Origin of the sequence: Pseudomonas sp. FP1740, assembly GCF_030687165.1 — a bacterium.
Classification (GTDB): domain Bacteria; phylum Pseudomonadota; class Gammaproteobacteria; order Pseudomonadales; family Pseudomonadaceae; genus Aquipseudomonas.
This window is the reverse complement of record NZ_CP117461.1, coordinates 4,039,621-4,097,291: the sequence shown is the minus strand read 5'-3', so window position 1 is coordinate 4,097,291 and position 57,671 is coordinate 4,039,621. Positions and strand designations below refer to the sequence as shown.

Below are 57,671 nucleotides of genomic sequence, written 5' to 3'. Positions count from 1 at the left end.
AACCGCCTCGGCCTGACCTGCGCGATCGATGCCGGCGGTGGTTTCCAGAATTACCCGGACGATTACCAGGTGATCGAGCAGTTGGCGAAAGATGACCAACTGACCGTGCGCATCGCCTACAACCTGTTCACCCAGAAACCGAAAGAAGAGCTGACCGATTTCCAGAACTGGACCGGCAGCGTCAAGTTGCACCAGGGCGACGACTTCCTGCGGCACAACGGCGCCGGCGAGATGCTGGTGTTCTCGGCGGCGGACTTCGAGGACTTCCTCGAACCGCGTCCGGACCTGCCGCAGACCATGGAGCAGGAGCTGGAGCCGGTGGTTCGCCACCTGGTGGAACAGCGCTGGCCGTTCCGTTTGCACGCCACTTACAACGAATCGATCAGCCGCATGCTCGACGTGTTCGAGAAGGTCAACCGCGACATTCCGTTCAACGGCCTGCCATGGTTCTTCGACCACGCTGAAACCATCACCCCACAGAACATCGAGCGGGTAAGGGCGCTGGGCGGTGGCATTGCGATCCAGGACCGCATGGCGTTCCAGGGTGAATATTTTGTCGACCGCTACGGCAAGCAGGCCGCCGAATCTACGCCACCGATCAAGCGCATGCTGGCCGAGGGTGTACCGGTCGGCGCCGGCACCGATGCCACGCGAGTGTCTAGCTACAATCCATGGACCTCGCTGTACTGGATGGTCAGCGGCCGTACCGTCGGTGGCCTGGCGCTGTACGAGGAAGGTTTGCCGCGCACCACTGCACTGGAACTGTTCACCCACGGCAGCGCCTGGTTCTCGTCGGAACAAGGCAAGAAAGGCCAGATCAAGGTCGGGCAACTGGCGGACCTGGTAGCACTGAGCGCGGACTTCTTCAGCGTCGAGGAAGAAGCGATCAAGTGGATCGAGTCGGTATTGACCGTGGTCGGCGGCAAGGTGGTGTACGCCGCCGGCGACTTCGAAAAACTCGGGCCTGTCAGCCTGCCGGTGCTGCCGGACTGGTCGCCGGTGGCGAAGGTTCCGGGACACTGGCGGCCGAACGCGCCGATGCAGGCGCAGGTGCACCAGTGCAGCGGCCCGTGCGCCGTGCATACCCACAGCCATGAGAAGGCCCGTATGTCGAACGTGCCGGTGAGTGACTTCGCCGGTTTCTGGGGCGCCTTCGGCTGTTCCTGCTTCGCGTTCTGAGTCTTGCAACAAAAGCGTCGGCCATGTGTGGTCGACGCTTCACTCACCACCCTCCGAGGAGTTTCACATGAGCAACGTTCCTTACAAACGTCTGAACAAAGATGACGCCGTTGTGCTGCTGGTCGATCACCAGACCGGCCTGATCTCTCTGGTGCAGGATTTCTCGCCCAACGAATTCAAGAACAACGTGCTGGCCCTGGGCGACATCGCCAAATTCTTCAACCTGCCGACCATCCTCACCACCAGTTTCGACGCAGGCCCGAACGGCCCGATCGTGCCTGAACTGCGCGAGCAATTCCCGGACGCGCCGTTCATTCAGCGTCCAGGCCAGATCAACGCCTGGGACAACGAAGACTTCGTCAAAGCCATCAAGGCCACCGGTCGCAAGCAACTGATCATCGCGGGTGTGGTGACTGACGTCTGCGTGGCGTTCCCGACCCTGTCGGCCATTGCCGAAGGCTTTGAAGTATTCGTGGTAACCGACTCTTCCGGCACCTTCAACACCACCGTGCAACAAGCGGCGTGGGCACGCATGTCGGCGGCGGGTGCACACCTGCTGAACTGGTTCGCCGTGGCCTGCGAGCTGCAAGGCGACTGGCGCAACGACATGGAAGGCCTGGCCAACCTGTTGTCCCAGCGTCTGCCGAACTACCGCAACCTGATCAACAGCTACACCAAGTTCACCGCCAAGTAAGGCGTTGAAGAAAAATGCCCGCGATGTGCGGGCATTTTTTTGTACTGCTCGAATGTCCTCTGCATCAGCGCTTCTGCAACCATCCCAGAAACCCGCCTTTCCTGATCGGCACCGGTTTGGCCATCAACGCCAGCCGACTGTTTTGCTGGCGCACCGCCTGCAACTTGTTCAACGCCCGGCCCACTTCGCTGCGCTGTTCCATGCACTGGCGGGTCAGGTTCTTGTCCAGACGGTAGATGATCGAAGATGTCAGCGCGGTGAACGTTGCCTGCGACGGCGTATCGGCCAGGATGCTCTGTTCGCCCATGACTTCGCTCGGCCCCATGCGACCGGCCTCGGTGAAACCATTGCCGTCCGGCACGCTGGCGCTGACGACGCCAGTGGCGATCACGAACAGGCTGTCCGGCACTTCAGCCAGATCCAGCACCACCTCGCCGGCGGCGTATTGTTGCGCGACCATCGATTCGGCGAGGCGGTCGCGTTCCTCATGGCTCAGCGAGCGGAAAATCTTCACTTCATCGAGCAGTGCGCGGGCGCGGGTCGAGGGTTCGATCACGCCGTCGGGGTGCCGCGAGATGCCGGCCGCTTCCAGATGGCGATGGGCGAGGTCGAACAGTTGATTGCGCACGTCGCTCTTTTTGCCCAGCTCGGCGATGAACCCGCTGGCCACGTATTCGGACATCTCTTCGCCAGCATCGACGAGCACCGCTTTTGGCGCGGGCGACAGCAACAGACTGCTGCTGCCTTGCAGCGTGCGGTCGAGGGCGTCGAGCACCCGGCGTGGGCGGATGTGGTTCGGCACCTTGATGCTGATCGACACCCCGTGCAGGTTGTTCGGGCGGCTGAGGTTGACGATCTTGGCCTTGGCCGCCACCGAGTTCGGCACCACGGCCATCGTGCCGGCGCTGCTCAACAGGTGCGTGGCGCGCCAGTTAATGTCCAGCACTTTGCCTTCGACGCCATCGATCATCACAAAGTCGTCCACCTGATAGGGTTTGGTGGTGTTGAGCACAATGCCGGAGAACACGTCGGCCAAGGTACTTTGCAACGCCAGACCGACCACGATGGCGAACACGCCGGAAGTCGCCAGCAGACCCTTGACCGGCAGATCCAGCACATAACCGGCGGCCGCGACGATAGAGGCCAGAAACACCAGCGCACCGATCACGTCCTGCAGCAAACGGCCGCTGTGACCTATGCGACGCATCAGCACCAGACCGAACACCTCGGTGAGCACCCGTGCGGCGTACAACCACCAGAGAATCCCCAGCGCCGTTGCGCCGAGTTGGGCCACCTGGTCATCGGCAAACAACGGTGCCTGCAACGGGCTGACGCCGGCATTGATGATCAGCGCGCTGAACGCCAGAAACAGCACCAGCCGCACACCGACCTTTGGCGCGCGATGCTTGAACGGGACGAGGTGCCAGAGCAGGGCGTCGAGCACCAGCAGCAGGGCGCTCCAAGGCAACAGGTGGGCAGAGAAAAGGCTCATGGATTGCACTCCAGCGGGCACAAAAAAACTCGCCACACCCTGAGGTGTGGCGAGAGGTTGGGCTTAGTTCAGATGCGTCTTGAGCTCAGCCGCGGCCTGACGTACCGCCGCTTTGACTTCCGGAATCTGATTCAGCGGATTGAGCAGGCCAAAGTCATGAATCATCCCGTTGTAGCGCACCGAGGTCACCGGCACACCGGCCGCATCGAGGTGGCGGGCGTAACCTTCGCCTTCGTCACGCAGCACGTCGAATTCGGCGGTCTGCACCAGTGCCGCAGGCAGGCCCTTGAGTTGTTCGGCGCTGGCATTCAGCGGCGAGGCATGGATCTGCGCACGCTCGGCCGGGTTGGTGGTGTAGTTGTCCCAGAACCACTGCATCATCCCTTTGGTGAGGAAGTGCCCCTCGGCGAATTGCTGGTACGAACCGTCGTCGAACTGCGCGTTGGTCACCGGCCACATCAACAGCTGGAAGCGCAGGGCAGGGGTTTTCTGTTCCTTGGCCATCAGCGCCACGACCGCCGCCATGTTGCCGCCGACGCTGTTGCCGGCCACCGCCAGTCGCTTGCCATCGACACCGATCTCTTTGCCATGCTCGGCCACCCATTTGGTCGCGGTGTAGGCCTGGTTGATGGCGGTCGGGTAGTGCGCTTCGGGCGACGGCGTGTAGTCGACGTATACCGCGACTGCGCCGGAGCCCACCACCGGGTCACGGATCAGGCGTTGGTGAGTCGGGAAGTCGCCCAATACCCAGCCGCCACCGTGGAAGAACATGAACACCGGCAACTCGCCCTTGACCTTGGCCGGACGCACCACTTTCAGGTTGATGGTCTGGCCGTCGACCTTGATCGCCTTGTCGCTGACTTCAACACCCGACAGATCTACCTTCACCGAAGCCTGGGCACCGGTCAGCACCGCGCGGGCGTCTTTCGGGCTCAGTTGTTCCAGCGGTTTGCCACCGCCGGCGGCGAGGGCATCGAGGAAGGCCTGGGTGTTGTGTTCGACACCGGGGCTGCCGGCGGCGAATGCGTTGCCGATGGACAGGGCGAGAACGGAAGCGGCGAGGGTTTTCTTGATGTTCATGTGCAAATCCTTTTTAAATCGTTTGAGTTTTTATGCCTTGGGATCGGGCTGCTGTGGCGCTGGGGTTCAGGCCTCAGCAACACCGTGAGCACAGATTAATGAGATGCCGGAAAGTGAAAAAGCGGCTATAAAGCGATTAACTGTCAACCAGAGAGTGACAATGAATCCGTTCGAAGACATGCGTATTTTTTGCCAGGTCATGGACTCCGGCAGCTTCACGGCGGCGGCCGATCAGTTGGGCCTGTCCAAGCAGTTCGTCAGCCGTCGGCTGATGCAACTCGAAGAGCGCCTCGGCGTGCGCCTGCTCAATCGCTCCACCCGACGGCTGGACGTCACCCCGCTGGGGCAGAGTTATTACGAATCGGCCCTGCGCCTGCTCAGTGAAGTCGAGCAAGTGGAGCAGGGCATCGCCGGCCAGACCATCGAGCCTCGCGGGACCATTCGCCTGAGTGCACCGTTGTCGTTTGCCGTGGCGCATTTGGGCTGTTTGCTGCCAGTATTTTTGCAGCGTTATCGGGACGTCACCGTCGAGGTCGACCTGAGTGATCGGCCGGTGGACTTGCTCGGTGAGGGATACGATTTGGCCTTGCGCATCGGCGTGCTGGAAGACTCGACACTGATCGCCCGGCGCATCGCCGTCATCGAGCGGGTGTACTGCGCCAGCCCCGCGTATCTGGCCGAACGTGGCACGCCGCTTGAACCCGAGGAATTACACAGCCACGATTGCCTGCCATACGGCCATGGCCGCCAGGTGCAATGGCGGTTCGAAGGGCGGGGCAAACCGCTGACCGTCAATGTCACCGGGCGGATGCGGGTCAACAACGGTGAACTGCTCAAGGACGCGGCCATCGCCGGCATGGGCATCACGTACTTGCCGACCTTCATCGTCCATTCGGCCCTGAAAGACGGCCGGCTGGTGCCAGTACTGGATGATTTCCGCCCCGAGCCACTGACCTTGTCGGCGGTCTACCCGCAGCACCGTCAGGCCTCGCGACCGGTGCAGGCGTTGATCGAGTTCTTGCGTGAGCGGTTGAATTAACAATAAAGGGCTAGCGGTATCGTTGATTACAAGATCGCAACAAACCCCCGATGTGGTTTTTCCTGACGCTGATCTAGACTCGTGCCGGTCAATCAAAGGCCCGGAATCTGGAGCGTGCAATGGAAATGCCGACAAAAGAAAAAGCCATCGCCAGCAATCGCGATGCATGGAATGACTCCGCCCAACACCACAAGGACACCCCCGAATGGCGGGCCCGTTTGAGTGCGGTGAGTCATGGCGATTTTTCCTGCCTGGATGACACCCTTACCGGGTTGCTCCAACAGGTCGGTGTCGACGGCAAGGATGTGGTGCAACTGGGCTGCAACAATGGCCGGGAAAGCCTTTCGCTGTTTGCGCTGGGGGCCCGCAGCGTAGTGGGCGTCGACCAGTCCGGGGCCTTTCTCGATCAGGCCCGGGAGCTGGCATCCCGTTCGCCTCATCAGCCCGAATTCATCGAGGCTGACATCCATCACCTGCCGACTGAGCTGCACCAACGCTTCGACGTGGCGCTGATCACCATCGGCGTATTGAACTGGATGCCGGACATCGGTGAGTTCATGCGCCATGTCGCGCAAACCCTAAAGTCCGGCGGCAGCCTGGTGATTTACGAAACCCACCCGTTCCTGGAAATGTTCGACCCCGAGTCAGCCGATCCCTATCGCCCGGACAGCTCGTATTTTCGCAGTGAGCCTTTCGTCCAGGACCAACCGATCGTCTACGAAGGCAAAGTCGAACAGCAGGCCTCGGCGTCCTACTGGTTCGTCCACCCCCTGAGTGCCATCTTCACCGGTGCCGTCGAAGCGGGGTTGCAGATCAGCCACTTCAAGGAGTACCCGCATTCCAATCGCGAAGAACTCTACGACAAGTATCAGCAGCAAAAGGCGCAGTTGCCGTTGTGTTACACGTTGGTGGCGGTGAAGCGAGCGACGTAGTGCCAGGGGGTATTTTCAGAGCGTTGAGTGATTTGCCGCGTGCCCTGGTTGCGCGCAGAGATCAATGCCCAAGGCATGAATGACCTTTAGAACCGTGTCAAAACGTGGTTTCGCACCGGGTGCGAAGGCCTTGTACAGGCTTTCGCGCCCCATTCCGGAATCTTTGGCAATTTGTGTCATGCCGCGGGCCTTTACCACGTAGCCGATAGCACGAAGAAATTCTTCGTTGTCGCCGTCTGCCAATACCTGAGAGAGGTGTTCGCTGATGGCTTCGTCACTGTCGAGCAGTGCCGCCATGTCGAAGTTTGTTAGTTTTTGATTCATGCTTCTGGCTCCTCATTCCTGTGCGAACGTATCTGTTAGCGCAGGCATGAGGAGTCAGTTGGTTCTTTTGTAATGGGTGTATTTTTCCCTGAACTGTGTAGGCAACTGACCCCGTCGCGGGAAAGCCCTAATGTCAGTCAGTTAAGCCGTAATGCAATCTGTAGCAGCTGGCGAAGCCTGCGTTCGGCTGCTCAGCAGTCGTGAGTCGGACTAACGCGGTCAGCCTGATGCACCACAATCTCTGGTTTTACGACTGCTGCGCAGCCGAACGCAGGCTTCGCCAGCTGCTACAAGGAGTGCGTCGCGGCTGAAATTGTTTAACTGACTGGCATTAGGGCAAGCCCGCTCCCACAGGGAGATGCGGCCAAATGTGGGAGCGGAAGCCAATCACGCCTGCGCCGCCGTCACCGGCCGCTGTTCCGGTTTGCGCAGTGCCGTCAGCCGCGAGCCGGTGTAGTAGGTTTCGCGGAAGAAGCGCCAGCGGCCGAACAGGTCGTATACGTGGGTGATGCGCCCTTGCTCCTGGTAGTCCATGCGGATGTGCATTTTCATCGCCTGAATGTTGCGGGTATCGCAGACGTCGACGATCTTGTTGCACCCTTTGGCCCGCATTGCGTCCCAGAGCTTGAACTGGGCGTCCATTGACAGGCTGGTGCCGAAGTAGGCAGGGATCATTTCACCGCCGAACTCGAAAAACTCACCGGGGTTGATCCGGAACCAGCAGCCGTAATAGTGCCGGTCGAAGTAGTCCCTGGCACTGCCCCAGATGAATCCGATGGCATCACCTTCCTCGTTCACGTACATGTGTCCGGTGTGACCCTCGGCGGCGATTTCGGCCATGGCCTTGACGCGGTTGCCGTAGTACTTGGTGAACGCGGTGGCGTTTTCCGGGGTGATGATCACCAGGCGCAGGCCCGAATAGGGCCGCAGATTGTGCGGCGCCACCGGGGTCACCAGGTCGCGCCCCAGCCACAGCAGCTCCCTATGGAAATACACGTAGCGCTTCCAGAGCGACTGGAGCGTGTGGAGCAGGCCTTTTTGTTTGATGCGTTCGCGAATCTTGTCGATGGCGCTCATGAAGTCCTCCGAGGCTGAAGCCTGGGTGTGGTGGGTAACGTTTTCGATGGCGAAAAATCAGGATTTCAACGGGTGCAGTTCGGTCGGGTATTGCGGCTCCTCTTTGGATGCCCTCGGCACCACGGCATAGGACACTCTCGGAACACCCGCAAGACGCTGCTCCAGCACATGGCTCAGCGACTCTCCCGGGCTCAGATAGGCATCGCCAAAATCGGCGCCGATATGGATCGGATGGACGACGATTTCCAGCAAGCCGTCGATTGGCATCGCCACAGTGCGCAGGTCGACCGGGGTGCATACGTTCTGGGCGGTCGCTCCGGACAGGCTGTTCAGGCGATGGTTGAGCAACGTCTTGAACACTCGCTTGGGCACGCTCAGGTTACTTCCCAGATCGCGCGCCAGTCGCACGGGCACCCCTTGGCGGGCGGCAAACCGCGCGACGATTTCACCGATGGGCCAGATGTTGTGCACGTGCTGATGGGAATCGAGGTGGCTGGGGTGCAGGCCGTTGTCCAGGCAGCGTTGCCATTGGGCTTCGAGTTCCTCCAGCACCGCATCGCGATCCAGGCGGTTGAGCCAGAGACAGTGACGGGGCAGGCAGAGGTCGAATTCACCCTGGCTGTCGCAGAACGTCGAACGCGCCAGAATCGATGGGCTCAACGGCCGGCCATACGTGAGGTTAAAGTGCAGCCCGATCCGCCCCTTGAGCAATGGTTGCCGGGCCAGGACGCAGGCCGCTTCGAAGGCCGGCATGTTGGCCATGGCGGTTGCGGAGCTGATGACTCCTGCGTGGAAGGCACCCAGTATCACCGCGTTTTCGCTCGGACTGAGGCCGAAATCGTCAGCGTTGACTATGACTTGGCGAGGCATGGCTGCCCTCTCTTTCTTGTTCGGTGGGTGCAGCGTCTTTGGCGATAATGGGTGCCTGTATAGGTGTAAGCGTAGGAGCAACCAGCGTTGCTGCACGCCTGGCCTGCCACTTTTTTAACCCGGGTTTGATGCGGTGCCAGAGTCGCAGGGCCAGCCCCAGGGCGAGGCCGCTGGGGCGCCAGGAGTAGAAGCTCCAGCGCCAGTGCTCCAGTTGCCCGGTCATGCGTTCCAGGAGTTGATGGCTGGAGTTTTCCAGGCTGATCCGCGAGGCGTCGATCCAGCGCCAGTTGTCATCCAGACCCCAGCGGATCCACTCTTCGAGCAGCACCCGACCGCTGCCCAGGTCTGCATATTGCGGCAGGAACGCCAGGTTGTAGTCGTACAGCCGACCCCGTTCCAGCAAGCCGATGCGGTAGCTGATGCAGCGCCCGTCCAGTTCCAGCACCACCACCCGCACCAGTCCCAGTTCGGCGAGGGCGGTGAAAGCTTGCTCGATCCATTGCCGGTAGCGGTCATTGGTGAAAATCCCAACGCCTTGAAGGCCTTTCCAGCTCAGCGCTTCGACTTTGCCGAGGGTCCGCAACAGTGGCCTGATGGTGGCGGCGTCGGGGGTTATCCGTCGGATCTCGGCACCGCAAGCCGTGATGCGTTTACGTGCACGGCGCAGTTTGTAGCGGGGGTCGCCGGACACTTCCTGATGGTCGGCCTCGCTGATCAGGTGCACCGGCACCCGACAACTGAGGCGGCGCTCGCCGGTCGAGCTGTGGGCCATCCAGGTGGTCAGCGCACTTTCTTCGCCGATGGGTTCGCACAATTCATTGAGTTGCAGCATCGCATGGGGCACGCGACGGCGGATGATCACCAGCGCCTTGCGCATGCTCTCGGCATCGAGGCAACTGAGCAGGGCCAGGCGATCGGCGAGGGGGTAACCGAGGTGATGCAGGACTCGAAATGGTAGCCCGCCAAAGCGCTCCACGGACACCACCAACGGCAGGCACAAGGCCAATTCATCGCCGTGCCAGCCGAGCAGAACGTGCAAGCGCTCCCCGGCAACCAGTGCCTGTTCCGATGCGCGCAGCCAGGCGAGGGTGTTGAACGGTGTATGGTCCGTCACGCGCCAGCGCAACCCCTCATAGGCGGCTGTTGGAAAGTCCGGAGCGCACAACGACGTGCGCCATTCGAATCGAGCCATCATAGATTCAGACCGCCGCATAACTCATGGACGTTCATGAGGCGCTCCAGCTCAGGGCGAACAGGGTTTGCCCTGGCAGGTCGAAGCTGACGCGACCGTCCTGACAGTTGAATTTGCCTTCGCGACTGCGGCTGTCGGCACCAAAATACACCAGCGCTCCCTTGGTCAGCGGGCAGGTCGCCCCGGCCAGATCGACACGCTGCAAGCGCGCGCCCTTATTGACGCCCAACAGGCTGCGTTGGTGTTCGGTGGCCATCGCCAGCACGTCGACTTCGAAGGCGTCGTTGTCCAGGCGCATGACGTTTTTCAGCCAGTGCTGCCGGATGAATTGTTGGGCCAGGCCCACCGGTTTGAGCTCGAAACGATCGCCGCCCAGCACCCGCACCATGCCTTTGGGGTAGTTCGGTTCGTCGGCGGCCTGGAACCAGTTGAGCATGTCCAGCAACCCGTCCTGCGCCGAGTTGATGACCACCGAGGTCCACCACAGCGAAGCGAAATGGGTTTCCTGATCGTAGGGGCTCAGGCTTGATCCGCTGGACAGGTTGGTCTGGTCCAGCAGTAAGGCCTTGCGTGGCCGGCCCTTGGCATCGAGGCCCACCAGCTCGGCGGCGCGGCGCACGCTGTCGCGGTAGACCCGGGTCGCCAGCAGGTCGCGAACCATCCATTCATGCCAGGCGAGGGCGTCGATCTGCTCGCCGGATTCAGCCAGCAGGCGCCGTGCCCAGTCGATACCGCGCTTGTCGGCAGCATCGTCGGTGAACGGGCCGTTGACGAAGCGCGAACTGGCGGGCATGGCAATGCGAATGCCGGCCTTGGCGTTGGCCGGATCGCTGCGCACTTGCCGGGCCATGCTGTTGAAGATCGCCTGGTAGTTGGCGTAGCTCGAGTAGTTGAGATTGGGCTCGTCGGCGAACGCGATGTAGTGAGTGCCGCCGCCACCGAGGGCGCGGGTAGCGGTGAGCCAGGCGTCGAGGCCGGCGTTGCTCACGGTGTCGGCGCGCAGATCGGCCTGACGCTGGCTGCCGGCCAACAGCGTGATGTCCTGCGTAATGCCGAAGCGGTTCTGATAGAGCTGGCGGAATGCATCTTCGTGGTGCGGATTTTGCGCCGTGACGTCGACGAAACTGTAGTAGGAACCCGCCTGAGGCTTGAGGGCGTCGAGCGCCGCGAAACTGGATTGCGGCGGCAGCACGTAGGGCAAATAAATGCCCAGGTTCGGGGTCGGGCCGAGCGTCTCTTTATGCAGGGTCAGCCGGGTCTGGCCAGCGTCCTCGCGCAGCGGCTTGAGTTGCTGCGGGTTCTGGGCGAACAGGTTTGCCGTGCCATCGAGCCAGAACGCGACCTTGCCGCTGCCTTGCAGGCGCAGGCGCCAGATTTGTTCGTCCTGGGTGACGGGCAGTTCGAGCTGATCGAATTGCCAATAGGCACGATAGGGTTTCAGCGCCAGTGTCACTTGTTTGTTATCGCCCACACGTTGGGCCAGCAGAGCGCCGACGCCACCGTGAAACTTGCCGGCCAGCACGGCGTGTTCCCCCGGTGCGACTTTGAAATACAGCTCATCGCCGCCACGGGTTTCGGCGCTGAAATGCACCTTGGCCGGGGCGAACAATGCCACGGTGCGTTCGTCGTGTTCGACGGTGTAGCGGCGGAAGCTGTAGCCCGGAATTTCCAGTCGATAACTGGCGGCACCCGGCACCAGCGGCCAGCTCTGCTTGCCGCGTGGTTCACTGGCGGCGATCAGGCGATCGCCCTTCAGGTTGCCGTTGCCGTCGAGCAGGTACAGGTGTTCTTCGTTGGCATCGGCCTGCCACGCCGGGACCCACTGGATGGTCAACGTGTCGGGGCGATCCGCTTGCAGGTACAGGCTGCCGTCGCGAATGTCGGTCCAGCGCATGGGCGCCGCCTGAGCGCTCAAACCAAGGCCCAGGCTCAACAGCAGCACCAGGCGTTTCATGCTGATTTCCGTTGCAGTATCTGAAGCATCGGTGCCACATCGCTGGGCAGGATGATCAGGGTTTGCCAGAAGGGGACGCCGCTCAACCGGCAGTACATCACCAGCAACGCGACGGTTACCGCCAGGTAGGCGATGGACGATGCCGCCGCGGCGCCGACGATGCCATACATCGGGATCAGCAACAGGTTCAGGGCCAGGTTCAGCAGCGCGCCGAGGCCCACCAGCAGCGAAACCGTGCCGGGGCGATTTTTGCCCAGCAAGTCCAGGCGCAGGATGCTCGCATAGCAAAGACCGAGCAGCCCCGGCAGCAGCGCCAGCAAGGCTGGGTAGGCTGGTTGATAGGCAATGCCGAACAGGGTGACGATCAGCCATTGCCCGATCACGGCCATGGTCAGGCAGGCACCGAGCATCACCGTGGCGGTCAGGCGCAAGGCCAACGGCGTCAGGCGTTCCATGCCTTCGTCCTGTTGCAGCAGGCGTTTCATCAGGGGTGTGGTCACCGCTTCCGGGACGATCAGCAGCAACTCGGCGGCAGCGCTGGCCATGGCGTAATGACCCAATGCCGTACTGCCGAGCAAGGCACCGATGAACAGGTAATCGGAGCGCAGAATGACTTGCTGGAACAACAAGTCGGGATGGCTACGGGCGCTGTAGCGCAACAGTTCTTTCTGGCTGGCGCGGTCCCATTGCAACGTCAAGGGTTGCGCGCGGTTGAGCCAGACCCAGCCGGCCAGCACCACCAGGCTGATGCCGGCCAGCCAACTGATCAGCGCCGCTTCCAGCGCGGCGTCTTTCCACATCCAGAACAAGGCGATAAACAGCAGCAGTGGCGCCAGCGATTCCACCAGCCGCAAGGCATTGAACGCCACCACACCGCCCGACGCGTTGTGCAAGGTCAGCAGGCCGCTCTTGAGCACGGTCAGCGGCACCGCCAGCAGCAACAGCCAGGCGAGCAATCCCAGTTGTGTGGTGATATCGAGTTCGCTGCCGAACTCGCGGGTCAGCGCCACCACCAGCAACGTCAGCAAACCCGCCAGCAGGCAACCGAATACCAGCACCTGACTCAGCAGCAAACCCATGGGCCGTTGCTTGGCCGCCTGATAACCCACCGCCGAATTCAGCCCGCCGCTGGTGGCGGCGCTGATCAAATCGGGCAGGGTGCTGAGCAGCGCGAACAGGCCGCGCTCGCTGGGCCCCAGAATCCGCGCCAGCAACACGTTGCGCAGCAGGCGCAGGCCGATCATCGCCAGTTTGGTGCCCATGCTCAGGGCCAGGTGTTTGAGGTAGTGGCTGCGACTCATGGCCGGGCTCCGCGGTAGATGCGCCACGACAGCAGTTCCGGATCGCGCGCCGTGCGCTGGCTGATGCCGATTCGCGGCAAGGCCAATGGATCGCCGACACCACGGTAAATCCCGCTGGCGGTGCCCAGGGCAAACGGGAAGTCGTGGTCGGCCACGTGTTCGCGCACCCGCGCATCATGGTTGCCATTGGGGTAGCAGTAGACTGGCAGCGGCCGGTTGCAGCCGTTCAACAGTGCATTGCGGCTGCGACTCAGTTCTTCATCCAGGTGTTGATCGTCAAGGTCGGTGAAGATCGTGTGGCTGGCGCCGTGAGGGCCGAAGCGGATCAACCCGCTGGCTTCCAGCGCGCGCACTTGATGCCAGTCCAGGGCTTGGGGCAACGACTCTTCAGGGCATTGGTCGGTGAGCCGGCTCAGTTCGCTTGGTGGCAGGCTTTTCAGGCTTTGCAGAAAATGCAAAAGCGCCAGGCTACGGCGCTGCACATCCAGGTCATCGAGCATTACCGGTAACGGTCGCCCGATCCGTTGCAGGCATTCAATCAAGTGTGTCCGGGCTTTTTCACCGTGGCTGTGCCACAGGGTTTCCCCCAGGCTTTCCCACCAGAAGCGTTGCCGGCTGCCGATGAAGTCGGTGGAGAGAAAAATGCTCGCCGGCATCTGATACCTTTTCAGCAACGGAAAAGCATTCAGTGCGTTGTCGCGCCAGCCATCGTCGAAGGTCAGTGCGACTTTGGGGCGCTCCGACATGGCGGTGCCGGGTTGCAGAATTTCCATCAGTGGTACGCAATCGAAGTGTTTTTTCAACCAGAGCAGCAGATGGGCAAAGGCCTTCGGCCCGACGCACAGCTCATTGCGATGGGGCAGGTCGGCGGCGCGGTCATTGGGCAGCACCCGGTGCAGCATCAGGATCACCCCGGCACCGTGCAGTTGGTGACGGCCTACCGGCGAGTTGAGATAGAGCCAGCCACTGGTGCGTTTTAATAGTTGTTTGATCGCCATGGAGCGGTCCTTTCAACGATTTTGCTCGGGGTTCCACTGCGCGTACCGCTGTCCACGCAGGAACTGCCACAGACCGATACTCATTCCGGCAAGGGTCACCAGAAAGAAGCCGGCGAGGCGAAAGGGTTTGGGTAAACGGTGTTGCACATCCAGCAGGCCGGCGATGGCCACCGCATAACCGAGCAGTTGCGCGATCAGGCTCAGGCGATAGAAGCCATGCACGTTCCACAACCAGAAGTTGCTCAGCAACAACGGCAGCAACAGGATCGGTGCCAGGCGTCGAATCAGTTTGTGGCTGATCAGCGCAATCGCATACAAGCCATGGCGCCAGGGATTCAACAGTTCCCGACGCTGGGCCAGGCTCTGCAAACCGCCGACGGTGACGCGCAGACGACGGCGCCATTGTTTGTCGATCTCATCGACGCCCTGGTCGATCACCCGGGCTGTGGGCACATAGACAATGCGTTTGAGCGCCACCGGTGCGCAGGTACTGATAAAGAAATCATCGTTGACCTCCGACGGCACGCTCTGGAACAACTCGCGACGCAGGGCGAGCAGGGCGCCGTCGGCGGAGACCATGCAGCCGGTGCGATTTTCCACCATGCGCAGCCAGCCTTCGTAGTGCCGATAAAGGCTATCGCCCAGGCTCAGGCCCTGGCCCGCCACCGGGATCAACATGTGCCCGGCGCAGGCCCCGACCTGTGGATCGGCCAGGGGCGCGAGCAATTGGCCGAGGGTGTCGGTCGACCATTGATTGTCGGCATCGGTGAACACCAGAATCTCGCCCGTGCTCAGGGCAACGGCGGCATTCAAGGTGGCTGCCTTGCCCTGACGGGGCAGGTCGAGCACGCTGATGCGCGGGTCGATAACCTTGCGGGCGCAGGCCACGGTGTCGTCGGTGGAGCCGTCGCTGGCCAGAATGATCTGTAGCGAGCGCGCCTGATAATCCTGGGCGAGCAGGATGCGCAACTTTTCTTCGATGTACTGGGCCTCGTTGTGCGCGGCGATGACGATGCTTACGTTCATCGGCTGTGCCGGCCCATGACGCCGCGCGGGAAATAACGGCGCGAGCAGCGTCAGCAGCAGCGGGTAGCCGAACCAGGCGTACACCGGCAATAACAGGCACCACCAGAAAATGAATTCAGCCACGGGCGGGTCTCCTGGCATTCCAGCGACAAAGGCTCAGGATGAGCGCGGCACCCGCCAGGTGCAGACGCACCCAATGCAGGCCCCAGAGTTGCAGCATCAGGCGCGGGTCGCGGTGTATCAGGCTCTGGCGCAGACTTTGGGCGAGCGCTGGCAGGCTGGTGACGAACAGCATGAATAGCGCCAGTCGGGGGGAACCGTTAAGCAGGGCGGATAGCGCCATGAAATCCAACACCCAGGCGATGATCGATAGCATCGGGAAACGCAGTAGACGCAGACTCATGCCGTGGCTGCGCAGTAATTGCAGGTGACTGCCCTGACGCCAGAACTCCTTGCCCATCCATTCACGCCAACTGCTCTCGTACCCCCAATGCAGGGCAACGCTCTGGTTGACGGCCAGCAGGCGTGCGCCAGAGTGGGAAAGGCGCATGGTGAAATCTTTGTCTTCACCGGTGCGCAGGTTTTCGTTGAAGCCGCCGACCTTGTCGAACCATGGACGACGCATCAACAGGTTGGAGCTGGGCAGCCATCGCACTGCTTTCATCGTTTCATCGTTCGGGCGCAACGTGCGGCGTTGCCAGGCGTTGGCATACCACGGGGCTTCGGCCGGGGTGTGCAGGTCCAGTCCCAGGACGTCGACCTGGACCGCGTGTTGGATGCTCAACAACAGCGTGAGCCAGTCCTCGGGCATCTCGATATCGGCATCGATGAAGCCCAGCCATTCGCCTGTCGCCATCGCCGCCCCGCGATTGCGCAGGGCGCCGATCAGCAGCCCGGGCAGCACCAGCACCTGCGCCCCGAGCTGGCGAGCGATGTGCGGGCCCTGATCGTTGGAGCCGTTATCGACCACGATCAGCTCGCATTCCATCCCGGCAGCCTGCGCGGCTTTTTTCGCGGCAAGCAAGGTGCGGCCGATGTGTCTGGCCTCGTTGTACATCGGGATGGCAATGCTGATGCGGTTCATGCCCTGGCCTCCGTCGGCGGACGTTCTTCAGCCTTGAGGCGCAACACCCAGGTCAGGGCGAGCATGATCCACAGGTACTTGTGATTCGGTGCGCTGAGGAACATCAAAAACAGTGTCAACGACAGATAACTGATGCCCAGGTGGGTGATCAGGTCGGTCTGTTCCCAATCCCGTCGCAGCATCCAGGCTTGACGGGCGCGGACCAGGTTGTACATCCCAAGGCCGAGCATGCCGACGAACAACAGCCCGGCGGGAATCCCCAGTTCACTGAAGATTTCCATGTACGTGTTGTGAGCACGGCGGTACAAGTCGCCGGGTTTGCGGTTGGCGGAAAACACCTTGGCGTACCCGGAGGTGGCGTAGTGCAGCGGGAAGGTGCCGGGGCCGGAACCGAGTAACGGGTGCTCACGAATGATCTGGCTGCCGACCACAAGGTATGACGTGCGGCGGCCGAGGGATTCGTCCTGGCTTTTGGCGCCTTCTTTCAAGACGCTCAAGGACTGGATGCGTTTGAGGTAACCGGCCGGCATCGAATAGATCCCCACCGGGATCACGAGCGCAAGGCCGAGCATGGCAAAACCCAAGTGGCGCGGCCGGATGCGTGGCAATTGCGCGCGATAGTGCCAGGCGCCGATCATCAAGCTCAGAAGCAGGACCACCAGCCCGGAACGGGAATCGGTTTTGGTCATGCCGCCCAGCAGCAAAATGCAGCAGCCGCCCCAGAACAATCGATGCAACAGGTTCGGGCCGCGGATTACCAGTAGCAGGGCCAACGGCACGGCGAAGGCGATCAGCAGGGCAAACGAGTTCGCGTCTTCCAGCAGGCCGGCGGCGCGACCCTGGTCCTGATACTTGGTGGAGAACATGGCCAGCGCGCTGGTCGCGCTGACGCTGAGGGTCACCAGTCGGGCGAACAGATCGAGGTTCAACTCGCGGCCGATCAGCAAGGTGATTACAAACAGCACCAGGCCGACGCTCATGTCCCGCAGATGACTCTGGGACATGTCCATGTTGTCGGTATTGATCATGCTCAACAGGTACAACACCACGAAGCCGATCAGGAAGCGCCAGATGTTGCTGCGCAGGCGCTCGGACGGAATCTGGTGAATGGCCAGTTGCAACATCAGGACCAGTGCCAGTGACGCACCGATGAATTTGGTGCCTGACAGCGCGTTGCCCTTGAAGAAACCTTCGAATGGCACCAGCGCCGCGATGCCCAATAACCCCCAGGCGGGTTTTCGGTAGAGCACACCGACAGCGACCATGCCGAGCACCGCGCCGGGCGCCAGATAGGGGTAAGGGCTGGCCAGCAAACCGAGGCAGACCAGGGCGAGCAGACTGACGATCGAGAGCGGAAAGATCACGCGCGTGCCTCCCGTGCAGTACGGATATAAAGCTGCGACCAGCGTTCGGCCAAGGCCTTCAGGTCGTAACGGTCCTGTTGCGTACGTCTTGCGTTGTCGATCAGTTCGCGAGCCAGTACCGGCTCACTCAGCAGCGTGTCGAGCTGCCGGGCAAGGGCGACGCTGTCGGTGGGGGGCGCCAGCAGACCGTTGTGCCGATCCTCCAGCACATCGGGAATTCCGCCGACGCTGAACGCCACCACCGGCACTCCGGCCTGCATTGCTTCGAGCAAAATCATCGGCGTGCCCTCGGTGCGCGAGCTGATCACCAGCGCATCGAGTTGCGGCCACCAGCGGTTCATGTCGGTCTGGTAACCCGGCAGGGTGATGCGGTTGTGCAAGCCGGCGGCGGCAATTCGCGCCAGCAGGGTTTCCCGTTCCGGGCCATCGCCGAGCATCACCGCGTCCAGTTGCGGATGTCGCTGACACAGCGCAATCAGCGCATCGAGAAACAGGTCCGGGCCTTTTTCATGGGTCAGCCGACCGACGTAGCCCGCCAGCCAGCGTGGGTGTCTGGCGTTGTGGGGCAGCAAGCCGTTGGCGGTTGGCAGACCATTGGGAATCACTTGCAGCTTCTCCTTCCGAACACTGGCCTTGCGGTGCAGCGCTGCGATGCTTTCGGCCACGCACACCACCCGATTCACCGACGCGGTGCGGCACAGTTGCAGGCTCAGCCAGCCGTAGAAGCGTTGCTTGCGACTGCGCGGGGTGAAACCGTGCTGGGTAATCACCAACGGCAAGTCGAACAATGTCGCGCCGACCCAGCCAAACACCAGGCCTTTGAAATTGTGCGTATTGATCAGCGGATGTTCAGCCCGCCGATAACGTAAATGACCCAGCAATTGCCCCAGTCCCGCGAAAGCACGGCAATCGACCCCGGCCTCGCGGAACCGGTCGATCAGCGCCGGCGGCGCATCCAGAAACAGCACCTGGTGGTGTCCTGGCGTCGCCAGGCAATGGTCCAGCAACATCCGCTCAGCGCCATAAAAGCCGCCGCTGCTGATCAAATGCATGATCGGCAGCGCGCTGGCGTTGAGCGGCCCGTTCAATGGCGCACCCAATACATGAAGCTAGGCACGGTCCAGTTCTTGTGCGGGTTGTTCGGCAGGACGTCCTGATCGTTGATCACCAACAGCACCGGCAAGCCCAGTTCATGGGTGATTTGCGCTGGATGTTTGAAGCTGTGATCGAAGAACTCACGCACGTAGACGAAGGCAATCGCCAGCAGCAGACCGGTCAGCATCCCGAACGGAATGATCAGCAGCGGTTTGGGAAACGCCACCTCGGTCGGTTCGAACGGCGGGCTGAGTACCCGGGCGTTGGACAAATCGCTGTCCAGCGCGCGGGCGGTGCTGCTTTCGGCAAAGCGCTGGGCGTAGGTGGAGAACGCCGCGTGCAAGGCATTGATCTCGGTATCCATCTGCTGCAACTTGCTCTGAGCCACTTGCAACTGGTGGATGCGGTTCTTGAACTCGGCGATGCGCGCGGTTTTCTGGTTGATCACCGAGGTGACAATGGCCAGGTCGCTGGTGCGCTCCTGAATCCGGTTGCTGACGATTTTCAGGAACTGCTGGCGGGTGCGGGTAATTTGCTCGCGGGCCAGCAGCATCGGTTCGCTGCCCGGCTGGAACACTGCCAGGTCGTTCATGTAGCGACTGACCTGAGTCGTCAGTGCCTCACCGATCTGCCGGATCTCCCGGTCTTCGAAGGCAATGTTGTCCACCGTGGTGGTGAAGGTGAAGGGGAAGGTGTAGTCGTTGAGCCGAGAGGTATTGTTGGCCGCCGCCAGCGCGGTTTTCAGGTAGTCGAGCCAGCGCTGGCTTTGCAGCAAGCGATCCTGATACTGGTTCAGGTTCTCTTCCTCGGTATTGATGGCGTTGAGGCGGAAGGTGATTTCTTCCTTCGGATCGGACGCACCGATCTTTTCGAGCAACGCCAGTCGAGTGCCTTCCAGGCCATCGAGCCGCACCTGATACTGCTTCTTCTTGGTTTCGTAGAAGCTCTGTGGCAGATCGATCGATTGCAGTTCCTGACGGCTGGCCAGGTAGTTTTGCAACATCGTTGCGACAAACCGGGTGCCTTGGGCCGGATCGCTTGAGCTGTAGATAATGGAGATCACGTTGGAGCCGGGCAGGGTGTCGATCTTCAGGTTATCAATGGCCTCCTGGGTGAAGGTATCCAGGGTGGTGTCCCGCACCGGATCGGTTGCAAGCCCGAGCGCGCTGCGCACCGGGTTGATCACGTATTCACGCAAGGGGTTGGTCACGAAACGCTGGATCGGTACGGTCACCAGTTTGTTGAAGGCCCCGGGGTTGGGCGTGTACTCGCCTTTGGCCTGCAGGTCGCTGATGGTCTGACGGATCAGGGCCGGTGAGCGCAGGATATTGCTCTCGGTTTCCATATCCGCCAGTGACGGAGGAATGAAAGAGGCGTCGCCTTGGGTCAGGGACGTGGTGGCGTCTCCCTGAGAGAGTTTTTTGGACTGCACGAGCACCTGCGCGGTGATATCGAAGCTCTGTTTGAGCACCAGTGGCAGGAGCAGGGCGATCACTGCAAAGATCAGGAAGATTCGCTTCACCAGCCGCTTGTTGGCGAAGAAGATCCTGAAGAACTCATGCAGGTAGTTTTCCTTTGGGTTCATAGTCGGTCACCTGAGAGTTAGTTGTTGCTGCCTTTGTTGTCGACGCGGTAGCCGAAGGTGAAGCCCACCCCCTGAAACAACACCACATCGGCCAGTTGCCGCGCGAGCTCACCGGCACTGGCCAGTTTGGTCTTGGGCACGTAGAGCATGTCGTCCGGTTGCAGGTAAGCAATCTGCGACGCGTCACCGGACAAGGCTTTCTCCACGTCGTAGTGCACAGCCTGCACCTGGTTGCCGTTGCGGCGCATGATCACCACCGAGTCGAGGCGCGCCTTGACGTTGGTGCCACGGGCCAGGGTCAACGCTTCGAGCACTGAAACCGGGCGGCGAATCGGATAGGAGCCCGGCTGCGCGACTTCACCCAGCACATAGATTTCATTGCCCGACGTGGATTTGAGCATGACGTCGACTGTCATCCGTCCCGGCAATTGCGCGTAACGTTGATTGAGGAACGTTTCGAGCTGGTTGACGGTCATGCCTTGCAGCGGCACGGAGCCGATTTCCGGAAAGCTCGCATAGCCGTCGTTACCCACGGTGATCTCCCGGCTCATGCCGGTAGCGGGGTGGTTCAGGGCGCTCTTGAGGTTTTGCTCGTTGCTCAGCGGGCTGGTGACCAGCACGGTCAACTGGTTGCGATTGGGCTGGAACAGGGCTTTGCGGTTATAGGCGCGCTGGATTTCCTCCCGGGCCTGGACCGAGGTCATTCCGCCGATTTTCACCGAGGTGTTGGCCCCCGGCAGTTCGATGGTGCCATCGGGCAGCACCAGTTGCGTGCCGTTGAGCTGGCTGGCCGCGGTGAAGTTCAGCGCGACCTGGTCACCGGGCTGAATGCGGTAAGCCTCCGAGCCACTGGTGCTGACGTGGAAGATCACGTCCAGCACGTCCTTGGGCCGCAAGGTCTGTTCGACCTTGGGCATATCGGTGGCCTGGGCGTTGGCCGGCTCGGCCGTGAGGATCTGCACCGGCATGTTCTGGGTTTCACTGGTGCTGGAGCAACCTGCAAGCGGTAGCAACAGCAGGACAAGCACTTTGGCATTCATGACTTCATCCTTCAGGTGGGTGCTTACAGGTTTTTGTAGAGCCATTTGGGCATGTAGTACTTGCGCCGATTGAAGACGCTGCCCACCAGTTTCGCGCCGGCCTGGGTCAGGCGCTGGGCCGCGGCCTGAGCCACTTCCCAGCGGGTGTCTTCCGCGCGCACCACCATGATCACGCCGTCCACCAAAGTGCTGATGACCAGGGTGTCGACGGCCTCATACACCGCATCGCCGTCGATCACCACGAAGCGATACCGATCGCCCAGCTGCTCGAGCAACGGGCTCAGTTGTTCGCGGGTCAGGTGCTCGGTGCTGCGGATATGCCGCCCGTTCGGCAGGATGTGGAAGGGCAGGCTGGAGACGGTCACCAGGCAGTCCTGCAGCAGCGGCGGGGAGTCGTTGAACAGCAGATCGCGAAAGCCGCGCTCTTTGCTCAGCCCCAGCTGATGCGTGAGGTTGCCCGCCGACTGGCTGGCGTCCACCAGCAGCACTTGGCCGCTGCTCATTGACGCCAATTGGGTGGCCAGCGCCAGGGCGCTGGTGGTGGTGCCCGTGCCTGCGTTGGCAGCGGTCAGAAAAAGGATCCGCAGATCCAGGTCGAGCACGGTCGAGGTCAGGTTGGACTCGCTCGGGCTGGCGATGGTCAGGCTGTTATTCGATGAACCGTCCATTTAACTCGCTCCGTGGCCGTTGAACACGATGAAGGGGGTTTTCAACAGAATCTTCAGATCAAGCAACAGGCTCTGCTCGGCGATGTACGTGAGGTCCAACTCAACGCGCTGGTCGAAGTCGATATTGCTGCGCCCGGAGATCTGCCACAGGCCGGTCATGCCGGGGTAGATGCTCAGGCGCGCAAGGTGGCTGTCCTTGTAACGACGGGCATTGAACGAGGTGGGTCGTGGACCTACCAGGCGCATGTCGCCGCTCACCACATTGATCAGGTTGGGTAATTCATCGAGGCTGCTGCGCCGCAGGAAACTGCCGATGGGGGTAATCCGCGGGTCGTTGTCGATCTTGAAGTCGATGGCGTCGGCGCCGTGCTTGTTCAGATGCCGCAGGGACTCCTTGAGCTCCTCGGCGTTGGCCACCATGGTGCGGAACTTGTACATGCCGAACATGCGGCCGCGGTAGCCGGTGCGTTGTTGCACGAACATCACCGGCCCCGGGCTGCTGAACTTGATCGCCAGTGCCAGCCCCAGCAGTACCGGGGAAATCAACAGCAAAATCACCAGTGCACCGAGGCAGGCGAGCACCCGATTGGTGCGCGACAGGGTCCAGGGCCGACCTCCGTTGCGGCCGGTCACCCAGCCGTGACCCTGCACGTGGATCGCCTTGTCGAGGCGCATCCGGTGCTCGGGATCCAGGCGGTTGTCACGCTGCATGTGATCGAGCAACATGCCTTTTTCATGTCCAGTCATAGAGTCCTCCGCTAAAGCCCGGCCATGAATGGCGAGTGGGCGCTACGCAGTGGGTAGTAGTCACGGAACCAGGCGATGAATCGTCCGAGTCCTTCATCCAGCTCTATCCGTGGCTGGAAACCGGTGGCCAGTGCCAGATCGCTGGCATCGGCGCAGGTGTTGAGCACGTCGCCCGGTTGCAGGGGCAGCAACTCGACGAGGGCCTTTTGCCCGAGGTGTTTTTCCAGCAGCGCCAGGTAGTCCTTGAGCGCTACCGGCTGCTGTCCGCCAATGTTGTAAATGCGCCATGGCGCCATGCTGCTGGCCGGGTCCGGCTGCTCGCGGTTCCAGTCCGGTGCCGGCTGGGGCGCGCGCTCGACAAGGCGGGCGATGCTCTCGATGATGTCGTCTATGTAGGTGAAGTCCCGCTGGTGCTGGCCGTAGTTGAACAGCTTCAGCGGCTGCCCTTCGGCAATCGCCCGGGCGAACTGGATCGGCGACATGTCGGGCCGGCCCCAGGGCCCGTACACCGTGAAAAAACGCAAACCGGTGCAAGGAATGCCGAACAGATGGCTGTAGCTGTGGGCCATCGACTCGTTGGCTTTTTTGGTTGCGGCGTACAGCGACAACGGATGGTCGACGTTGTCCTTGACCGTATAAGGCGTGTGCTGGTTGGCGCCGTACACCGAACTGGACGAGGCATAGATCAAGTGCCTGACCGGGTGGTGACGGCAGCTTTCGAGAATGTTGAGGAACCCGCTCAGATTGCTGTCGAGGTAGGCCCGAGGATTTTCCAGGGAGTAACGCACCCCGGCCTGGGCGGCGAGGTGAATCACCACTTGCGGTTGTTCACACTCAAACAATGCGTCGAGGGCCTCGGCATCGGCCAGGTCGACTTTCGCGAGGGGGAAATCGCCGACCTGCTCGCGTACCCAACCCACACGGTCATGTTTGAGTTGCGGGTCGTAGTAGTCATTGAAGTTGTCCAGCCCGCACACATGATGCCCGTCGCGCAACAGCCGCAACACACAATGGGCACCAATGAAGCCGGCGGCTCCAGTGACGAGTATTTTCATGATCGCGGCGCCTCGGGAACGACCAATGCCGCAGCTTGGATCAGGCCGACGTAGCCCGTACCAAATACGCTTACGTCCATATTGGCGTGCCTCGTAAGACGGTGGATGTAACTGAAATGAGACTGTCAAAAGGGGTATAGCCCAGCCTTGGGAAAGCGTGTCAGCAAAATGACGGGTAGCGCGGGCTGGAAACCCTGATTTCATAGGCTATTTGGTATCAAGTGCTTGCCGTTGCTGGATTTGTCGTTGTTTTGAGGGGTTTCAAGAAAACGATAAACGGTCGAAAGGCTTGTATTACAAGGGTTACAGGCGTTTTGAAGCGTCAGATTTGAGTTAATGTTTTTTTGACGCTTTTGGCAAAAAACCGGCATTTCTTGCGCTTTCATGGCTCGGTGCTAGTGTCAGAAAATGGCTGATAATCATTGGTTTCCATTGGCCAATGGCAGCCATGGAGGTACAGCATCCACCATGATCCGATACTTCAAGGAACTGTTGCTGGTTCTGTATTTACTCAAAAGTTACGACTATTACCTCGATCGTCTCGACGCATTGGGCATCGGTTTGCCGATGTTGCTGTATGGCGGGATGTTCGTGGTGCTGACGATCGCGCTGTTCATGACCGCCTATATTCGTCAGACACTGGTCCGTCATTTGTTTGCGTTGGCGCTGTTTGGCTCGTCGATTTTCTTTGACGTCTATACGCACGTGACCGCCAGTTACCTGACCTACAGCAGCTTTGTATCGCTGGTGTATTCCGGTGGGTTCATTCAGGAAGCGGCTTACCAGTACCGCGATGCGATCATCAGTGCGACGGTCAGTGGCTTGTTGCTGCTGTTGGGTATCGGGCTCAAGCCGCGTCGACGGCTACCATTGCCGGGACCGCTGTTGGTGGCGGCACCGGTGCTCGGCGTGCTGCTGCTCAGTGTCGTGCTGTTCGTGCGGGCCGGTGAGGGCGCCCGTGGCTTGCCGATCATGTACACGCCGTTGGCCTATCTGAATCTGTTTACCTATGAAGCGCTGCACAACGTTGTCGGCCCGCGCGAGCCGGTGAGCCTGGCGCGCATCGATCGGCCGGTGGGTTACGACATCGTACTGATCATCGACGAGAGCATTTCCGGTAATTACCTGGACATCAACACGCCATTCGGTGTGCACAGCAACCTCAAGGAAGCATACCCGGGCGTGGACATCTTCAATTACGGCTACGCCGCGTCTATCGCCAATTGCAGTGCCGACACCAACGTCACCCTGCGCTATGGCGGCACCCGTGCTGACTACATGCGGATCAACACCACGCTGCCGTCGATCTGGCAGTACGCGAAAAAGGCCGGGCTGCGCACGGTTTACATCGATGCCCAGCGCACCGGTGGCAACTTGCAGAACCTGATGAACAATGCCGAGAAGCAGGACATCGATGAGTTCGTGCAATTCGACCAGACCAGCGTGCGCGACCGCGACATGGCCGCGGCCGCCACGCTGATCGATCTGCTCAACGACGGCATACCGGAGCTGGTGGTGATCAACAAGGTCGGCGCGCATTTTCCCGTGCACGACAAATACCCGGATGCGTTTATGGCCTACCGCCCGACCTTGCCTCGGGGGCAGTTCGTCGAGGTGGCGGACACGGGCACGCGCGAGGGATTCAATGGGCAGCCGGATGATTGGTTGCTGTACCGCAATGCCTACAAAAATACGGTGCTGTGGAATGTCGGCGAGTTCTTTTCACGGGTTTTCACCCAGGCGAATTTACGCAATGCGCTGCTGATCTACACCTCGGACCATGGGCAGGATCTGCATGAGCGCGGTAACCCGGGGCTCAACACCCACTGTGGCAGTGACCCGGTGGAGGAAGAGGGGTTGGTGCCGTTGGTGGTGATCTCGGGCAGCGATTTGAAGACCCTGGACTGGCAGGCACAATTGCCGGCCAACAAGGATCGCTCCAGTCACTACAACATCTTCCCGACGTTGTTGCAGTTGATGGGCTATGACCTGGCAGGGATCGAGGCGGTGTATGGCAAACCGTTGAGCGTGTCGACGGCGGATGACTTCACTTTCAACTATCGCTTCAATGCGCGGCTCGGCGCTGTGCCTGCGTGGAAGTACATCGACCTGAAGAGCATTGTGACGCCGGGGCCGGTGGTGCCGAGTGTGGCGGTGGGGCAGTGAGATTTTGATGAGATGGCCTGGCCTTATCGTGAGCAGGCTCGCGATAAACGATAACGCGGTCCTGCTGCCGTCCGCTATCCTAGGCGCACTGCCTTTAACGAGCCTCCTCTCATGCTTTCGGTCCAGGGCGTCTTCAAAAGCTACGCCACCCCCCAAGGCCCTTTGCCGGTATTACAAGGCGTCGATCTCACGTTGAAACCCGGCAGCAGCCTGGCGTTGATGGGCGAGTCGGGCAGTGGCAAAAGCACCTTGCTGCACCTGATCGCCGGCCTGGACAAGGTCGATCGCGGTAGCATTCGCAGCGGCGAGCATCGACTGGAACAGATGAACGAAGGCCAACTGGCCCACTGGCGGCGCACCGAAATCGGCCTGGTGTTTCAGCAGTTCAACCTGATCGGCAGTTTGCGGGTCGAGGACAATCTGGCGTTTCAGGCACGTCTGGCCGGGCGCCACGATCCGCGTTGGCAGGCGCATCTGGTGCAGCGTCTTGGGTTGGTGGATCTGTTGCAGCGCTATCCGGAACAACTGTCTGGCGGGCAACAGCAACGAGTTGCGCTTGGCAGGGCGTTGGCCTCGCAACCGAAACTGCTGCTGGCCGACGAACCCACCGGCAGCCTCGATGAAGCCACCAGCGATGAAGTGTTGAAGTTGCTGCTGGAGTTGCTCGACGACAGCCCGACAACGTTGTTGATGGTCACCCACAGCCCAAGGGTCGCCGCGCGGCTGGCGGAAAAAGTGGTGCTGCACAATGGCCGTCTGGCTGGCGCGGACGAGCGCTGAAGTGCGGGTTTTTCGCGAGACATTGCGGGCACTGCTCAGCCATTGGCGGCAACATCCGGTGCAATTTTTCAGTGTGCTGACCGGGCTCTGGCTCGCCACTAGTCTGTTGACCGGCGTGCAGGCGCTGAACAGTCAGGCGCGGGAAAGCTACGCGCGGGCCAGTCAGTTGATCGGTGGCGAACCTCAAGCCAGCCTCAGCGCGCCCGGCGGCGGGGTGTTCCCTCAGCAATTGTTTATCGACTTGCGTCGCGCGGGTTGGCCGGTATCACCGGTGTTGCGAGGCCGGGTGACGCTCAAGGGCCATGAAGACCAGCGCTTGCAGTTGATGGGCATTGAACCGGTGTCGCTGCCGGCCGGTTCCGCAGTGGCCGGGCAGACATTACCGATTGAGCAGGTCGTCGAGTTCTTCACGGCGCCGGGCAGCACCTGGATTTCGCCGCAGACCTTGCAGGCGTTGAGCTTGCACGAAGGTGAAACACCGACGGCCGAGAGCGGCATCGCCTTGCCGCCACTGCGTGCCCAACCCGACATGGCCCCCGGTGTGTTGCTGGTGGACATCGGCTTCGCCCAGCAGATTCTGCAATTGCCCGATCAACTGTCACGTCTGTTGCTGCCCAAGGATTTCACCGCGACCCTGCCTGATCAGTTCAAGGGCCAACTCCAGCTCATCAGCAGCGGCGAAGAAAACAATCTTGCGCGCCTGACCGAGAGCTTCCATCTGAACCTCGATGCCTTGGGCTTTCTGTCGTTCGTGGTTGGCCTGTTCATCGTGCACGCGGCGATCGGTCTGGCGCTGGAGCAACGTCGAGGCTTGCTCAGAACCCTGCGTGCCTGTGGCGTCAGTGCGCGAATGTTGATTGCCGGCCTCGCCGTCGAGCTGGGAGGTCTGGCGTTGATCGGTGGTGTCGCTGGCGTGCTCAGCGGCTACCTGCTGGCCGGCGTGCTGTTGCCGGACGTCGCCGCCAGTTTGCGCGGCTTGTACGGCGCCGAAGTGCCGGGACAGTTGAGCCTCAGCCCGCTATGGTGGTTCAGCGGCATCGGTCTGAGCCTGCTCGGCGCGTTGCTGGCCGGTGCCAACAGTTTGCTGCGAGCGGCGCGTTTACCGCTGCTGGCGCTGGCCGATCCGCAAGCCTGGCATCAGGCCCACGCGCGCTGGTTGCGGCGCCAGGGCTGGGTCGCGGCGATGGCTGCGTTGATCGCGGTGTTGGCGTTGATGTTCGGCGACAGCCTGAGCAGTGGTTTCGTGCTGATGGCCGCGTTGTTGATCGGCGCCGCACTGGCCTTGCCGGTGGTGTTGAACAGCGTGCTCAACCGGGTGCTGCGGCGCAGTCGTTCGGTGCTCGGCCAATGGTTTGTCGCCGATTGCCGTCAGCAGTTGCCGGCCCTGAGCCTGGCCTTGATGGCGCTGTTATTGGCGCTGGCGGCGAACATCGGCGCCGGCAGCATGACCGCCGGTTTCCGCCAGACCTTCAACAACTGGCTCGAACAACGCCTGACCGCCGAGTTGTATGTCAATCCGCAAAATCCGGCCCAGGCCCGAGAGCTTTACACATGGCTCAAACAACAAACTCAAGTCAGCGCGGTGCTACCCAACTGGCAGGTGTCGATTCAGTTACAGGGCTGGCCGGCGGATGTCTTCGGCGTGATCGATCACCCGACCTATCGCCAGCACTGGCCGTTGCTGGAGGCCTTGGGCGACGACCCTTGGGAACGACTGGCCAAGGACGACGCGCTGATGCTCAGCGAACAACTGGCCCGGCGGTTGAAGGTACGCCTGGGTGATCACTTGACCATTGCCACGCCCAACGGTCCATGGTCGCCACGGATTGTCGGGATCTACGCCGACTACGGCAATCCCAAGGGCCATCTGCTGGTCAACATCAATCACCTGCTGCGCGGCTGGCCGCAGCTGACACCCAGCCGTTTCAACCTGCGCATCGAGCCCGCGTCGATTCCCGCGTTCCTGGCCGCGCTGCAAGCGCGCTTCGCCCTGGACGACAGCCGCATCGTCGATCAGGCCCGGCTCAAGGGTTGGTCCACACAAGTGTTCGAGCGCACCTTCGCCGCCACCGCCGCACTCAACAGCCTGACCCTTTGCGTCGCGGGCGTGGCGCTGTTCATCAGCCTGCTGACCCAGAGCCAGAGTCGCCTCGGACAACTCGCGCCGTTGTGGGCGCTGGGCGTGACGCGGCGACAGTTGATGCTGCTCAACCTCGGGCAGACCTGGTTGCTCGCGGTGCTGACGTTGGTGCTGGCATTGCCGTTGGGCATCGCATTGGCGTGGTGCCTGGACACGGTGATCAACGTGAAGGCCTTCGGCTGGCGCTTGCCGCTACGGGTGTTTCCACTGCAACTGTTGCAGTTGATGGGCCTGGCCTTGCTCGCCACGTTGCTCGCGTCGGCGTGGCCGTTGTACTCGCTGTATCGCACGCAACCGGCGGATCTGCTGAGGACGTTTGCTCATGAAGATTAAGATCTGCGTGTTGCTGTTGGCGTTGCTGAGCGGCTGCGACAACACGCCTGCGCCGGAAAAAGGCTTCGCCGGCCTCGGCCATCAGGCCACCGCATTTACCCCGGTGGTGCCCGGGCGAGAATTCAGTTTCCCGGCGGACCACGGCGCCCACGATGGCTTTCGCATTGAATGGTGGTACGTCACCGCCAACCTCAAGGACGATCAGGGGCGCGAGTTCGGCGCGCAATGGACGCTGTTTCGCAGCGCCTTGAAAGCGACGCCCGAGCAACCTGGCTGGGCCAATCAGACTATCTGGCTGGGTCATGCGGCCGTGACATCCGCCACCGCACACCATGCCGCCGAACGCTACGCCCGAGGTGGCGTCGGCCAGGCCGGAGTGATCCTTAAGCCGTTCAACGCATGGATCGATGACTGGCGTTTCAGCAGTCAGGCCACCGACGCAAACCCGCTGGCAGACCTGCAACTCAGTGCCCGCGACAAGGTGTTCAGCTACCAGCTTCGACTGACCTCAACCCGGCCACTGGTACTTCAAGGAGACAAAGGCTTCAGCCAGAAATCCGAACAAGGCCAGGCGTCGTACTACTACAGCCAGCCTTTTCTCCAGGCCAGCGGCACCCTGGAAATCGACGGCAAAACCTACACGGTCAACGGCCCGGCCTGGCTCGACCGCGAGTGGAGCAGCCAACCGCTGACCGCCAACCAGACCGGTTGGGACTGGTTCTCCCTGCACCTGGACAGCGGCGCGCAGGTGATGCTCTACCGCATGCGGCAAAAGGACGGCGCGCCATACCTCACCGGCACCTGGATCGACGCTCAAGGGCAGGCACAGCTGCTGCACGCCGACGACATCCGCCTCACGCCGCAAGATACCGCCAAGGTCGCCGGGCGTTCGATGCCTGTGCGCTGGTCGATCAACATCCCGGGCAAGCACCTCGAAATCACCATTGATGCCCTTAACCCCAAGGCCTGGATGGACTTGCGCATTCCTTACTGGGAAGGGCCGGTGCGGCTGAGCGGCAGTCATGGTGGGCAGGGGTATCTGGAGATGACTGGTTATTGACCCGGAACTCTCGGCGCCACGCCGTTCGGCGAAATTGAAAGATCTGAACGTAGGGCAGAGCGTTGTGCTGACCTGCAACGATGTGCTGAAAGTAGCCAGCCAGCACCCAAGCTGATCATTACTTGTACGTATTGATTGTTCTTGTGCGGATAGCTGTATAAGAACAATCAATTTTAATGGTCGAACCGGTGCGTTTAGGAAGTTTGTAGACGTTGTGTAAGCGGGGCCTTACGAAATGTTACGTGCATAAATTTCATGTTTGTACACGAGGACATATCTGCCAAATTCTATTAAAATCCTTCCCGTTCGCCCGGTGTCAGGGCTCTTTACCGGTGCATGGATTGCCAGGCCATTACACTGGGCGAACACCTTCTTTGGGAGGTGCTGTTTAAAAGTTTCGGATATAAGAATGGGCGACCTTGGGGTCGCCCATTTTTATTGGATGATGGAGCCAATCCGGGTCAGGCGCACGGTGTACGCCGTCAACAGCCAGATTCTGGCGTCAACTTGAAATGGTATTCACTCCCCGCGTGCTGGCCTGGAGCTGCTGTCGGTAATTGGCTGCTCGTTGAAGCACTCGGGTCAAGGACTGAAAGTTTGTCGGTTTGGTTAAAATATCATTGGCTCCGGCGGCCCTGAAACGTTCAATCTCGCTCGAAAAAGCGTTTGCGGTGAAAGCAACGATATAGCAAGTATCGCCCAGCGGTCGTTGGCGGATTTTACGCATGGCCGCTAATCCATCCATAACAGGCATATTGATATCCATGAAAATGATATCCGGAGTCGATGTCATACACTGATTGACCGCCTCCAGGCCATTTGACGCGAGGTCAGGCGTATAACCCAATGCCTGTAACATCGCCAGAGCAACTTTCTGGTTAATTGGATGATTCTCCACCAGCAGGATATCCAGTGGATAATCCTGGGCAAAAGAAGCGTCGAAACCAACCGCTGCCTGATTGTTCTCGATGGGCATCTCCGAAACTGAAAAAAGCTCCATGGGGAGTGAGAAAAAGAACGTCGATCCAACGCCAGGCTGACTGGTAAAGGACAACGTCCCCTGTTGTGCCTCGACCAGATTCTTGCAAATGGAAAGACCGAGCCCGCTCCCGGTAAAGCGTTGACTGGTCGGCCCTTTAAACTGGGTAAAGGGCTTGAACAGGCTGCTTTGCCGAGCCAGGGGGATACCTATGCCGGTATCGCGTATGGAGAAGTCGAGGCGCGCTCGAGGGCCGTAACCACGAGTCGTGACCACGAGTGATACTTGTCCGGCTTCGGTGAATTTGACCGCATTGCCCAACAAGTTGATCAATATCTGGCGAAGGCAATCGCTATCGGCTTTGACCCACGGCGGAACGTCCGGTGAGACCTGGGCCTCAAGGACTATTGGCTTGTCCTGAATGTTTTGCCGGATCATTTCAATACTGGATGAAACCAGTACTCTCACGTCGAATACACGAGGCTTCAATTCAAGTTTGCCCGCTTCGATTTTTGCCAAGTCAAGAATATTGTCGATCAGAGACAACAGGGTTCGTCCACTGGTATGAATCGTTTTGACCAGATTGTTTTGCTCTGGAGTGAGGGCAGACCCAGCCAACAACTCGGTCGCGCCGATAACCCCGTACATGGGGGTGCGGATTTCATGACTCATGGTGGCCAAGAATCTGGTTTTTGAACGATCAGCGTCCTCGGCGGCATTTTTTGCCTGATTCAATACCTGTTCGTTTATTTGCAGTTGCTGAAGATGCGCACGCATGCGTAAAAGACTGAAGGCGAGAAATACCAGAATGGCAAGGATGATATGGTGCAGGGAGTCCTGATTGAGGTGGTGGTAGTAATCCGCCAACGTCATCTCCGCCCCCACCACATAAACCGTTCCGTCCTGGGACTTCATTGGGACGAAGACAGCGCGAAAGTCTCCCCAGTGATCCGAGTAATCGATCCAGGTGGGCTCAGTGCGCTCGAAACTGTCGAGCAAAGCCTGACTGGCATCGGGATAAGGATCGAAAAAACGTACGAAATTCTGCTCTTGAATTTCTTTTTTCGATGCGCTGGAGCTGATCAGATAGGCTTCCCCAGCGCGTTTGACCACGCTGTAGACAAACGCGGTGCCCATGGACTCGTTGAACCTGGAGAGCCGCTGAATGGCATCCCAGTCTTGCGCTTCTGTTTTCGACTGTTTGTCGATCAGATTGTCATGGTAGCGGTCGCCGAGGATGGCCGAAGCGCCCAACGCGGCATGCAGCAGCTTGTTATTAATGTTGTCAGTGAGGATTCCTTGGGTCTCGACGTAAAGGTAGTAGATATAACCACTGACACCTACGATGTAGACCAAAAGTAACGCCCATGTTTTCCGTCTGAGTTTGAACATTCATCACAGCCTCCATACTGTGAGCTCAAGCATAAATTGAACACTGGTTGAAAACCAATATTTCTCAGTGCGGAAATTACTTGACCGAAGTGTCAGTTTTTGGGTTTCCTGGGTAGTCACGATTTTGCGGTAGAGTCCAATATAGTGGACGTTTGAAGGCTATTGCTCCTATATCAATAAATTTGCAGGCGATATTTTAGCAACCTCTTGCGAAATGCTGTGTGGATCAATTTGAGGAATGATATTAAACGTCGGATATAAAAATGGGCGACCCTGGAGTCGGAGTCGCCCATTTTTATTGGCGGAATTATAGCTGCGCCTGTAACTGTCGCCCGACCACGTCCAGCAAATCGCAGCCGTCCCGCAATGGGATGACCAATACCCGCGCAAACTCTTGCAACAGCGCAGCGTCACCGCCAGGCGCTTCGCCCATAGACAGCGTTTCCAACAGTTGAGTGACGCAACGAATGCGATGCGCCGCCGTGTCGTGCAACACGTCGACAGGCGCTGCGGTGTCGATTAGCAGGGAAGGGATCGTGCAGTCGATGCCGGTAATCGGCATGTATCGAGTCATGGTTGAACCTCCTGAGCGTCGGACGCCCCACCGGTCGGGTCGAGGTTGTCCAGCGCCCGGTTTACCAACAACTCACCCAGTACAGCCAATTGCTGAATCGATAGCGCCAGGCTGCGGTGCGAGCCTTCGAGTTCACAGGCAAGGTCGGTGGTCAGTACGTTGAGCGAGGCGAGGGTTTCGCAGGCGTGGCTTAGCAGGGTTTCGGTGCGGATGTTGGGGAGAAGGGTGAAGACGTGGCTGATGGGGGCGGGTTTTTTTGGATCGCGGAGGTGGGCGCTGATGGTGCGTTGGGTTGCTTGGCTGAGTTGGAGGGGGTTGAGGGAATCGGGTGGAAACTTTTTCATCGTGAAGCTCCTGAAACAATGGAGCCGCAAAGCGGCATTTGCATGCCTTGATCGTGTTCGGTCTGTCAAAACCGGTCGCTGAGGTTGCAGCGGCTGGGGGAGGTTATCTGGGGAGGAGGGGGTGTACAAGTTCATGGATGGCGATGGGGGTTACGGGAAATGTCCGACGCTTTTGTTAGACGACTCAAAGGGCAGAAAAATGAGTCGGATTTTGTTTTTAAATGAGCACGGGTTTTTTGTCGTTCATATAAACTGAGGGGCCACAAAGTAGCGGGGATTTTATTGTGAATTCAATTATCGAGCTGCTGTTCGAAGCATGGATCGTGAAAATTTTTTCGCTCTGAGTGATTATTACATTGAGTTTTTCTTTTGTAGGTATATTTTTGATCGTCAGGTTGCTGATTTCGCTGCAGTTTAAACCGATGCGGCATGTGTTGAATTCAGCTTTTTTCCATTTTTCAGGAGGGGTGTCAGGAAGTTCTTCGATGTCAAACTCTAGTATTATCGTTGGTCTGTTGTTGTCGATATTTACTGTGAAAAGTTCAATGAGGCCAATCGCTACGGGGGCTTTGAATATCTGATTGAAAAAAATGCTGCCATCGATATCGTTCCAGAATTTCATTTTTGCTCCTTGAGGCCTAACTGAGGGGCGGGTAGAAACAGTAAAGTGGGGGCGCCCATTTCTCTTTTATTGGCTTAAGATGAACTAAAAAGAAAGGGGGGCGTAGAGTATGAAGCTGTCTGCTTTTGGTTAAGGCTTCCAGAACTTAATGTCTTTCACGTGTCTTTCTATGTCGTCCAGTTCGTCTTCGCTGCGCGTATTGTCAAAGTTTTCGCTTAGTATTCGTCGTGCCTTAGCGAGTTTTTGTGTGATTTTTTCGTTGTCTATAAAATCCGTTGTCGCGCGTTGGTAGTCTGCAATAGGTTTATCACTGTAATGGCTACCCATTCTATGTAGAGATATTAGGATGGATTCTATCTCCGCTAGTGCTTCGAGTACGGAATCTCCGGGGATTATGATTCTTTTATTTGTGTCTGGCATTTTCTTGTGAAAGAACAAAAGGAGGTTTTTTTGTGAGCGCTCGGGCGATCATTTTTCTAGTTTGTTTAAAACATTGGAAATTGCTTTGTTTAGTTCGGTCCAGTTTTTTGCTTTTTCGCTGAATGCTGGGTGCTCCCAGTCGTAGGCTTTAATTAAAGAAGCTCTAAATGTGCCGTTTTCACAGAATTCAGGGTACCAACCTATATCGATAAGTTGATCGTGTGGGAAGACGGCTTGGAATAGATCCTCCTTTAAATCATCAGCGATCATCGAAATGTCGATAAGCTGGTTGAGGTGGGAGATGTCATCAAGTGTGACTGTTCCGCCAAGTTCAATAATCTTTTTAGTGTCCATCCAGTTTATCTTCGCTTTTGTGAGTTTTTTAAATGCTTCTTCGGAAATAGGGTGGCGTGGATAGTGTTTGTGAGTCAAAAGGGGGTGGATTTATTTTCATGAGTGCTTAGATGTATAGCCAAAGGGGACAGATTTATTTTTCACGCCATGAAAATAAATCTGTCCCCTTTCTTTACTTTCTTTACTTTCTTTACTTTCTTTACTTTCTTTACTTTCTTTACTTTCTTTACTTTCTTTACATTTTTGCTTTGAAGCGTTGATGTGAGTTTTGTTAGTTTTTTAGGCAGCTCTCTTGGTGTGAGCTGATTTGGATGTTCTTTTGCTACACTGCACCATAGTTATGGTATGCCTTAATATTTGCTATGGTAATGTTTTTTGCATTGAATGTGGCTGTACATGAATTTCCAAACCCAAGTGTGACTTTGTAGTTTGAGCTATCTTGAGTAACGGTTATAGTGGTAAGGCCGCTGAAATTGAAATTTTCTACATTGAAATTTTCTACATTTATTATGTAAAGCTGGAATTCGTACTCGTTATAGTCTTTTTCCAGCCATTTCTTAGGGGCGACTGCTTGTTCTACTTGGCTGTATAGTTTTAATCATATAGAGTTTCCGTCCAGCATGACGTAAGAAGTGCGCATGTTGGTAGGGGAGTAGTCTTCTCCAAAAATAGAAGTCCACTGTTTTTTATTCGATATTGATGATGTCCACATTTTAGATTGTTCAAATACGTAATGATTGGCCGCACTTTTGAGGTGGAGTGTTTTAGTTTGAACTGATTAGTGAGGGCTGACTTTTTTGTTTGCTAAACGCTTAAAAGCCAAGACTCACATTGTTTCAGTTTTTCATTGTCGCTCATCGTGTGAGATATTTTTTTGTCTATCTCTTTGAATTTATTTGGTTCGTTTTCTTTGTAAAATATCAGCCAGCTGTCTCTGCCGTCATGTTCTATCATGTATTTTTGTTCATTTTTTTTTATGTTTAATGACCAAGACGAAAAGAAGTCTGGGTGATCCGAAAATACTGTTACCGTAAAGCCACAGCGACTTGTCATGTCATATAGATCGGATTGTTTCATTTGTGGCCTCCTAGATGTGTATTAGAAAAATTACTGGATTTTTTCAAAATTTCCTTTAGCACTGCTAAAGACTTGAGTTCCGCCCCCTGATGACGGTTGCGTCATCCCTTTCACAGACCAAGTATCATCTATTGGTTTGGCTGTAGATTTCAATACGGGCGTTTTTTGGGTGGTTCGATAAATGCCTTGCAACTTGAGCTCGACTGTGCCGGCTGCGCGATTATCTCCGAGTGGGCCAATACCTAGCTCTGATGGGGTTGTAGCGGGGTTCAGAGAGTAGTAGTTGCCTTGTGGAGCACCGGGCGATTGGAATTGATAAACGGTTTTTCCTCGGTTTAACGTCTCTACATTTACCGGTTGATTAAAATCTATGCCGTTTAAATGGCCTGGAATGCTAGCCTCTTCAAAGCCTTGCGTTCGATAAAATTCCGTAGCCGTCTCTTTTCTTCCACGGGCATTGATATCGTTATTGATATCCCCTGTTCGGCCATATTTTTTATTCAGCTCAGCTCGTCTGTCATCTGGGCAATCACTTGGAACGCAGCTCAACCCCAACGGATCCACCCATCCCGTAGGGTTAGGCACGTACTGGTAGTTGTTCAACCCACCCGCCAGCTTGATCGGATCCGGCGTCAGATACCGTCCAGTTCCCGGATTGTAGTAGCGATGCCGGTTGTAATGTAAGCCCGTTTCGGCGTCGAAGTACTGACCCTGGAAGCGCAGCGGGTTGTCGATTTCAGCGACATCCAGCGTAGCGAGGTTGCCGTAGGCGCGATATTTCGCCGACCACATGATTTCACCGCTGTAGTCGGTGAGTTCCTGCGGGGTGCCGAGGTGGTCGAGTTGGTAGTAGAACGGCGTGGCTTTCAGTGGGCCTTCGCCATCAAGCATCGCCAAAGGGCGGAAGCTGCCGGGTTCATAAATGTAAGTGCGATAGCGGTTGTCGGCGCTTTCAGCGATGAGGCGTTCGCCTTGCCACAGGAATTCTGTGGTTTGGCCATCGACGGTTTTGGCGATGCGTCGGCCGAAGGCGTCGTATTTGTAGCTCGCGGTGCTGCCGCCGGGGAGGCTGACGCCGATTAAACGGTGCTGGCAGTCGTAACGATATTCGGTGACGAGTTTCTGCCCGGTGCCGCGACGTTCGCGAATCAGGTTGCCGTGGGCGTCGTAGTCATAGTGGCGGTCGCCCTGCATGAGCAGGCGGTTGCCTTTGACGTTGGCAAGATTCGCGGCCGGCTGGTCGCCTTGTCCCAGGAGGTTGCCCGCCGGGTCGTGGGCGAAGCTTTCAGGCGTAGCTCCGCGCACACTGATCAGGCGATCGAGCGGATCGTAATGGTAGCTGCGGTTGCCTTTGCGGCTGTCGTCGATACCCGCAAGATTGCCGTTTGCGTCGTAGGCGTAGCGACGACGAAACAGGTTACGGTCCTGCTGGCTGACGGTGTGAGCTTGCAGTCGGCCTTGTTCGTCGTATTGGTATTGGCTGAGCAGCAAGCCTTGCTGGCGTTGTTGTTCGCGACCAGCGCTGAACTGGTGCGTGGTCAGGCGCGAGCCGTTGAGGTCGATGCTGCTCAGGCGACCGCCGGGTTGGTGACGGTAGTCGAGTTTGCTGCCGTCGGGGAGGCGGCAGTGGTTCAGTTGGCCGAGTTTGTCGTATTCGTAACGCGTGGTGCCCCAGCCCTGATGTTCGGTGATCAAGCGGTCTTGCAGGTCATATTCGTAGGCGAGGGGCCAATGACCGTCGTCGACGTTGACCAAACGGCCGAATGCATCATAGGTGTAGTGAATTTCCTCGCCATCGGCCAGGGTTTTCACCAGCAAGCGGCCGGCGGCATCGCGCTGGTATTCGGTGACCAACTCACTGCCGTCTTCGCCGAATTCGGTTTTCTTCAGCAGTTGGCCGTTGAGGTCGTACTCGTATGCAGTGCGGCGACCGTCGAAGCCGGTTTCCTGCTGAATCAGGCCGTTCGGGTAGTAATCGAGGTGGTAGTGCTCGCCACGTTCGTTTTCGATCTCGCTGAGCAGCAGGCGCGAGTTGTCGTAGCGGTAGCGCAACTGGCTGCCGTCCGGATTGATGCGACGACTGACCAAGTGCAGGTTATCGGCGTATTCGTAGCGGGTGACGCGGCCCAGTTCATCGCGTTCGGCAGTGACTTTGCCGTAGGCGTTGTAGGTGAATGCGCGCGTAGCGCCGCCAGGCAAAGTGATTTGTGCGAGGCGGTTGGCAGCGTCCCATTGGTAGTGGGTGATGGCGCCGGTTTCTTCCTGACGGGTGATCTGCCGGCCCAAGGCGTCGTAGCGATATTTGCGCTGGCCGCCGTCCGGTAGCTGTTCTTCGAGCAGCTGGCCGAGGTTGTTCCAGCCCAGTTGATGACGGCTGCCGTCGGGGTGACGGATTTCCAGCAGACGGCCCTGGCGGTTGTAACTGTAGTGGGTCGAATTGCCGTCCGGGTCGACTTGTTCGGTGATGTCGCCCTGATCGTTGCGCCAGTATGTCCACTTTGCCGGGCCACGGTTCACCACACGGACGTAGCCGTGGTAGTACTCGTAAGTGGTGGTGGCGTCTTCCGGCGGAATCACCGCAACCAGTCGACCGGCTTCGTTGTACTGGTATTCGGTGACGGCGCCGAGTGGGTCTTTTTCGGCGATCAGACGGCCCTTGTCATCGTAGGCCTTCAGGTGTTCGGCACCATCCGGGTCGACTTTGGCGACCAGTCGAGCCTGATCGTCGTGGGTGTAGACCTCTTCGCTGCCGTCAGCGTTGGTAACGGTGACGCTGCCCTTGTCATCCCAGGCGTAATGCGCGTCCATCTGCGAGAAGCTTGCCCAGTGATGGATGCAGCGGGCTGACTTGCCTTCTTTTTCCCATTCCCAGTAGAAGCTGGCACCACCCGCCAGTTGCCGCTCGAGAATGACGTTCTGCTCGTTATAGGCATAACGCTCGGCTTCACCGGCTGCGTTTTTGGCTTCGATCAGGCGGTACTGGGCGTCGTAGCCATAGGTGACCAGGGTCTGGACAGTGCTCCAGGCATCTTCCAGGTTATCCGCCGGGCTAAACTGCTGGTAGTCGATGGCGACGATGTGTTTGCGGTCGTAACGCACGAGGAGGGCGCGACCGGCGCCGTTATCGACACGTTTGATTCGTCCGTGAATGTCACGGGTGATGTGCAGGCGGTTGTCGTAGTTGTCGCTGATGGCGATCAGCGTCGCGCCTTTGCTGTTGTAGCGGAAGTGGTAGAACTGGGTGCGTTCGCCGGCTTGGGTGAGGATCAATTCGGACGGATCGTCGCCAAGGAAAATTGCCGCTTCCGACAGGCTGTTGGTGATCGCCGGGCGCTGCACGCTGGGCAACGGGAAGGTGGTGACGCGGTTTTCGTGGTCGGTCCAGACCACCTCACCGTCGTTGATGTCGACGCGTTGCGCCAGGGCATGGCTCCAGCCGTAACCGAGGCCACAGTCGATTTCTGCGGCGCTGGTGCGATAGAGGCGCGTCCAGCTGAAGGGCAGCAGGCCACCGAGTTCACCGTCGGTCAGCGTCAGCAGCTCTTCGCCAGTAACCATCGATACCGGGCAACCATTGGTGCAGGTTTTCTTTGCACAGGCAGCGCTTTTGTCGTCAGGTGTTTTCGACTGAGTAGAAGCGTCGTCGACCTTTTCCTTTGGTGCGAGAGTAGTCTGTTTTTCTTTCTTGCCACGCGGAAACGAAGAAGCGTCTTTCACTTCCTGCTTCGGCGTATCCGTAGTCTTCGGCAGCTGATTTTTAGAACCGTTGGCGGCTGCCTCGTCGATTTTGAGCGCCGCCGTTTTGGTCGGCTTCATCGGTACGCTCTTGGCACTGGCAATCAGTGGCTTGGAAACCTCCGCGTGCGCTGGCAGGCTGTGCTTGCCGCTCAGACTCATCAGTTTCGCGGCCAGTTCTTCAAGGTATTTGAGCGCTGTGCCGGACTTGACCGTGGACAGGGTTTTGGTCCCCACCCGCACCGCGATCCCGGCACCGCCAGTGAGGCAAATACCCAATACCACGTTGATCAGGAATTCCGACGCAATGGCCGTCACCACGTCAACGATGACTTGCGGTGGCAGCATGCCGACCCACGCCACAATCGCCGAGACGTAAATGAACATCAATGGTTCGTCACTGAGGATCAGCAGACCCGAAGCAATGGACTCCTTGGACGCCGCGTAGAGCTTGTCGATCTCGACATCCGACAGGTACTTGCGCAGCTTTTCGAGGTTTTCCTTTGGGTGTGCGAGCAGTTCGAACAGGCTTTTGATGTCATCCCACAACCTGAGCAGCGCCTTCTCCAGACCATCCATCGCCCGTTTCAACAGAATGACGGAACGGCCCGCGCGGTCAGCAGCCGAGTAACTGGCCCACTGAGGCTGGAACTTGCTCGACCATTCACTTTGCAACCAGCCGTTCAGATTGCCGATCACTCCCTGGTAGGAGTCGTAGAGTGCTTTGACATTGCTTTGGGATACGTTCGGGAAAAAGGTGATGCGATACATCTGGCCCTTCTTGCAGCCGTCGATCACCTTGATGCCGCTCGGGCCGATCGTTGTTTCAATAACGGGGCCGGTGACGTCGTCGTAGAAAGTACCTTTGGTGACGGGTTCCAGTTTCACTGGTGTGTTGCCGATCGGTACGAATCGTGCTGACTCGAACATGTGGATCAGCGTGAAGTCGCCTGCCAGAGGGCAGGTCGCGTAGGTCTCGACCTTACCGGTTTTGGTCTTGCGTTTGGTCACGCTGACTTCATTGCCGACCTTGAAGGTTTGGTCGACATCCAGTGCCCAACCGGTCAGGAAGCCATCCGCCCATTCCTTGTAATCGCTCAGGCAGTTCTTGAAGTCTTTGAGAATCAGGTTCACGTCAGGGGTTTTGGCGTCCAGCACGCGCAGGACCAAGGTACCAATCGGGGTATTCATGACGTGACTTCCTTTGTCAGCTGAGCAGCAAGACGCTCTGCCAAATCTTCTGTATTGAGTTGTTGGCGAACGAAGCGCTCGACCTTTTGGCGCAAGTTATTTTCGGGAAAGGCGAAGAACAGTTCCGGGCAGTCCTCTCCCAGCCACTGCATCAGGTTGTCGACAACGGTGGTGTGATCTTTTTCCGTCAAACTATCGAGCAACTTTTGCGGCACCTCCCACCAAGGCCATTCCTTCGCTGGCGGCACGGCCCTCGGCCCCACTTCCAGGCTCTGGCCATTGATCAGATAGCGGTCAAACACCGGCAATACTTCACCCGCGCCAGCACCCAGCCCTTCAAGAATCGGGTAAATATGTCGCCCGTCCCAGAACCGGAAAAACACTTCGGTCCCATCGGGCATACGCACCTGGGTCAAACTGCGCAGGTGCTCGAACACCACGTCCGGCGTACTGGTGGACACTGCCAGCCAACCCCAGTCCTGGGCATCGGTTTCGGTGATCCATTGCAGAAAACCAGCATTGGGTTTCAGCTCGGCGAGGTAAGGCATGACGGGCTGCCAATCGGCGTAAGGCGTGCCGCTCCAGATCGGAATCAGTTCCGGCGCCATATGTTGCTGGTAGAAGGCCTTCAGTGGCTCGGCATCACTGGCCGCACTCACAATCAAGTACAACCGCTCACCCGTCTGCAACGGCCGTTCAGCCAGCCACGCCTGTGGCGTCATCAGATCAGATCGCACAAGCACCTGCCTTGCACTTCTCGCACTCTTCACAGAACGGCGCATTGCGCTTCAGCGTATTAATCTGCGCCGGCGTCAGTACCGAGCCAGCCTTGTCGGCATCAGCCTGTTTCAGCGCGCCGGGCATTAGCGGTGCCGCGCCGGTGCCGCTGCCGGGGCTGCCGCCGGAGTTCATGTTGATCACCGGTCCGCTCAGCGTCACACCGCTGGCGTCGATCTTGATGAAGCTGCCGCCGCCCTTGAGGGTCAGTTCGCTGCCGGCTTCGAGCACGACTTTCATGCCGCTGCTCAGGTGGATCTCCTGGCCGGCTTCGATGAATTGGCCGGTGCCGACCTTGATGTGCTGGTTGACGCCCACGGTCAGGTGGTCGTTGGCGCGGGCTTCGACTTTGCGATCGGCGTAGACGGTGTGGTGTTCTTCGGCCTTGAATTCGCTGTAGCTGTTTTGCTCGACGGTGTCGTGGCGTTCGTTGCCGACGCGGATTTTCTGGTCGTGTTCGACGTTCTCGTCCCAGTCGCGCTGGGCGTGCAGGAAGATCTGTTCCTGGCCTTTTTTGTCTTCGATGCGCAGCTCGTTGAATCCACCGCCGCCCGGAGAACTCAGGGTTTTGAAGGTGCTGCGGGTCTTGTTCGCCGGTAGGGCGTACGGGACGACGTTTTCCTTGTGGTACAGGCAGCCGCTGATCAGCGGTTGGTCGGGGTCGCCTTCAAGGAAAGTGACCAACACTTCCATGCCGATGCGTGGAATGGCGATGCCGCCGTAATGGGCGCCGGCCCAGGCGGAGGAGACGCGCAGCCAGCAGCTGGTCTTGTCGTCGGCCTGACCTTCGCGGTCCCAATGGAATTGCACTTTGACGCGGCCGTATCGGTCGCAGTGGATCTCTTCACCTTTTGGCCCGGTGACCACGGCGCTCTGGCTGCCGAGGATCCGTGGCTTGGGGTGGTTCAGCGGCGGACGGTTCGGCACGTCCCAGGGGGTGGCCTGGAAGCGGTTGCGGTAGCCCTGGTGGAAATCGTCTTTGAGGTTGGTGGTGCTGCTGGTCACCGACTCTTCGAGCACTTGCGGCTGTTTGCCTTCGTGGAGGATTTCGGTCAGCAGCCACAGGTCGTTCCACTTGGCCTTGGGGTGTTGGGTCAGGGCCAGGAAGTGGCCGCTGACCAGCAACGGCTGATCGCTGCGGCCTTCGGCTAACTGGAAGTCGCTGCGGTGACGCTCGAGGGCGCGTTTGGCCAGGTGCTTGCCGCGTTCGCGGTCGATGAAACGGCCGGGGTAGTCGTAGTCTTCGAGGTCGGGCAGGGCGTCGCCACGGTTCTCGCTTTCCAGCTTCAGCCGTGGTTTTTCGAAGTCGTAATCGCGGCGGGTGGTGCGGCTGGTGCGGGTTTCCAGGCGCAGGTCGAAGCGCTTGATTACCGGGTCGTTGGCGACCATGCCGGAGTCTTGCTGGTAGGCCACGGGCGCGAGTTTCGGGAACACCGTCTGGTCATCGCCGAACACCAGCTTGTGGGTCGTGGCGCTGTGTTGGAAGTGGTAATGGATACCTTCTTCCTCGCACAGACGCTGAATGAATTGCAGGTCCGATTCATCGTACTGAACGCAGTAAATGCGCTCGGGATAAATCGCCCCGACTTTGAATTCGTAGGCATTGCTCTGGATACCGTGCTCTTCGAGGACCATGCCGATGATTTTCGGCACGGTGAGGTTCTGGAAGATGCGTTGGTTGATGCGGTGCGCCAGGTAGGACAGCTGCGGACGCAGGGTCACAGCGTAGCGGGTCAAGCGTTTGCCCGAATCGCCCTGGGCGGCGCGGTAGATCTGGCCATGAATGCCGCTGCCATCAGGCGAGAGCTGCAAGAAGGCTGGTTTGTGCAATAGCGTTTCGAGGTCCAGGGACGGCTGCTCACTGACCAGCTCCACCTCAAACACAAAAGGCTGGCTGATGGCTTCCCGACCTTGCAGGGCAAGGACCTGGAGATCGTTTTCCAGACCTTCGACAGTCAGGGCAAAGTGAGTCTGATTGGCCGGCGCGAACATCCCTTGTTCCTCGTGCAGTGCTGCGGCGCGCGTTGACACCCGAAAGCCGGATCAACGGACGCGAAAATTCCTGGAAGGCGCAAATGACATCGACCAGCAGAGCTGGCCGATGTTTGGAACCGTCAGCCGCGATTAAGCGACTGGAACACGCCAGTCATCGGAACCCGAAGTACCGGATACTTCGTGGGTCCAGGTGATTTTGCGGTAGGTGAATTGCACTTCTTCCAGGTGCGTGAAGTGCGAGTTCGACGGATCCTGGCAGTTGTGCATTTTGTTGTTGATGGCGACGATGATCGCGTCTTCCAGTTTGGTGGTGTAGTAGTGCTCTTGGGTACCTTGAGCCGAAGTGCGGTACCACTGGATAACGATTTCGCTCATGCGTTCGCCGGAGGTCAGCGCCGCTTGCAGCAGTGGCGAAGACTTGTCGTAGACCTTGGTGATCACGACTGGCTTGTGTACACGCTGACCGGTCGGTTGGCCGGACTGTGGGTCACGCGGGATGATCACGTCGTGGCTGAACGCCTGAACCATGACCTGGTCTTCGTGGCCTTCCTGGTAGGTGTTGCCAACGGAGTCGGCGGTGAATGCGCCGGCAGTGATCAGGCCTTGTTTTTCGCCGGTAACGGACATGTACGCTGGTGTAGCCATGGATGTGCTCCTTGCTAAAAGTTAGGGTGCCCGGGAGGCGGTATCGCCCGGTGGGTGCCTGATTGTTATCAAGGAGCGTGCCATAAATGTTTTTTGTCATATAAATCAGGTGGTTGAGGCTGTTTTTTAAACGTGGAGAGGTTTTTCGGCAGCGATCACCTGAAAAAGTGCGCAACTTCTTGCGCAGTGATGCGCAAGAAGTTGCGCACTCGGCTGGAGGGCTTGATCCACCTGGCGTTCAGCTTTGTTGAGGTGTTTTTGGGGCGAATAACTGCGCAAGAAGTTGCGCATCAAGGCTATGAGCGATCATCCCGATAGACCCAGCCGTCTGTCCGGGCAATTCCAGTGGCGATGGAATTTTTTTCCGGACCTGTCGCTCTGCTGATGTAGAGACATGCCGATTCAGCGTCCGCCAGCGAGCCCCCGTTAAGCCATGAACAAGACCCTGGACGATTACAACCGCATGCGTGACTTTATGGCGACTCCGGAACCGGCCGCCGCCAAGCGTTCGGGCAAAAAAGCGGTGAAGGATCATGCGCTGCAATTCTGCATTCAGAAACATGACGCCTCGCACCTGCACTATGACTTTCGCCTGGAGCTCGATGGCGCGCTGAAAAGTTGGGCCGTGCCGAAAGGCCCGTCGCTGGACCCCAAGGTCAAGCGCCTGGCAATCCACGTCGAAGACCATCCGCTCGATTACGCCACGTTTGAGGGCACCATTCCCGAAGGGCATTACGGCGCCGGCGAGGTGATCGTTTGGGACCGTGGGGTGTGGATTCCCCAGGACGACCCAGCCAAGGCGTACGCCAAGGGCCGGCTGAAATTCGAGTTGCAAGGGGAGAAGCTCGGCGGCCTGTGGAACCTCGTGCGCACGCACATGCCGGGCAAGCAGGAGCAATGGTTTCTGATCAAACATCAGGACGGCGCGGCCAGGCCCGAAAGCGATTACGACGTGGTCGCCGCCGAGCCCGACAGCGTACTCAGCGATCGCACCATTGTCGCCAAGTCGAAACCCAGTCCCGTAAAAAAGCCAGCGGCGAGGGCGCGCAGAGAGCGCTCATCACAGCTGAAAGGCGCTCGTAAAGCCAGGCTGCCGGAGCTGCTCAAACCCGAATTGGCGACACTGGTGGAGTCCGCGCCGGACGGCGAATGGAGCTATGAGATCAAGTTCGACGGCTACCGGGTCATGGCGCGCATCGACCACGATGAGGTCAAACTCTTCACCCGCAACGGTCACGACTGGACTCACAAATTGCCGGAGCAGGCTGCAGCGCTGGCGGCGTTGGGCTTGGAATCGGCTTGGCTCGACGGCGAAATGGTGGTGGCGGACGAGCAGGGCGTTCCGGATTTTCAGGCGCTGCAAAACGCCTTCGATGCCGGTCGTAGCGCCAGCATCGTTTACTACCTGTTCGATTTGCCTTACCTCAACGGCGTGGACCTGCGCGAAGTCCCCGTCGAAGCGCGCAGGGTGACGCTGGCGACCGTGCTCAAGCCCACTGAAAACCCGCTGTTGCGGTTCTCCGACACGTTCAACGAGTCCCCGGAGGCGTTACTCGACAGCGTCTGCAAAATGCACATGGAAGGGTTGATTGGCAAACGCCTGGGCTCGCCTTACGTGTCCCGGCGCAGCAGTGACTGGATCAAACTAAAGTGCAAGCATCGGCAGGAATTCATCGTGGTCGGCTTCACCGATCCCAAAGGCTCGCGCAGTGCTTTTGGCGCGTTGCTGCTGGGGCTGCACGACCGTGACAGCGGGGAATTGCGCTATGCGGGCAAGGTCGGCACCGGATTCAGCGAGGCGAGCCTCAAGCGTCTTTACGAACAACTGAAACCGCTGCAGACGAAAAAGCCCTCGGTGGTCAACCCGCCCACCGGTGTTGAAGCCAAGGGGGTGCATTGGCTCAAACCCGTTTTGCTGGCGGAAGTGGCCTTCGCCGAGATGACGAAGGACGGCTCGGTGCGCCAGGCCGTGTTCCATGGGCTGCGCGAGGACAAGCCTGCCGCCGACATCACCGAGGAGCGTCCGACAACCGTGAAAACCTCAACCACTAAAACTAAAACCTCCCAAGCAGCACCGTCACAAGTCGGCCTGGAGCAGGGCAAGGTGCGCATCACGCATCCGGATCGGGTGATCGATGCCAGCAGCGGCACCACCAAGATGCAATTGGCGGAGTATTACGCCAGTGTCGCCGAGTGGATTCTGCCGCAACTCAAGGACCGGCCGGTGGCGCTGGTGCGCGCACCGGACGGCATCGCCGGCGAACTGTTCTTTCAGAAGAACGCCGAGAATCTGGCCATACCCGGCATTATCACTCTGGACAAGGCACTGACCGGCCAACCGATGATGGTCATCAACAGTGCCGAAGCCCTGATTGGCGCGGTGCAGATGAGCACCGTGGAGCTGCACACCTGGAACGCCACGTCGGTCGATCTGGACAAGCCCGACCGCTTCGTCCTCGACCTCGACCCGGACCCGGCGCTGCCCTGGAAGAGCATGATCGAAGCGACCCGGCTGATCCTCACGGTGCTGGATGAGCTGGGGCTCAAGGCGTTTCTCAAGACCAGCGGCGGCAAGGGGATTCACCTGGTCGTACCGCTCACCCGCAAACACGGTTGGGACGAGGTCAAGGACTTCAGCCACGCGATTGTCAGTCACATGGCCAAGCTGCTGCCGGAACGATTTTCCGCGGTGTCGGGGCCGAAAAACCGGATTGGGCGCATCTTCATCGATTACCTGCGCAACGGCCTCGGCGCCACCACGATCTGCGCTTATGCTGTGCGCAGCCGCGAAGGGTTGCCAGTGTCGGTACCGATCTTTCGCGAAGAAGTGGCTGAGCTCAAGGGCGCCAATCAATGGAACCTGCACACCGTGCATGAGCGCCTGGCCGAAGTGGGCGATGAACCCTGGGCCGACCTGAAGAAAACCCGGCAGACGATTACCGCCGAGATGCGGCGACGGATCGGGATGAAAAAATAGTGAATCAGAAGGGATGTGGCGAGGAGGCTTGTCGGAACGCCGCACCGCCCCGTTTGAGTGCGTAGCACTCACAAAATCTTTGGTACATCAGAGATTTTGGGGCCGCTTCGCAGCCCAACGGGGGCAAGCCCCCTCACCACAACAACTATTGCTTGCCCACTGCGGCAGCGAGCAGCGGCGCCACCTGTTCATCGGTCAATGCGGCGTGGACTTCCATGTTCATGAGGTCGCTCCATTCCAGCACCCACTTCTGAATCGCCACTGGATCACTGGCCTCGGCAATGCCCACGCCGCTGGAGCCGCCGACGGCATGCCAGCGCCCCAGCATTTTGACGCCTGCGGGTGGGGCACCACCGGTCTTGAGAAAACGTTCGATCGCGCTGTTACGTTGCTGCGGACTGATGGACCAACGGACCATGAATAACATCTGCCACCTCCTGCTACGGACTGGCACCTTTGATCTTCGCGTTCCTGGCTGGCGCCGGGGCCACGGTCACGCCTGAGTTTCCAGCTACGTCCTGGCTGGCCTGAAACCTGTTCTCCCATGAGAAGGCATAGCAGCGGACCGTGTCGCGTGTACGACCGCTGATCCTGTTTCAGGGCATTCTAATGAACGTATCGGGATAACGGTGCAAGCCATCAGGCATCACGCAACAAGTCGTTGGCATTGAGCAGCTCGTAGGCAACTTCCGGATGCTTCTCCAGCCCTCGGCGAATGGCCGCCGGGATCGACTGACGGGTTTTGCGGCACAGGCCCGGCAGTTCGCCCAAGGTGATGTTGATACCGCGCATGGTGCGCACTTCATTGAAGCCCGGAGCGATCTCCACGCGCAGACCCAACTGCTCATACATTCGCCGTTGCAGACGCTCCAGGTCGCTCAGGCTCTGGAGGTTTTCCAGGCGTTCGATCAGGCGTTTCTCTTCCGACTGGGTCAGGCTCAGGATGCGCAGGTCCGTGCCGGGGGTTTCCAACAGCTGCTCACGCTCGCAGATGCAAGCACCGGGAGGGCAGGGTTGGCGGATCGGAAGAGAGGTCGTCATGGGGTTCAATCATAGAGCGCTATGATCGGGTTTGCCCATGGGGTTGTTGTAGCTTTGAGCGCGATGTATTCCGTCGATGCAACACGCCTCCTGTTTACACAGTGTCTAGTGTGTTGCATCGACCGGTTGAATCTATTTTATCTGCACAATCACCGGACCTTCCGTCACGATCGGCGGTTTCGCTTGAATATGCGAAGCATTTTTCTGAATCCATTCGCGCGCCACTTTCAAGCTTGCATCGGTGCCGGTCTTGTCTGTGCAAACAGTCACCGCCGTGCCGCCATCACCCGTATTGAGCAGTGTGTAGCTTACGAGGCCGGGCACTGTCCGCAGGGCCGCTTCGACATCGGCATTGCGCTTTTCCAGAAACTCGAAAAGATCCTTTGCGCCAGCACCCAGGTAGGTTCTTATAACTGCATACATAGTCGTCTCCTTCGGGAGTACCGTCTTGATGCCAATCCAGGTCCGCTGATGGCCGCCATCACTCAGGTTTCAGTTCACCCCCGATTTATTCAGCTTAGCCAAACGCCGGTGACAAGCGAAATGTAACGACCATCGGCGACATTTGTCCGGATGGGCGACCGTCGTTGGGCGGATTTACCTCTCTGTCGGTTCTTAGGGGCTTTACTTCTATTCAAGCCCTGTATGTACAGAGAGGAGAGCACGATGAGCGACGAACAGGTAGCACCTGAAACACAAGGCGTTGCGGTGAAGTTACTGGCAACGGTTGACCTTGGCCCCGAGATCGAAGGCATGGCAGGGCGCCAGCTTAGAATGCGTATGGTGACCATCGAGCCTGGAGGCGTCTTTGGGCCGGTTCACAACCATAAAGACAGACCCGGCACCGTTTACATACTGCAAGGAACTATCACTGACCATCGAAATGGCGTCGCCACGGACTATGGGCCGGGCGTGGGTTGGCCCGAGGACAGGAATACCACGCACTGGCTTGAGAACAGAGGCACGATTGCGGCGGTGGAGATCTCGGTCGATATTGTCAGGCAGGAGTAAGTTCAGGCCCGACATCTAGCACGGTCGGAACTAGAGTCGATTCAATCCGCTAACGGGGCTCCATAATCCGTAGTACCGGGTGCCCGTCGATATCCTTGAGCTGAAAATACGAGCGGTGTGTCGCGGCATCCACGGCAACGACATGCGCACGCGGGCCCACGCTGCCATTGCCGATTTTCGTGACCACTGCCCCCTTCACGTGGAACATCGACACAATGCCGGCCTCTCCAGCGATGCCGCCTGGTATGCGACTGACAATTGCCAGGGTCGCTTCGTCTATCGCAACGATTTCGTTCGTACCCGTCGCCGAAGCGTAGACGCGTGACAACTCAGGAATAACGAGCACACCGTGTACCGACGAGACGTTCGCAATGCGCCCGACAACGCGGGACTCGCGCATGTCAAAGGCGATAACTTCACCGTCACCAAGATGAGCGATGAACATCAGGTTGCGCTCTGGATCGTAGCTCTCGTAGTCGAGCCGAGTGGCGCCACCGGGCAATGGAATGTCGGCGACGTGCTTCAGAGGCAGGTCGTTAGTCGGCAACTCGTCGGCGGCCTGACAGTAGCGAAGACTTGCGAAGCCCATGACGGCTAACGCAGTCAGCAGGATCGCGAAGACTGGCAGAGTGAAACGTCGATTGTCCCGTGTGTTCATGAGGTCTTCTCCTGCTCGGACAAGGCGGGTTCAACCGCCTCGCCCAAGTCTCACCGTGCGAGCTAACAGGACCTGCCCATCCCAATCCGCATCTGCCATTCCTTCGGTCCGGGATACGAGCCGCCCACCCTCAAGAACGGCCGCTAGCATTCTGCGCGGTGTATTCGCGTCAGGCTGTGTTGACGTTAACGTGACGAGGGCCAGGGGATGATAGAAACGCTCCTCGACAACCGAGCCAATCCACAGCGGTATAGTTCGCCCATTTGTGAGCTCGATATCGACGACCCACAATCGAAGCACCAGACGCGAACCGGCAGATCCACCATCGTTATACGGTCGAACGAGAGTCAGACTGGGAAGGCGGCCACTGGCGAAAAGGGGGATGACCGGAAGATCGGCAGGGTCAGCCTGGACGGTAAACCAGTTCAGGGTATTCAACAGTGTCCATGTTGCTGTGGTGCGCCATCCGTTGCGCTGCAGGACATCTTGCAACTCCGGCAGACCACCGGCCCACTGAAACGTCAGTGGTTCATTCGTCTCTCCAGTGAGGTCGATACGCCGCACCGGCAGTTGCTGCCAATCCGACGTCCACCAATCGGTGGCAGCTAAGGTCAACGTTCCCACCTTGACGGCATAACGACTGCTGTCCGTCGTATGGTTACGATAGATATTGAAGCCGCCGGCGAGCAGAAGTGTCATACATCCAAGGGCGAGCAACCCCGCTGAGCCAATGTGCTCGGCCTGCCGCCGCAGGTAGAAGAGGCTGAGTAGCGCCAGCCACGCGGATCCGAATGCCAGCCCCCCGAGCACGTCGGAAAGCCAATGCGCCCCGAGGTAGAGGCGCGAGAATGCAATTAGAAATATCAGGGTGGCAGCGCCAAGAGCCACCACGAGGCGTCGCGCCGGGCGGGTATCACGCGCGATGAGGAAGGCGAGGAAACCGTATAGCACGACATTGATCGTGCTATGGCCGCTGGGAAAGGAAAAGGCACTCCACCCGGAATAGAGAATTTCTGCGGGGCGAGTTCGATACAACGCTACTTTGATGGCAATGTTGAGTGCCGAAGCGCCGGCGATCGCAATCAGCCAATAGGCAGCCGTACGCCAGGCGCGTTTCCACATGAGCCACAGCAAGACAACAATCGTGACCGCCAGCACGACCTTGGTGTCGCCGAGTTCTGTGATGGCGATCATCACCGCATTACCTGGTGCAGTGCGAAGATCCTGGAGCGCTCGGTATATCGCGCTATCTGCAAGCAGCAACGGGTCACCGTTGATGATGTCTTCAAGGACACCGAAGAAAAGCCACGCGGCACCGACGAGCAGGACCGTCGACAGTGCGAGAGCCCGTGCTTCGGGCCGTGAAGGATCGAGAAAGTGAGTGAGACTGCGGCTCAGCCAGGTGTCGTGGGCGCCGGTCCAGCCCCGCAACCGCTGCACTGCGACGATGAAGTAGGGGATGCCGCGATGCAGCGCCCAGCGCACGATATGCAGGACCACCCAGCCCACCGCGACTAGAACGGTCAGCAAGATCGCGAGCGGCTTTGCAGCTGCACCGAGAATGCTGAACGTCGCGCCGACGAGCACACCGGGCAGGATATGCGACGGAGCCCAGGCGAGCGCCGACACGACATTGACGGCATAAAACCGACTGACCGCCATTCCCAGCGTGCCGGCGAGGAGCGGAACGAAGGCGCGGACGCCCGGTGTGAAGCGCGCGAAAAAGACACTTTTATCGCGATGACGGTTGAAAAAGGCTTCGCTGCGCTGAATCAGCTCAGGATGCCGGTTCAGTGGCCAGAGGCCAAGAATCTCGCGGCGGTATCGGTGCCCGAGCCAGAACGAAAGACCATCCCCCGCAATGGCGCCTGACGTGGCGGCGATCAGCAACGGCCAGAGCAATAACACGCCGCTCGGCACCAGGGTGCTGAGCGCAAGAATCACGGCGGTGCCGGGAACGACGACACCGATAATCGGGATTGACTCGGAAAGTGCCAGGAGAAACACGGCCAGATACACGATATGCGGGTGCGCCGTGAGTAACTCGATGATCGATGAGACCAAGGACGTCATATTTCGCGGCTGCCTATGGAGGACCAGTGGGGCGGCGATCGACACGGGTGTCTGCAATTCCCGGCTGCACAATCAGTTTGCGCAACAGACTAAGCATAGCTACTCATTAACTATCGCTTCGCCCACCGGCTGCTTTTGGTCCAGCGTCGAGACTCTCGGGGTCTGTGATGGAGAGCTGCAGACGGCAGGATTGCCTGGCCCTTTGAACTCAAGGATGTCGAGGAGGTTCTGACTGGGCCACGCTGGCTCTTAGCGCTCTGGCTACCTTGGCTTGAATCTCGTAAGCAGGCGCCTCGACGGCTGTGTAATCACGGGTATAGCGAGTGGAAAACTCCCGAACCCCCCATTGCTGGTACTGCTGCACGTGCTTCAATTCATGCGCCCACAGCGCGACATTGTTAAGAGCATCATCGGCACTGCGAAAGACGATGATGTCTATCAGGGTGACCGCAGTGACATCGGGATTCTGCAACATGGTGTTTGCGGCGTTCAGCTCCTCATCATCGCCTACCTTGTAGCGGGCCGAATCAAGCACTTGAATGTCATAGTAGGGTTCGAGTTGGGCCCGGATATTCAGCGGGATTGTCCGAATATCGCCAGTTGCCGCGGTGTCGCGCGATTGCACGATCCAACTCTGTAATCCAGTGGAAGCTATTTGGCTCATGTTCTCAAAAATCGACCCGGTCTCCTCTTTGGAGCCCGGAGCACAAAAACAAGTGACTACGCAGACTTCGTACTGCCCTTTTGGGCAGGCGTAAACAGAGAACGAAGTGCCAACGGAAAAGAGCAGTACCGATAACCGGAACATTTGACGCAAAAAGACAGCTGACAATTGGTTCTCCCAGAGGTAGTGGCAGTCGGCAGGTGATGCTTCTGGTAGCTCGCACCTGGTGTTCAACCGCGCGTTGGACCGTTGCGGCCACCGTTTGTTGCCTTCAGAGCCCACAGCTTTTTCAGGCCACTTCCCACATTACCTGAAAGGCCGCGCTTGGCCGTTTCTACCCGCCGCGTTCACAGCCGCGCGGCCGACAAACGGTCGGTCGCGCGCTGTCGATCAATTATTCATGATGGGGGCCAGTGCGGTCTGAATCCTGGCCATTTGTGCCGGCGTTGTCATGCGCGTCAGCAGCCGGCCAAAGTGTGGATGCTGTACGCCCGAGATAATGTACTGCCAGCGATAGGCGCTCAGCAGGCAGGCATGGATTTGCGCTGTCTCATCGACACTGAACGGTCTTGAGACACTTCTAATAAAGTAGTCGGCATCGGATGCCGATTGTGCCTGCAGGATTGCATCGACGGCCGCCACCAGCGCAATCAGATCGTTCACTGCCAGGTCACACTCGGCTGGCGACAGTTTCGCGTGCTCCGCCTTCCACTCCAGTTCATCGAGTACGACGTGCCGGCTTTCATCCTTCCAGTGAAATTTGAAGACATCCTTGAATAGAGGGCACAACTCCTCGCGCGGTGCGATGCTCTGTGTGTAGTGCGCCTGAACAAAAAGCTCGATATGACAGGTCAGCGCCAGCACCGACCAAGTGCTGGCTGCAAGTACCGCACGTGCCACATCGTTTGGATCGGCAACTTGACGATATCCCGCTGGCAATTGCGAACCAATCATCGTCTCCATGCGCCGGAATAATTCCTGGTGCTTGATCTCGTCGTTGGAAAAGCGCACCAGCGCTTCGAGTGCAAGCTGATCGTCAAATACATGGGCTCGGCCTTGATCGAGCATTTTGGCACTGATAAACCGCTCGACCAGGCCAAAGATATACGCATAGGTCCGGCCCTGAATCTGACTGAGCAGGCGCGCCTCGGCCTCGGCGAGAAAGGTCAGTCGGTCGATTTGCGATAGTCCATCGGGCAGGAATTTGCGCGAGAAGTCGAAACTCCGGTCCTGTAGCAAATCGCGATCGATCTGCCATTCGGTTTTTTTCGATGATCTGACCATTTGAGCATAACGGGCGGCGTTGCCTGACTCTGAGCCGGGTAGGGTAGCGATGGTGTTCATCTAGATCTCCTGCTGCCTTGGTCGAGTTGGAATGGGGCAATTACGGTTGACGTCGGAGCCAATGACCATCGATCTCTGAGTCCGCGTTGGTGCTAATCTAGGCATCGCGGTTCAGGTGGTGAATGACCGATGCGCCTGAATACCTGCTCCAGAGTCCGGAAAAGAGGACGGGCAAGTGTTGGATGCGCTTTCTGATGTCTTGCGTGTGATCAGGCTGTCTGGAGGGGTCTTCCTTGAGGCGGAACTCACTGCGCCCTGGTGCATCAACGGCAGAATCTCGGCGGATGATTGCAAACCGTTCCTGGCGGCCCCTCGACATATCATTGCATCGCATTTTGTCGCCGCGGGGCACATGCAAATACGAATAGACGGTGGTGCCATCCTCGACGTGGGGGCAGGCGAACTCGTTCTGCTTCCTCGCAATGACGCCCATTCCTTTGGCAGTGACCTGAGCATTGCGCCCATGCCGGCGAGGGACGTTATTCAGCCGCCGGAAGTCGGCGGCATTTCACGAATCAAGTATGGCGGGGGCGGCGAGGCCACGCAGTTATTGTGCGGCTTCCTCGGCTCTGAGACACCTTTCAGTCCGTTGCTTTCGTCGCTGCCATCCTTATTGAAACTGGACCTGCGCGCGACGGCTTCGGGCACCTGGATCGAAAGCTCATTCCGTTTTGCGGTGAGTGAAATCGCGGCGGGACGCGTCGGCTCGACAACGGTCATCGCCAAGCTATCCGAATTGCTATTCGTCGAAGCCGTCAGCCAGTATGTCGCCAGCCTCCCCGCTGAGCGGCGCGGGTGGCTGGCGGGTTTGCGAGACCCGCATATTGGACGCGCATTGGCGCTACTCCATGCTCGTCCAACCGAGGGCTGGACTGCAGAAGCGCTGGCGCTTGAAGTGGGCATGTCGCGCTCGGTATTCGCGGAGCGATTCACGGCATTGGTCGGACAGCCACCGATGCAATACCTGACGCTCTGGCGTATGCACGTGGCGGCTCAACACCTACGCGAAGGTCGCGGCAATGTGGCGCAAATTGGCTTTGCCGTTGGCTACGAGTCCGAAGCTGCGTTCAGTCGCGCATTCAAACGCCAGTTCGGCACGTCACCCGGCTCTTGGCGCAGACAATCAGCATGAGAAGATCCGGAGCCGATGGAGACTCACTCAGCTAAATCGAAAGACCAAACCGACATTCGTGCTCTGCCCCTTTTCGAGACGCATGTTCGATCAAGAAGCCACACCGTTTGAGTACTTTTGCCGAGCCGATATTTCCAGCGTATACGGTGGCCACCAGTTGTTTAAGGTTCCAATGCAACTGCGCCTGCTGGATCAGATGCCTCACCGCCAGCGTTGCCAGTCCCTGTCCGCAAGCGTTTTGGGCAATCCGGTAGCCGACTTCTGCCGACCGCTCGGTCATGTCGATGCCTTTGAGGTTCGCCCGACCCACGATGTTTCCGGCGTCATCTTCGATGACGAATGGGTGCCAGGTTCCGGCGGCAAAATCAGCTAAATAAGCGTCAATGTGGTCGGTGACGCCCTGCACCGAGTAAAAAGCAGAGCCGCGCGCGTCAATGTGGCGCTCGAACCATTCGCGATTGTCCAGCTCGAACGTCAGCAACGCCTCGGCATCAGTACTTTGCAGGGTACGAATTCTGACGGGCTTCATAAGGTCGCTCTCCTTGCGGGTGAAACTACTTGAATGATTGTGCAGTGGAACAACTGTCCGCTCCTGGCCGGTAGGGCGGACAGCCAGGACACTAGCGTCAGGTTTCGGATTGATGAGCCGCCCAGTGTTTCATCTCTTCGGCAATGAAGTGGTTCACCAGGTCGCTGTACATCTTCTCGATGGCATCCGGGCTCAGGCCCTCGGCTTCGGCCCATTCGCGTCGTGTTGCCAGCATGGCCTTGAAACGCTCCGGAGCGCGCACCGAAGTCACCGAGGTCTTGAACTTCGAGGCGGCCAGCACGTAGTGAAAACGCTTGCCCAGCAGCTTGATAACGGCCTGGTCAAGGGCGTCGATTTCGCGTCGGATATCTTCCATGCCTGCACACTCTGCGGGCTGCAACTGATTGATGACTTCCATGTAGGTGACTCCGTTAGTTGAAAAAATCGTGGGATTCAAGTTTTGATTCTACGACGGCTACGCAGCCTCGCGAACCTTGATAAATTCGATAAGCGCTTTCAAGGCGGGTGGCACAAGGCGCCGGCTTGAGTAGTAAAGAAAGAACCGGCTGGGTGGTGCTTTCCACTCCTGGAGTATTTCTCTGAGATGCCCGTTCCGGAGATCGTCGCGCACCAGTTCCTCGTAGACATAGGCAATACCAGCGCCGTCTTTCGCTGCCTGGATCATCAGCGCATCGTCTTCCAGAATCAGCGGGCCGGTGACGGATAACCGTATCGGTTGACCGTCGGCTTGATACTCCCAGGCGTAAAGTTTGCCACTGGGAAAACGCCTGGCAATGCACGCATGGTCGAGCAAGTCGCGGGGGACGTGCGCGGTTCCCTTCGCGGCCAGATAAGCATCCGCGGCAACGGTCACGAACGATTGAGGTGCGCCGACAGGGACTGCGATCATGTCACCGGCCAGGCTTTCACCAAAGCGGACTCCAGCGTCAAATCCCTCATTGACGATATCGGTCAATCCATCATCGGTGATCAGGTCCAACTGAATACGTGGATACCTGGCCACGAAGGGCGCCAGCACTTTCGCAAACACGATGCGAGCCGCCGGACGCGCCACGTTGAGGCGAAGTTTGCCAGTGGGCACTTCCTGCATCGAGGTCAATTGCGCCAATGCATCGTTAACCTGGTGCAGGCTCGGGAGCAGCGTTGCCAATAGCTGCTGGCCGGCCTCGGTCGGGGTCACGCTACGAGTGGTTCGGTTCAGCAGTCTGATGCCCAAACGTGCTTCCAACGCTCGCATTGCGTGACTCAACGCGGAAGCCGAAACGCCACGTTCGTCGGCGGCCTTGCGAAAGCTGCGATGGCGAGCGACGGCGGCAAAGGCGTCGAGTTCAGAGAGATCGGGGTGATAACTCATGAGTGTTATTCAGTAGTTCAAATACGATTACCTATCTTATCGTCATGAGACCTCTGCCGGATACTTCCTCCATCATTCGTGGAGAGGTCGCTATGCAAAACAATCGTCTTGGATCATCGGATTTTCTGATTTCGCCGATTGGCCTGGGAACCTGGGCAATCGCCGGCACCGGCTGGGAGTACAGTTGGGGAGCGCAGGATGACAAGGACAGCCTGGGCGCACTTGAATATGCCGTCGAACGCGGCGTGAACTGGATTGACACCGCTGCGGTTTATGGCTTGGGCCATGCAGAGCAATTGGTGGGGCAATTGCTGCGGCGGGTGCCGGCCTCACGGCGTCCTTTGGTGTTCACCAAAGGCAGTTTGGTCTGGGACCCGGTCACGAAGAAGATTTCGCACTCACTGGCCCCTCAATCGTTGCTCGCCGAGATCGACGCAAGCTTGCACCGGCTTCAAGTCGAGACGATCGATCTTTATCAGATCCACTG

51 protein-coding genes (2 of these 51 only partly in view) are annotated in these 57,671 nt (G+C 58.7%); 12 read left to right on the top strand and 39 right to left on the bottom strand.

Annotation, left to right across the window (positions count from 1 at the left end; all coding sequences use genetic code 11):
* Together PSH69_RS18310 and ycaC are read left to right on the top strand one after the other, a co-directional pair.
* On the top strand, nt 1-1,179 hold the 3' portion of the coding sequence (locus PSH69_RS18310; protein ID WP_305409356.1) for an amidohydrolase. Its footprint begins 660 nt before the window's first position; the window shows 1,179 of its 1,839 coding nt (coding positions 661-1,839); the start codon falls outside the window, past its left edge; the stop codon is at nt 1,177-1,179.
* A gap of 67 nt (nt 1,180-1,246) precedes the next feature.
* Nucleotides 1,247-1,873, top strand: a complete 627-nt coding sequence (gene ycaC, locus PSH69_RS18305; protein WP_028941293.1) for an isochorismate family cysteine hydrolase YcaC — start codon at nt 1,247-1,249, stop codon at nt 1,871-1,873.
* A 64-nt stretch (nt 1,874-1,937) separates the two neighbouring features.
* Here the strand turns inward: ycaC and PSH69_RS18300 are convergent, their stop codons facing one another.
* Complete coding sequence (locus PSH69_RS18300; protein ID WP_305409355.1) at nt 1,938-3,365, bottom strand: mechanosensitive ion channel family protein; 1,428 nt, start codon at nt 3,363-3,365, stop codon at nt 1,938-1,940.
* A 63-nt stretch (nt 3,366-3,428) separates the two neighbouring features.
* Nucleotides 3,429-4,445, bottom strand: coding sequence for an alpha/beta hydrolase (locus PSH69_RS18295; protein ID WP_305409354.1), 1,017 nt, complete (start codon nt 4,443-4,445; stop codon nt 3,429-3,431).
* Between the two features lie 160 nt (nt 4,446-4,605).
* Between PSH69_RS18295 and PSH69_RS18290 the strand changes: the two genes are divergently transcribed.
* On the top strand, nt 4,606-5,484 hold the full coding sequence (locus PSH69_RS18290) for a LysR family transcriptional regulator (RefSeq protein ID WP_305409353.1): 879 nt from the start codon (nt 4,606-4,608) through the stop codon (nt 5,482-5,484).
* A gap of 119 nt (nt 5,485-5,603) precedes the next feature.
* A complete protein-coding gene (locus PSH69_RS18285) occupies nt 5,604-6,416 on the top strand; it encodes a bifunctional 2-polyprenyl-6-hydroxyphenol methylase/3-demethylubiquinol 3-O-methyltransferase UbiG (RefSeq protein WP_305409352.1) in 813 nt (270 codons plus the stop codon).
* 15 nt (nt 6,417-6,431) lie between these two features.
* Here PSH69_RS18285 and PSH69_RS18280 read toward each other — a convergent pair whose 3' ends face one another.
* From PSH69_RS18280 to PSH69_RS18205, 16 genes are all read right to left on the bottom strand, one after another.
* A complete protein-coding gene (locus tag PSH69_RS18280) occupies nt 6,432-6,740 on the bottom strand; it encodes an addiction module antidote protein (protein WP_305409351.1) in 309 nt (102 codons plus the stop codon).
* A 387-nt stretch (nt 6,741-7,127) separates the two neighbouring features.
* The gene (locus tag PSH69_RS18275) at nt 7,128-7,817 is read right to left on the bottom strand and encodes an N-acetyltransferase (RefSeq protein WP_305409350.1); all 690 of its coding nucleotides are present in this window, start codon (nt 7,815-7,817) and stop codon (nt 7,128-7,130) included.
* A gap of 57 nt (nt 7,818-7,874) precedes the next feature.
* Nucleotides 7,875-8,687, bottom strand: coding sequence for a ChbG/HpnK family deacetylase (locus PSH69_RS18270; RefSeq protein WP_305409349.1), 813 nt, complete (start codon nt 8,685-8,687; stop codon nt 7,875-7,877).
* On the bottom strand, nt 8,659-9,882 hold the full coding sequence (locus PSH69_RS18265) for a GNAT family N-acetyltransferase (protein ID WP_305409348.1): 1,224 nt from the start codon (nt 9,880-9,882) through the stop codon (nt 8,659-8,661). The genes PSH69_RS18270 and PSH69_RS18265 overlap by 29 nt, the downstream gene beginning before the upstream one ends.
* Nucleotides 9,883-9,913: 31 nt before the next feature.
* On the bottom strand, nt 9,914-11,833 hold the full coding sequence (locus PSH69_RS18260) for a hypothetical protein (RefSeq protein WP_305409347.1): 1,920 nt from the start codon (nt 11,831-11,833) through the stop codon (nt 9,914-9,916).
* Nucleotides 11,830-13,134, bottom strand: coding sequence for an oligosaccharide flippase family protein (locus PSH69_RS18255; RefSeq protein WP_111454043.1), 1,305 nt, complete (start codon nt 13,132-13,134; stop codon nt 11,830-11,832). The genes PSH69_RS18260 and PSH69_RS18255 overlap by 4 nt, the downstream gene beginning before the upstream one ends.
* On the bottom strand, nt 13,131-14,132 hold the full coding sequence (locus PSH69_RS18250) for a polysaccharide deacetylase family protein (protein WP_305409346.1): 1,002 nt from the start codon (nt 14,130-14,132) through the stop codon (nt 13,131-13,133). The genes PSH69_RS18255 and PSH69_RS18250 overlap by 4 nt, the downstream gene beginning before the upstream one ends.
* Before the next feature lie 12 nt (nt 14,133-14,144).
* Nucleotides 14,145-15,281, bottom strand: a complete 1,137-nt coding sequence (locus PSH69_RS18245; RefSeq protein WP_305409345.1) for a glycosyltransferase — start codon at nt 15,279-15,281, stop codon at nt 14,145-14,147.
* Complete coding sequence (locus PSH69_RS18240; RefSeq protein ID WP_305409344.1) at nt 15,274-16,242, bottom strand: glycosyltransferase family 2 protein; 969 nt, start codon at nt 16,240-16,242, stop codon at nt 15,274-15,276. The genes PSH69_RS18245 and PSH69_RS18240 overlap by 8 nt, the downstream gene beginning before the upstream one ends.
* A complete protein-coding gene (locus tag PSH69_RS18235) occupies nt 16,239-17,606 on the bottom strand; it encodes an O-antigen ligase (protein WP_305409343.1) in 1,368 nt (455 codons plus the stop codon). The genes PSH69_RS18240 and PSH69_RS18235 overlap by 4 nt, the downstream gene beginning before the upstream one ends.
* A complete protein-coding gene (locus PSH69_RS18230) occupies nt 17,603-18,658 on the bottom strand; it encodes a glycosyltransferase family 4 protein (RefSeq protein WP_086945149.1) in 1,056 nt (351 codons plus the stop codon). Before PSH69_RS18230 ends, PSH69_RS18235 begins: the two co-directional genes overlap by 4 nt.
* 32 nt (nt 18,659-18,690) lie before the next feature.
* Nucleotides 18,691-20,286: a Wzz/FepE/Etk N-terminal domain-containing protein gene (locus tag PSH69_RS18225; RefSeq protein ID WP_305409342.1), complete on the bottom strand. Its 1,596-nt coding sequence runs from the start codon at nt 20,284-20,286 to the stop codon at nt 18,691-18,693.
* A gap of 17 nt (nt 20,287-20,303) precedes the next feature.
* On the bottom strand, nt 20,304-21,326 hold the full coding sequence (locus PSH69_RS18220) for a polysaccharide biosynthesis/export family protein (RefSeq protein WP_019580132.1): 1,023 nt from the start codon (nt 21,324-21,326) through the stop codon (nt 20,304-20,306).
* 23 nt (nt 21,327-21,349) lie between these two features.
* Nucleotides 21,350-21,994, bottom strand: coding sequence for a CpsD/CapB family tyrosine-protein kinase (locus PSH69_RS18215; protein WP_305409341.1), 645 nt, complete (start codon nt 21,992-21,994; stop codon nt 21,350-21,352).
* Nucleotides 21,995-22,741: a sugar transferase gene (locus PSH69_RS18210; RefSeq protein ID WP_096479932.1), complete on the bottom strand. Its 747-nt coding sequence runs from the start codon at nt 22,739-22,741 to the stop codon at nt 21,995-21,997. It abuts the gene before it with no gap.
* A gap of 11 nt (nt 22,742-22,752) precedes the next feature.
* Nucleotides 22,753-23,796, bottom strand: a complete 1,044-nt coding sequence (locus PSH69_RS18205; RefSeq protein WP_305409340.1) for an NAD-dependent epimerase — start codon at nt 23,794-23,796, stop codon at nt 22,753-22,755.
* Between the two features lie 468 nt (nt 23,797-24,264).
* Here PSH69_RS18205 and PSH69_RS18200 point away from each other — a divergent pair, with 468 nt between their 5' ends.
* From PSH69_RS18200 to PSH69_RS18185, 4 genes are all read left to right on the top strand, one after another.
* The gene (locus PSH69_RS18200) at nt 24,265-25,962 is read left to right on the top strand and encodes a sulfatase-like hydrolase/transferase (protein ID WP_305409339.1); all 1,698 of its coding nucleotides are present in this window, start codon (nt 24,265-24,267) and stop codon (nt 25,960-25,962) included.
* 111 nt (nt 25,963-26,073) lie between these two features.
* Nucleotides 26,074-26,742, top strand: coding sequence for an ABC transporter ATP-binding protein (locus PSH69_RS18195; protein ID WP_018925581.1), 669 nt, complete (start codon nt 26,074-26,076; stop codon nt 26,740-26,742).
* Nucleotide 26,743: 1 nt separating this feature from the next.
* A complete protein-coding gene (locus PSH69_RS18190) occupies nt 26,744-29,215 on the top strand; it encodes an ABC transporter permease (RefSeq protein WP_305412852.1) in 2,472 nt (823 codons plus the stop codon).
* Entirely contained in the window at nt 29,205-30,275 is a 1,071-nt protein-coding gene (locus PSH69_RS18185; protein ID WP_305409338.1) for a lipocalin-like domain-containing protein, read from the top strand. Before PSH69_RS18190 ends, PSH69_RS18185 begins: the two co-directional genes overlap by 11 nt.
* A gap of 502 nt (nt 30,276-30,777) precedes the next feature.
* Here PSH69_RS18185 and PSH69_RS18180 read toward each other — a convergent pair.
* From PSH69_RS18180 to PSH69_RS18135, 11 genes are all read right to left on the bottom strand, one after another.
* Nucleotides 30,778-32,646 carry an ATP-binding protein gene (locus PSH69_RS18180; RefSeq protein WP_305409337.1) on the bottom strand — a complete coding sequence of 623 codons (1,869 nt, stop codon included), beginning with the start codon at nt 32,644-32,646 and terminating at the stop codon, nt 30,778-30,780.
* A gap of 307 nt (nt 32,647-32,953) precedes the next feature.
* Entirely contained in the window at nt 32,954-33,220 is a 267-nt protein-coding gene (locus PSH69_RS18175) for a hypothetical protein (RefSeq protein WP_305409336.1), read from the bottom strand.
* Entirely contained in the window at nt 33,217-33,564 is a 348-nt protein-coding gene (locus tag PSH69_RS18170; protein WP_305409335.1) for a DUF6124 family protein, read from the bottom strand. Before PSH69_RS18170 ends, PSH69_RS18175 begins: the two co-directional genes overlap by 4 nt.
* Before the next feature lie 217 nt (nt 33,565-33,781).
* A complete protein-coding gene (locus PSH69_RS18165; RefSeq protein WP_305409334.1) occupies nt 33,782-34,186 on the bottom strand; it encodes an Imm50 family immunity protein in 405 nt (134 codons plus the stop codon).
* 468 nt (nt 34,187-34,654) lie between these two features.
* A complete protein-coding gene (locus tag PSH69_RS18160; protein ID WP_305409333.1) occupies nt 34,655-34,960 on the bottom strand; it encodes a hypothetical protein in 306 nt (101 codons plus the stop codon).
* 322 nt (nt 34,961-35,282) lie between these two features.
* Nucleotides 35,283-35,471: a hypothetical protein gene (locus PSH69_RS30295; RefSeq protein ID WP_370695267.1), complete on the bottom strand. Its 189-nt coding sequence runs from the start codon at nt 35,469-35,471 to the stop codon at nt 35,283-35,285.
* A 293-nt stretch (nt 35,472-35,764) separates the two neighbouring features.
* Complete coding sequence (locus PSH69_RS18155) at nt 35,765-36,037, bottom strand: hypothetical protein (protein WP_105344654.1); 273 nt, start codon at nt 36,035-36,037, stop codon at nt 35,765-35,767.
* Between the two features lie 30 nt (nt 36,038-36,067).
* Complete coding sequence (locus PSH69_RS18150) at nt 36,068-40,963, bottom strand: polymorphic toxin type 46 domain-containing protein (RefSeq protein WP_305409332.1); 4,896 nt, start codon at nt 40,961-40,963, stop codon at nt 36,068-36,070.
* A complete protein-coding gene (locus PSH69_RS18145; RefSeq protein WP_370695266.1) occupies nt 40,960-41,685 on the bottom strand; it encodes a DUF4123 domain-containing protein in 726 nt (241 codons plus the stop codon). The genes PSH69_RS18150 and PSH69_RS18145 overlap by 4 nt, the downstream gene beginning before the upstream one ends.
* 4 nt (nt 41,686-41,689) lie before the next feature.
* On the bottom strand, nt 41,690-43,732 hold the full coding sequence (gene tssI / locus PSH69_RS18140) for a type VI secretion system tip protein TssI/VgrG (RefSeq protein ID WP_305409330.1): 2,043 nt from the start codon (nt 43,730-43,732) through the stop codon (nt 41,690-41,692).
* 132 nt (nt 43,733-43,864) lie between these two features.
* The gene (locus tag PSH69_RS18135) at nt 43,865-44,380 is read right to left on the bottom strand and encodes an Hcp family type VI secretion system effector (protein WP_007900657.1); all 516 of its coding nucleotides are present in this window, start codon (nt 44,378-44,380) and stop codon (nt 43,865-43,867) included.
* A 433-nt stretch (nt 44,381-44,813) separates the two neighbouring features.
* Here PSH69_RS18135 and ligD point away from each other — a divergent pair, with 433 nt between their 5' ends.
* Entirely contained in the window at nt 44,814-47,357 is a 2,544-nt protein-coding gene (ligD, locus tag PSH69_RS18130) for a DNA ligase D (RefSeq protein WP_305409329.1), read from the top strand.
* Nucleotides 47,358-47,502: 145 nt separating this feature from the next.
* Here ligD and PSH69_RS18125 read toward each other — a convergent pair whose 3' ends face one another.
* The 3 genes from PSH69_RS18125 to PSH69_RS18115 all read right to left on the bottom strand — a co-directional run bounded on the left by PSH69_RS18125 (nt 47,503) and on the right by PSH69_RS18115 (nt 48,821).
* Entirely contained in the window at nt 47,503-47,784 is a 282-nt protein-coding gene (locus tag PSH69_RS18125) for a DUF3303 domain-containing protein (RefSeq protein ID WP_018925598.1), read from the bottom strand.
* Nucleotides 47,785-47,996: 212 nt separating this feature from the next.
* A complete protein-coding gene (locus PSH69_RS18120; protein WP_007937009.1) occupies nt 47,997-48,398 on the bottom strand; it encodes a hypothetical protein in 402 nt (133 codons plus the stop codon).
* A 132-nt stretch (nt 48,399-48,530) separates the two neighbouring features.
* A complete protein-coding gene (locus tag PSH69_RS18115; protein ID WP_305409328.1) occupies nt 48,531-48,821 on the bottom strand; it encodes a hypothetical protein in 291 nt (96 codons plus the stop codon).
* A 243-nt stretch (nt 48,822-49,064) separates the two neighbouring features.
* Here PSH69_RS18115 and PSH69_RS18110 point away from each other — a divergent pair, with 243 nt between their 5' ends.
* On the top strand, nt 49,065-49,409 hold the full coding sequence (locus PSH69_RS18110) for a cupin domain-containing protein (protein WP_019580145.1): 345 nt from the start codon (nt 49,065-49,067) through the stop codon (nt 49,407-49,409).
* A gap of 49 nt (nt 49,410-49,458) precedes the next feature.
* Here PSH69_RS18110 and PSH69_RS18105 read toward each other — a convergent pair whose 3' ends face one another.
* The 4 genes from PSH69_RS18105 to PSH69_RS18090 form a co-directional block, all read right to left on the bottom strand.
* Complete coding sequence (locus PSH69_RS18105) at nt 49,459-50,067, bottom strand: YncE family protein (protein ID WP_305409327.1); 609 nt, start codon at nt 50,065-50,067, stop codon at nt 49,459-49,461.
* A gap of 30 nt (nt 50,068-50,097) precedes the next feature.
* The gene (locus PSH69_RS18100; protein WP_305409326.1) at nt 50,098-52,140 is read right to left on the bottom strand and encodes a bifunctional DedA family/phosphatase PAP2 family protein; all 2,043 of its coding nucleotides are present in this window, start codon (nt 52,138-52,140) and stop codon (nt 50,098-50,100) included.
* Nucleotides 52,141-52,348: 208 nt separating this feature from the next.
* Nucleotides 52,349-52,948: a DUF4157 domain-containing protein gene (locus PSH69_RS18095; RefSeq protein ID WP_231508991.1), complete on the bottom strand. Its 600-nt coding sequence runs from the start codon at nt 52,946-52,948 to the stop codon at nt 52,349-52,351.
* A 246-nt stretch (nt 52,949-53,194) separates the two neighbouring features.
* Entirely contained in the window at nt 53,195-54,148 is a 954-nt protein-coding gene (locus PSH69_RS18090; protein WP_305409325.1) for a diiron oxygenase, read from the bottom strand.
* 175 nt (nt 54,149-54,323) lie between these two features.
* Between PSH69_RS18090 and PSH69_RS18085 the strand changes: the two genes are divergently transcribed.
* On the top strand, nt 54,324-55,280 hold the full coding sequence (locus tag PSH69_RS18085; RefSeq protein ID WP_305409324.1) for an AraC family transcriptional regulator: 957 nt from the start codon (nt 54,324-54,326) through the stop codon (nt 55,278-55,280).
* A gap of 31 nt (nt 55,281-55,311) precedes the next feature.
* Here the strand turns inward: PSH69_RS18085 and PSH69_RS18080 are convergent, their stop codons facing one another.
* The 3 genes from PSH69_RS18080 to PSH69_RS18070 all read right to left on the bottom strand — a co-directional run bounded on the left by PSH69_RS18080 (nt 55,312) and on the right by PSH69_RS18070 (nt 57,184).
* Nucleotides 55,312-55,809, bottom strand: coding sequence for a GNAT family N-acetyltransferase (locus PSH69_RS18080; RefSeq protein ID WP_305409323.1), 498 nt, complete (start codon nt 55,807-55,809; stop codon nt 55,312-55,314).
* Nucleotides 55,810-55,906: 97 nt separating this feature from the next.
* Nucleotides 55,907-56,227, bottom strand: a complete 321-nt coding sequence (locus PSH69_RS18075; protein ID WP_064618687.1) for an isochorismate lyase — start codon at nt 56,225-56,227, stop codon at nt 55,907-55,909.
* Nucleotides 56,228-56,284: 57 nt separating this feature from the next.
* The gene (locus tag PSH69_RS18070; RefSeq protein WP_305409322.1) at nt 56,285-57,184 is read right to left on the bottom strand and encodes a LysR family transcriptional regulator; all 900 of its coding nucleotides are present in this window, start codon (nt 57,182-57,184) and stop codon (nt 56,285-56,287) included.
* Nucleotides 57,185-57,276: 92 nt separating this feature from the next.
* Between PSH69_RS18070 and PSH69_RS18065 the strand changes: the two genes are divergently transcribed.
* Nucleotides 57,277-57,671, top strand: the 5' portion of a protein-coding gene (locus PSH69_RS18065; protein ID WP_305409321.1) for an aldo/keto reductase. Its footprint extends 613 nt past the window's final position; only the first 395 of its 1,008 coding nucleotides appear in the window; its start codon is at nt 57,277-57,279; its stop codon lies beyond the right edge, outside the window.

Bases quoted from the DNA above. Each gene is read 5' to 3' on its own strand.
- PSH69_RS18225 (WP_305409342.1), bottom strand. From the start codon at position 20,286: ATGAACCCAAAGGAAAACTACCTGCATGAGTTCTTCAGGATCTTCTTC.
- PSH69_RS18160 (WP_305409333.1), bottom strand. From the start codon at position 34,960: ATGGACACTAAAAAGATTATTGAACTTGGCGGAACAGTCACACTTGAT.
- PSH69_RS18090 (WP_305409325.1), bottom strand. From the start codon at position 54,148: ATGAACACCATCGCTACCCTACCCGGCTCAGAGTCAGGCAACGCCGCC.
- PSH69_RS18165 (WP_305409334.1), bottom strand. From the start codon at position 34,186: ATGAAATTCTGGAACGATATCGATGGCAGCATTTTTTTCAATCAGATA.
- PSH69_RS18250 (WP_305409346.1), bottom strand. From the start codon at position 14,132: ATGGCGATCAAACAACTATTAAAACGCACCAGTGGCTGGCTCTATCTC.
- PSH69_RS18125 (WP_018925598.1), bottom strand. From the start codon at position 47,784: ATGTTATTCATGGTCCGTTGGTCCATCAGTCCGCAGCAACGTAACAGC.
- PSH69_RS18200 (WP_305409339.1), top strand. From the start codon at position 24,265: ATGATCCGATACTTCAAGGAACTGTTGCTGGTTCTGTATTTACTCAAA.
- ligD (WP_305409329.1), top strand. From the start codon at position 44,814: ATGAACAAGACCCTGGACGATTACAACCGCATGCGTGACTTTATGGCG.
- PSH69_RS18080 (WP_305409323.1), bottom strand. From the start codon at position 55,809: ATGAAGCCCGTCAGAATTCGTACCCTGCAAAGTACTGATGCCGAGGCG.
- PSH69_RS18185 (WP_305409338.1), top strand. From the start codon at position 29,205: ATGAAGATTAAGATCTGCGTGTTGCTGTTGGCGTTGCTGAGCGGCTGC.
- PSH69_RS18170 (WP_305409335.1), bottom strand. From the start codon at position 33,564: ATGAAAAAGTTTCCACCCGATTCCCTCAACCCCCTCCAACTCAGCCAA.
- PSH69_RS18240 (WP_305409344.1), bottom strand. From the start codon at position 16,242: ATGAACCGCATCAGCATTGCCATCCCGATGTACAACGAGGCCAGACAC.
- PSH69_RS18285 (WP_305409352.1), top strand. From the start codon at position 5,604: ATGGAAATGCCGACAAAAGAAAAAGCCATCGCCAGCAATCGCGATGCA.
- PSH69_RS18300 (WP_305409355.1), bottom strand. From the start codon at position 3,365: ATGAGCCTTTTCTCTGCCCACCTGTTGCCTTGGAGCGCCCTGCTGCTG.
- PSH69_RS18260 (WP_305409347.1), bottom strand. From the start codon at position 11,833: ATGAAACGCCTGGTGCTGCTGTTGAGCCTGGGCCTTGGTTTGAGCGCT.
- PSH69_RS18220 (WP_019580132.1), bottom strand. From the start codon at position 21,326: ATGAATGCCAAAGTGCTTGTCCTGCTGTTGCTACCGCTTGCAGGTTGC.
- PSH69_RS18150 (WP_305409332.1), bottom strand. From the start codon at position 40,963: ATGAATACCCCGATTGGTACCTTGGTCCTGCGCGTGCTGGACGCCAAA.
- PSH69_RS18115 (WP_305409328.1), bottom strand. From the start codon at position 48,821: ATGTATGCAGTTATAAGAACCTACCTGGGTGCTGGCGCAAAGGATCTT.
- PSH69_RS18290 (WP_305409353.1), top strand. From the start codon at position 4,606: ATGAATCCGTTCGAAGACATGCGTATTTTTTGCCAGGTCATGGACTCC.
- PSH69_RS18205 (WP_305409340.1), bottom strand. From the start codon at position 23,796: ATGAAAATACTCGTCACTGGAGCCGCCGGCTTCATTGGTGCCCATTGT.
- PSH69_RS18195 (WP_018925581.1), top strand. From the start codon at position 26,074: ATGCTTTCGGTCCAGGGCGTCTTCAAAAGCTACGCCACCCCCCAAGGC.
- PSH69_RS18100 (WP_305409326.1), bottom strand. From the start codon at position 52,140: ATGACGTCCTTGGTCTCATCGATCATCGAGTTACTCACGGCGCACCCG.
- ycaC (WP_028941293.1), top strand. From the start codon at position 1,247: ATGAGCAACGTTCCTTACAAACGTCTGAACAAAGATGACGCCGTTGTG.
- tssI (WP_305409330.1), bottom strand. From the start codon at position 43,732: ATGTTCGCGCCGGCCAATCAGACTCACTTTGCCCTGACTGTCGAAGGT.
- PSH69_RS18120 (WP_007937009.1), bottom strand. From the start codon at position 48,398: ATGACGACCTCTCTTCCGATCCGCCAACCCTGCCCTCCCGGTGCTTGC.
- PSH69_RS18095 (WP_231508991.1), bottom strand. From the start codon at position 52,948: ATGTTCCGGTTATCGGTACTGCTCTTTTCCGTTGGCACTTCGTTCTCT.
- PSH69_RS18280 (WP_305409351.1), bottom strand. From the start codon at position 6,740: ATGAATCAAAAACTAACAAACTTCGACATGGCGGCACTGCTCGACAGT.
- PSH69_RS18180 (WP_305409337.1), bottom strand. From the start codon at position 32,646: ATGTTCAAACTCAGACGGAAAACATGGGCGTTACTTTTGGTCTACATC.
- PSH69_RS18230 (WP_086945149.1), bottom strand. From the start codon at position 18,658: ATGCATTTGATCAGCAGCGGCGGCTTTTATGGCGCTGAGCGGATGTTG.
- PSH69_RS18295 (WP_305409354.1), bottom strand. From the start codon at position 4,445: ATGAACATCAAGAAAACCCTCGCCGCTTCCGTTCTCGCCCTGTCCATC.
- PSH69_RS18175 (WP_305409336.1), bottom strand. From the start codon at position 33,220: ATGACTCGATACATGCCGATTACCGGCATCGACTGCACGATCCCTTCC.
- PSH69_RS18155 (WP_105344654.1), bottom strand. From the start codon at position 36,037: ATGAAACAATCCGATCTATATGACATGACAAGTCGCTGTGGCTTTACG.
- PSH69_RS18265 (WP_305409348.1), bottom strand. From the start codon at position 9,882: ATGATGGCTCGATTCGAATGGCGCACGTCGTTGTGCGCTCCGGACTTT.
- PSH69_RS18145 (WP_370695266.1), bottom strand. From the start codon at position 41,685: ATGACGCCACAGGCGTGGCTGGCTGAACGGCCGTTGCAGACGGGTGAG.
- PSH69_RS18275 (WP_305409350.1), bottom strand. From the start codon at position 7,817: ATGAGCGCCATCGACAAGATTCGCGAACGCATCAAACAAAAAGGCCTG.
- PSH69_RS18070 (WP_305409322.1), bottom strand. From the start codon at position 57,184: ATGAGTTATCACCCCGATCTCTCTGAACTCGACGCCTTTGCCGCCGTC.
- PSH69_RS18135 (WP_007900657.1), bottom strand. From the start codon at position 44,380: ATGGCTACACCAGCGTACATGTCCGTTACCGGCGAAAAACAAGGCCTG.
- PSH69_RS18075 (WP_064618687.1), bottom strand. From the start codon at position 56,227: ATGGAAGTCATCAATCAGTTGCAGCCCGCAGAGTGTGCAGGCATGGAA.
- PSH69_RS18255 (WP_111454043.1), bottom strand. From the start codon at position 13,134: ATGAGTCGCAGCCACTACCTCAAACACCTGGCCCTGAGCATGGGCACC.
- PSH69_RS18270 (WP_305409349.1), bottom strand. From the start codon at position 8,687: ATGCCTCGCCAAGTCATAGTCAACGCTGACGATTTCGGCCTCAGTCCG.
- PSH69_RS18110 (WP_019580145.1), top strand. From the start codon at position 49,065: ATGAGCGACGAACAGGTAGCACCTGAAACACAAGGCGTTGCGGTGAAG.
- PSH69_RS18215 (WP_305409341.1), bottom strand. From the start codon at position 21,994: ATGGACGGTTCATCGAATAACAGCCTGACCATCGCCAGCCCGAGCGAG.
- PSH69_RS18105 (WP_305409327.1), bottom strand. From the start codon at position 50,067: ATGAACACACGGGACAATCGACGTTTCACTCTGCCAGTCTTCGCGATC.
- PSH69_RS18210 (WP_096479932.1), bottom strand. From the start codon at position 22,741: ATGACTGGACATGAAAAAGGCATGTTGCTCGATCACATGCAGCGTGAC.